The sequence below is a fragment of the Paraliomyxa miuraensis genome (genome assembly GCF_026337845.1).
Taxonomy (GTDB): domain Bacteria; phylum Myxococcota_A; class Polyangia; order Nannocystales; family Nannocystaceae; genus Paraliomyxa; species Paraliomyxa miuraensis.
In genome coordinates, this window is record NZ_JAOVZF010000157.1 from 402608 (window position 1) to 459997 (window position 57390).

General features: G+C 70.1%; 51 protein-coding genes (2 of these 51 only partly in view). 22 read left to right on the forward strand and 29 right to left on the reverse strand.

Going from position 1 to position 57390, the window contains the following annotated elements:
* Window positions 1-370: the 5' end (the start) of an IMP dehydrogenase gene (gene guaB, locus OEB96_RS29020; protein ID WP_266220020.1), read on the reverse strand. It extends 1109 nt beyond the left edge of the window; the window shows 370 of its 1479 coding nt (coding positions 1-370); the start codon lies at window positions 368-370; the stop codon falls past the left edge of the window.
* 266 nt (window positions 371-636) lie between these two features.
* Window positions 637-837, reverse strand: a complete 201-nt coding sequence (locus OEB96_RS29025) for a hypothetical protein (RefSeq protein WP_266220021.1) — start codon at window positions 835-837, stop codon at window positions 637-639.
* 439 nt (window positions 838-1276) lie between these two features.
* On the opposite strand from OEB96_RS29025, the gene OEB96_RS29030 reads away from it, so the two are divergent.
* The 5 genes from OEB96_RS29030 to OEB96_RS29050 are packed head-to-tail and all read left to right on the forward strand — an operon-like array spanning window position 1277 to window position 4114.
* A complete protein-coding gene (locus OEB96_RS29030) occupies window positions 1277-1795 on the forward strand; it encodes a DUF2589 domain-containing protein (RefSeq protein WP_266220022.1) in 519 nt (172 codons plus the stop codon).
* Window positions 1796-1813: 18 nt separating this feature from the next.
* Entirely contained in the window at window positions 1814-2188 is a 375-nt protein-coding gene (locus OEB96_RS29035; protein ID WP_266220023.1) for a hypothetical protein, read from the forward strand.
* Between the two features lie 10 nt (window positions 2189-2198).
* Window positions 2199-2978 (forward strand): hypothetical protein, encoded by a 780-nt coding sequence (locus OEB96_RS29040; RefSeq protein WP_266220024.1) that lies wholly within the window; start codon window positions 2199-2201, stop codon window positions 2976-2978.
* Between the two features lie 13 nt (window positions 2979-2991).
* The gene (locus OEB96_RS29045; RefSeq protein ID WP_266220025.1) at window positions 2992-3609 is read left to right on the forward strand and encodes a DUF2589 domain-containing protein; all 618 of its coding nucleotides are present in this window, start codon (window positions 2992-2994) and stop codon (window positions 3607-3609) included.
* Window positions 3596-4114, forward strand: a complete 519-nt coding sequence (locus tag OEB96_RS29050; RefSeq protein WP_266220026.1) for a hypothetical protein — start codon at window positions 3596-3598, stop codon at window positions 4112-4114. The genes OEB96_RS29045 and OEB96_RS29050 overlap by 14 nt, the downstream gene beginning before the upstream one ends.
* Before the next feature lies 1 nt (window position 4115).
* On the opposite strand, the gene OEB96_RS29055 is transcribed toward OEB96_RS29050, so the two are convergent.
* The 4 genes from OEB96_RS29055 to OEB96_RS29070 all read right to left on the reverse strand — a co-directional run bounded on the left by OEB96_RS29055 (window position 4116) and on the right by OEB96_RS29070 (window position 8023).
* Window positions 4116-4979, reverse strand: a complete 864-nt coding sequence (locus OEB96_RS29055) for an MYXO-CTERM sorting domain-containing protein (protein ID WP_266220027.1) — start codon at window positions 4977-4979, stop codon at window positions 4116-4118.
* Window positions 4980-5135: 156 nt separating this feature from the next.
* On the reverse strand, window positions 5136-6203 hold the full coding sequence (locus OEB96_RS29060) for a tetratricopeptide repeat protein (RefSeq protein ID WP_266220028.1): 1068 nt from the start codon (window positions 6201-6203) through the stop codon (window positions 5136-5138).
* Between the two features lie 56 nt (window positions 6204-6259).
* Entirely contained in the window at window positions 6260-7150 is an 891-nt protein-coding gene (locus OEB96_RS29065; RefSeq protein ID WP_266220029.1) for a hypothetical protein, read from the reverse strand.
* A gap of 45 nt (window positions 7151-7195) precedes the next feature.
* Window positions 7196-8023, reverse strand: coding sequence for a hypothetical protein (locus OEB96_RS29070; protein WP_266220030.1), 828 nt, complete (start codon window positions 8021-8023; stop codon window positions 7196-7198).
* 207 nt (window positions 8024-8230) lie between these two features.
* Between OEB96_RS29070 and OEB96_RS29075 the strand changes: the two genes are divergently transcribed.
* Complete coding sequence (locus OEB96_RS29075; protein ID WP_266220031.1) at window positions 8231-8404, forward strand: DUF4351 domain-containing protein; 174 nt, start codon at window positions 8231-8233, stop codon at window positions 8402-8404.
* 37 nt (window positions 8405-8441) lie between these two features.
* On the opposite strand, the gene OEB96_RS29080 is transcribed toward OEB96_RS29075, so the two are convergent.
* The 8 genes from OEB96_RS29080 to OEB96_RS29115 all read right to left on the reverse strand — a co-directional run bounded on the left by OEB96_RS29080 (window position 8442) and on the right by OEB96_RS29115 (window position 18400).
* Entirely contained in the window at window positions 8442-11096 is a 2655-nt protein-coding gene (locus tag OEB96_RS29080) for a [protein-PII] uridylyltransferase family protein (protein WP_266220032.1), read from the reverse strand.
* A 54-nt stretch (window positions 11097-11150) separates the two neighbouring features.
* Complete coding sequence (locus tag OEB96_RS29085; RefSeq protein WP_266220033.1) at window positions 11151-12344, reverse strand: hypothetical protein; 1194 nt, start codon at window positions 12342-12344, stop codon at window positions 11151-11153.
* 58 nt (window positions 12345-12402) lie between these two features.
* Window positions 12403-13410: a hypothetical protein gene (locus OEB96_RS29090; protein ID WP_266220034.1), complete on the reverse strand. Its 1008-nt coding sequence runs from the start codon at window positions 13408-13410 to the stop codon at window positions 12403-12405.
* Window positions 13411-13447: 37 nt separating this feature from the next.
* Window positions 13448-15283, reverse strand: a complete 1836-nt coding sequence (locus OEB96_RS29095) for a UbiD family decarboxylase (RefSeq protein WP_266220035.1) — start codon at window positions 15281-15283, stop codon at window positions 13448-13450.
* 64 nt (window positions 15284-15347) lie between these two features.
* Window positions 15348-15734, reverse strand: a complete 387-nt coding sequence (locus OEB96_RS29100) for a type II toxin-antitoxin system VapC family toxin (RefSeq protein ID WP_266220036.1) — start codon at window positions 15732-15734, stop codon at window positions 15348-15350.
* A complete protein-coding gene (locus tag OEB96_RS29105; RefSeq protein ID WP_266220037.1) occupies window positions 15734-15979 on the reverse strand; it encodes a hypothetical protein in 246 nt (81 codons plus the stop codon). Before OEB96_RS29105 ends, OEB96_RS29100 begins: the two co-directional genes overlap by 1 nt.
* Before the next feature lie 159 nt (window positions 15980-16138).
* Entirely contained in the window at window positions 16139-16921 is a 783-nt protein-coding gene (locus tag OEB96_RS29110; protein ID WP_266220038.1) for a hypothetical protein, read from the reverse strand.
* Window positions 16922-16930: 9 nt separating this feature from the next.
* Window positions 16931-18400: a S1C family serine protease gene (locus OEB96_RS29115; protein WP_266220039.1), complete on the reverse strand. Its 1470-nt coding sequence runs from the start codon at window positions 18398-18400 to the stop codon at window positions 16931-16933.
* Window positions 18401-18580: 180 nt separating this feature from the next.
* Between OEB96_RS29115 and OEB96_RS29120 the strand changes: the two genes are divergently transcribed.
* From OEB96_RS29120 to OEB96_RS29175, 12 genes are all read left to right on the forward strand, one after another.
* Window positions 18581-19258: a GbsR/MarR family transcriptional regulator gene (locus OEB96_RS29120; protein ID WP_266220040.1), complete on the forward strand. Its 678-nt coding sequence runs from the start codon at window positions 18581-18583 to the stop codon at window positions 19256-19258.
* A gap of 49 nt (window positions 19259-19307) precedes the next feature.
* Window positions 19308-20303 (forward strand): polyprenyl synthetase family protein, encoded by a 996-nt coding sequence (locus OEB96_RS29125; RefSeq protein WP_266220041.1) that lies wholly within the window; start codon window positions 19308-19310, stop codon window positions 20301-20303.
* Between the two features lie 13 nt (window positions 20304-20316).
* On the forward strand, window positions 20317-21102 hold the full coding sequence (locus OEB96_RS29130) for a ubiquinone/menaquinone biosynthesis methyltransferase (protein WP_266220042.1): 786 nt from the start codon (window positions 20317-20319) through the stop codon (window positions 21100-21102).
* A complete protein-coding gene (locus tag OEB96_RS29135) occupies window positions 21099-21740 on the forward strand; it encodes a UbiX family flavin prenyltransferase (protein ID WP_266220043.1) in 642 nt (213 codons plus the stop codon). The genes OEB96_RS29130 and OEB96_RS29135 overlap by 4 nt, the downstream gene beginning before the upstream one ends.
* Window positions 21737-22390 (forward strand): hypothetical protein, encoded by a 654-nt coding sequence (locus OEB96_RS29140; protein WP_266220044.1) that lies wholly within the window; start codon window positions 21737-21739, stop codon window positions 22388-22390. Before OEB96_RS29135 ends, OEB96_RS29140 begins: the two co-directional genes overlap by 4 nt.
* Before the next feature lie 50 nt (window positions 22391-22440).
* On the forward strand, window positions 22441-23622 hold the full coding sequence (gene mqnE, locus OEB96_RS29145) for an aminofutalosine synthase MqnE (protein ID WP_266220045.1): 1182 nt from the start codon (window positions 22441-22443) through the stop codon (window positions 23620-23622).
* A gap of 22 nt (window positions 23623-23644) precedes the next feature.
* The gene (mqnC, locus tag OEB96_RS29150) at window positions 23645-25633 is read left to right on the forward strand and encodes a cyclic dehypoxanthinyl futalosine synthase (protein WP_266220046.1); all 1989 of its coding nucleotides are present in this window, start codon (window positions 23645-23647) and stop codon (window positions 25631-25633) included.
* A complete protein-coding gene (locus OEB96_RS29155; protein ID WP_266220047.1) occupies window positions 25630-26592 on the forward strand; it encodes a UbiA-like polyprenyltransferase in 963 nt (320 codons plus the stop codon). Before mqnC ends, OEB96_RS29155 begins: the two co-directional genes overlap by 4 nt.
* Before the next feature lie 90 nt (window positions 26593-26682).
* Window positions 26683-27507 (forward strand): hypothetical protein, encoded by an 825-nt coding sequence (locus tag OEB96_RS29160; RefSeq protein WP_266220048.1) that lies wholly within the window; start codon window positions 26683-26685, stop codon window positions 27505-27507.
* A 126-nt stretch (window positions 27508-27633) separates the two neighbouring features.
* Window positions 27634-29025: a cystathionine beta-synthase gene (locus tag OEB96_RS29165; protein WP_266220049.1), complete on the forward strand. Its 1392-nt coding sequence runs from the start codon at window positions 27634-27636 to the stop codon at window positions 29023-29025.
* A 45-nt stretch (window positions 29026-29070) separates the two neighbouring features.
* Complete coding sequence (locus OEB96_RS29170) at window positions 29071-30249, forward strand: cystathionine gamma-synthase (RefSeq protein ID WP_266220050.1); 1179 nt, start codon at window positions 29071-29073, stop codon at window positions 30247-30249.
* A gap of 164 nt (window positions 30250-30413) precedes the next feature.
* Window positions 30414-32594, forward strand: coding sequence for a response regulator (locus tag OEB96_RS29175; RefSeq protein ID WP_266220051.1), 2181 nt, complete (start codon window positions 30414-30416; stop codon window positions 32592-32594).
* Here OEB96_RS29175 and OEB96_RS29180 read toward each other — a convergent pair.
* The 5 genes from OEB96_RS29180 to OEB96_RS29200 all read right to left on the reverse strand — a co-directional run bounded on the left by OEB96_RS29180 (window position 32577) and on the right by OEB96_RS29200 (window position 37193).
* Entirely contained in the window at window positions 32577-33443 is an 867-nt protein-coding gene (locus tag OEB96_RS29180; RefSeq protein ID WP_266220052.1) for a hypothetical protein, read from the reverse strand. The two genes, OEB96_RS29175 and OEB96_RS29180, sit on opposite strands and share 18 nt — an antisense overlap.
* 78 nt (window positions 33444-33521) lie before the next feature.
* Complete coding sequence (locus tag OEB96_RS29185) at window positions 33522-35246, reverse strand: c-type cytochrome (RefSeq protein WP_266220053.1); 1725 nt, start codon at window positions 35244-35246, stop codon at window positions 33522-33524.
* Window positions 35243-36082 (reverse strand): hypothetical protein, encoded by an 840-nt coding sequence (locus OEB96_RS29190; protein WP_266220054.1) that lies wholly within the window; start codon window positions 36080-36082, stop codon window positions 35243-35245. The genes OEB96_RS29185 and OEB96_RS29190 overlap by 4 nt, the downstream gene beginning before the upstream one ends.
* A gap of 146 nt (window positions 36083-36228) precedes the next feature.
* Window positions 36229-36612, reverse strand: coding sequence for an AgmX/PglI C-terminal domain-containing protein (locus OEB96_RS29195; protein ID WP_266220055.1), 384 nt, complete (start codon window positions 36610-36612; stop codon window positions 36229-36231).
* A 32-nt stretch (window positions 36613-36644) separates the two neighbouring features.
* Window positions 36645-37193 carry an OmpA family protein gene (locus OEB96_RS29200; RefSeq protein WP_266220056.1) on the reverse strand — a complete coding sequence of 183 codons (549 nt, stop codon included), beginning with the start codon at window positions 37191-37193 and terminating at the stop codon, window positions 36645-36647.
* Window positions 37194-37684: 491 nt separating this feature from the next.
* On the opposite strand from OEB96_RS29200, the gene OEB96_RS29205 reads away from it, so the two are divergent.
* Window positions 37685-38515 (forward strand): hypothetical protein, encoded by an 831-nt coding sequence (locus OEB96_RS29205; RefSeq protein WP_266220057.1) that lies wholly within the window; start codon window positions 37685-37687, stop codon window positions 38513-38515.
* A gap of 73 nt (window positions 38516-38588) precedes the next feature.
* On the opposite strand, the gene OEB96_RS29210 is transcribed toward OEB96_RS29205, so the two are convergent.
* From OEB96_RS29210 to OEB96_RS29235, 6 genes are all read right to left on the reverse strand, one after another.
* Complete coding sequence (locus tag OEB96_RS29210; RefSeq protein WP_266220058.1) at window positions 38589-40052, reverse strand: MATE family efflux transporter; 1464 nt, start codon at window positions 40050-40052, stop codon at window positions 38589-38591.
* Window positions 40053-40411: 359 nt separating this feature from the next.
* Window positions 40412-42244, reverse strand: coding sequence for a HEAT repeat domain-containing protein (locus OEB96_RS29215; protein WP_266220059.1), 1833 nt, complete (start codon window positions 42242-42244; stop codon window positions 40412-40414).
* Entirely contained in the window at window positions 42241-43701 is a 1461-nt protein-coding gene (locus OEB96_RS29220; protein WP_266220060.1) for a vWA domain-containing protein, read from the reverse strand. The genes OEB96_RS29215 and OEB96_RS29220 overlap by 4 nt, the downstream gene beginning before the upstream one ends.
* Before the next feature lie 48 nt (window positions 43702-43749).
* Complete coding sequence (locus tag OEB96_RS29225) at window positions 43750-44913, reverse strand: AAA family ATPase (RefSeq protein WP_266220061.1); 1164 nt, start codon at window positions 44911-44913, stop codon at window positions 43750-43752.
* 53 nt (window positions 44914-44966) lie between these two features.
* Window positions 44967-46154 (reverse strand): hypothetical protein, encoded by a 1188-nt coding sequence (locus tag OEB96_RS29230; protein WP_266220062.1) that lies wholly within the window; start codon window positions 46152-46154, stop codon window positions 44967-44969.
* 30 nt (window positions 46155-46184) lie between these two features.
* Window positions 46185-47759 (reverse strand): hypothetical protein, encoded by a 1575-nt coding sequence (locus OEB96_RS29235; protein ID WP_266220063.1) that lies wholly within the window; start codon window positions 47757-47759, stop codon window positions 46185-46187.
* A 149-nt stretch (window positions 47760-47908) separates the two neighbouring features.
* Between OEB96_RS29235 and OEB96_RS29240 the strand changes: the two genes are divergently transcribed.
* On the forward strand, window positions 47909-49060 hold the full coding sequence (locus tag OEB96_RS29240) for a helix-turn-helix domain-containing protein (RefSeq protein WP_266220064.1): 1152 nt from the start codon (window positions 47909-47911) through the stop codon (window positions 49058-49060).
* Window positions 49061-49251: 191 nt separating this feature from the next.
* Complete coding sequence (locus OEB96_RS29245; protein WP_266220065.1) at window positions 49252-49566, forward strand: hypothetical protein; 315 nt, start codon at window positions 49252-49254, stop codon at window positions 49564-49566.
* Between the two features lie 16 nt (window positions 49567-49582).
* Here the strand turns inward: OEB96_RS29245 and xdhB are convergent, their stop codons facing one another.
* Window positions 49583-51913: a xanthine dehydrogenase molybdopterin binding subunit gene (gene xdhB / locus OEB96_RS29250; RefSeq protein ID WP_266220066.1), complete on the reverse strand. Its 2331-nt coding sequence runs from the start codon at window positions 51911-51913 to the stop codon at window positions 49583-49585.
* Between the two features lie 12 nt (window positions 51914-51925).
* Window positions 51926-53455, reverse strand: coding sequence for a xanthine dehydrogenase small subunit (gene xdhA / locus OEB96_RS29255; protein WP_266220067.1), 1530 nt, complete (start codon window positions 53453-53455; stop codon window positions 51926-51928).
* A gap of 99 nt (window positions 53456-53554) precedes the next feature.
* Here xdhA and OEB96_RS29260 point away from each other — a divergent pair, with 99 nt between their 5' ends.
* Window positions 53555-55609, forward strand: a complete 2055-nt coding sequence (locus OEB96_RS29260; RefSeq protein ID WP_266220068.1) for a glutamate synthase — start codon at window positions 53555-53557, stop codon at window positions 55607-55609.
* A gap of 6 nt (window positions 55610-55615) precedes the next feature.
* Here the strand turns inward: OEB96_RS29260 and OEB96_RS29265 are convergent, their stop codons facing one another.
* Both OEB96_RS29265 and OEB96_RS29270 read right to left on the reverse strand, forming a co-directional pair.
* On the reverse strand, window positions 55616-56278 hold the full coding sequence (locus OEB96_RS29265) for a VOC family protein (RefSeq protein ID WP_266220069.1): 663 nt from the start codon (window positions 56276-56278) through the stop codon (window positions 55616-55618).
* A gap of 196 nt (window positions 56279-56474) precedes the next feature.
* A protein-coding gene (locus OEB96_RS29270) for an amidohydrolase family protein (protein ID WP_266220070.1) crosses the window boundary here: on the reverse strand, window positions 56475-57390 show its 3' portion. 347 nt of this gene lie beyond the right edge of the window; 916 of the gene's 1263 nt are visible here — the last part of the coding sequence; its start codon lies off the right edge, out of view; it ends in the stop codon at window positions 56475-56477.

A 57390-nucleotide genomic window follows, 5' to 3' on the forward strand; every position in this document is an offset into this window, starting at 1 on the left:
GGCTGCTCATCAGGGCCAGCGCATCGCGCAGCGAGGCGGTGGGCGCGATGGTCAGCGGATCGATGACCATGCCGCTCTCGGACTTCTTGACCTTGCGAACCTCGCGGGCTTGCTGCTCCGGATCGAGGTTCTTGTGGATGATGCCCATGCCACCCAGCCGTGCCATGCAGATCGCGGTCTCGGCCTCGGTCACGGTGTCCATGGCCGCGGAGACGATCGGCGTGCGCAGCTCGATGGTCCGCGTGAGGCGGGAGACCACCGAGACCTCGGACGGCAGCACCTCGCTGTAGCCTGGCTCGAGCAGCACGTCGTCGAAGGTCAGGGCTTGTCGGATGTCGAGGCGGGGGGATTCGGTTGGGCGGTCCGGCATCGCGAATTCCGGCAAGTATAGGGGCAAGGACGCGCGCACCAAGCCCCGTGAGCGTGCGTTTTTGCCGTTCCACGGCGGCCCAGCGGCGCTGCCAGCCGCGCCAAGAACGCGACGGGGTCCCAGGAGGGCGATCTCCTTTCCACCCCGCGCGGTCGCGGTGGCCGCCCCGTCGCGAGCGCATGGGGCCGCGCCGAGCCCGCTGCCCCACGTCGTCGGACTCCCGACCGACCGCGAGCACGCGTTGCAAGCACGTCGCGGCTCGAGCTTCACGGACCGAAGACGAACGCAAGCACGGCGCGCGCAATTGGGCCGCTCGAGTGAGACGCGCCGACCAGGCGCGTGGCGCTCGCGCGAGAATGTGCCGATTCGAGATCGAGCAACGCATCGGATTCACACACATCGAATTCACGCGCAGCGATTCCACACATCGAATTCACATGCATCGAACCATCGCCATTCGATTTCATTCACATCATCATCGACGTACATCGAATTGATATACATCTCGTCTCGATGCATCGAATACGTCCATGTCACATTCACGCCACCCGACGATGATCGAAGCATGGACGGATTCGATACTGTCATCTTGCGTCAGGATCACCGTAGACATCACCCCGGGAATCCACTAGCTTCCTCTCGTTCGATACGACTCGCGACGAGCCCACGGACATCCATGTGAGCGCACGACGCATGGGATGAGACGGGCTCGATCTCGATCTCGCTCGCTGGCGCGCCGGCATCTCGGAGCGCCATGTGGTGCGGCATGAGCTCTCGGGCGGTGGCAAGCCCAAGGGGCGCCCGGCGGTGCCTCGTCGAGCGCAGCAAGAACAACGCCACGAACCAAAGAAGGAAGAAGCAATGTCCAATTCAGTTGCGGCACTGCAGAGTCTCCCATTTCGGGAAATGATCGGCGGACCGCTCCAGGCGGCCGTCGAAGCCCAGCGAATGGCTGCGGAGTCCACCATCGAGTTCATCGAGAAGGTGGGCTTCGTTCACGCAGACGACGGCACGCCCACCAGCGACCTTCGCAACGTGACCTTCACGTACGCCAAGGACAACGAAGGAGTCTCGGAGAACTTCTCGCTCACCGTGCCGCTGCTGGCGATCATGCCGATCCCGTTCATCCGCATCGACGAGGTCAACATCGAGTTCAGCGCCAAGCTCAACGACGTGGTCCGCTCGGAACAGTCGGCACAGAGCAACTTCGGCGGGTCGGTGAGCGCCAGCGCGCGATGGGGCTGGGGCAAGGCGAGCATCCGCGCGTCGTACTCCACCGCCCGCAAGTCGAGTTCGTCGTCGTCGTTCGAGTCCGAGTACCAGATGAACGTCAAGGTCCGGGCCGGCGCGGCGCCCATGCCCGAGGGCATGGCCAAGATCCTCGACATCCTCGAGTCGGTCATCACCGAGCAGCCCGCAGCCTAGTCCTGGAGCCACACCACCATGAGCCACCCCGTCATCCTCGAACGCGTGGGTTCCCACGTGATCGACCAGCTCGAGCAGGTGGTCACCCTCGCACAGAGCCCGGACAGTGGCATCGACGTGGGGGTGTGGTTGCAGTCCGTGGAGGTCGCGATCCCATTTGCGACCTCGGACGGATCGGACGTCTCGCCCGCGACGATCGTCGTGGGCGAGACGCCTCTTCCCCCCGCGGCGGCCCGCGAGCTGCTGCAGCCGCTCCAGCAGCTGGTGTTCGTGCGCGTGACCGATCTGCAGGCTGCTGCCCCCGGCGCGCGCGGCGTGCTCGTGATGCGCGTGACCCTGCCCCACCTCGAAATCACCAATTCCCCTTCCGACGATCCCAACCCCAACCCCTAAGGAACTTCCCATGGTTCGTGTAGCCGACATCATCGGTGCGCTCCTGCGCGGCCTGACCACCGCGCGCATCCAGTCCGACGTCTTCTCCAGCCAAGCCAGCCAGCAGTACCTCGACGATCAAAACCTGCGCAGCTACCCGGTCCCTCGTGCCGAGATCCGGCAGGCCGACGTGACCATGCGCGTGGCGGTCCAGGACACCGTGCAGCGCAACATCGACGACGACAGCATCGTGGAGCTGAGCCTGATCGAGGCGCTCGCCAGCTACCTCCACACGCTGCTGGCGATCTCGGTCCCGGCGGCATCCGACGCCACGCTCGTCCAGCCGCTGTCACAGCACCTCGCCGATCAAGGGGATGCGTTCACCGAGCAGGTCACCGAGACCCTGGCCAGCTACATCTCCGCCAATCTGGACCCGGTCAAGACCGAGCTGCTCGAGAGTCCCAAGAGCTTCGGCTCCAAGACCTGGAGGAATCAGACCATCGCCGCCATGGAGGCCGCCGCGGTCGCGCTCGCAGCCGACGTCGATCTCGGCGGTTCTCAGTTCCCCAAGGGAGTCCAAGCGGCGGCAACGGCGTTCGCCGACGCAATGCACCTGCAGGTCCAGCTCGAGCTCGACCTGGCGCTCGCTGCCTTCTTCGACCTCGATCTCGCGGTCAAGAAGGACCAGATCATCACCCTGCCCGAGCACGTGATGTCGGAGATCAAGCTCCAGGTCACCATGGACAACTACGAGTGGACCTCGGTGAAGAACGCCCAGGGCGTGGTGACCCATCGCCTGACCCAGAAATAGGAGCAGCACGACCATGGCCAACGGAGTCCAAGACCTCAAGTCGATCCCGCTCCAGGACATCCTCGGAGCCCCCATCAGCGCGCTGGTCCAGGCCGAGGCCCAGGCCTCCCGAACCGCGCTGCAGTTCATCGAAGAGGTGGGGTTCATCCGCCCCGCCGATGCTCCGCCCGACGTCAGCGCGCTCGACGTGGGCGAGCTGCGGATGGTCGAGTTCGGCTACACCAAGCTCGATGCCGACGGCAATCCCGCCCACTTCATCGCTCGCATCCCGCTGCTGGCGCTGTTCAACATTCCGGGCATGCGGGTCAAGCTGGCCACGCTGAGCTTCACCGCCAAGATCACCGACGTGTTCACCGAGACCACCTCGCAGACCACCGAGGGCGAGGTGGGCGGCGAGACGCCCGAGGGCGAGGGTTCGTTCCTCACGCGGCCGCAGCTCGGCTTTCGAGGCAGCCTGGTCTCGTCCTCGGGATCGCAGAACACCACCACCAGCAGCTACGATCTCAACATCAAGGTCGAGCTCGAGCAGACGCCGATCTCGCCGGGCATGGCCAAGCTGCAGAGCATGCTCGACCTGGCCATCAGCGACTCGCAGGTGCTCACCGAGGGAGGCGAAGGTGGCGGCGCGTAGCGAACGACCCACCGAGCGCCGCTCGGACCGCAAGCCACGGCGCTCGGCGTACTCGGTGGAGAAGAGCCTCGAGGGCTCGCTCGACTCCGCCGCCCAGGGCCTGAGCAAGCTGCTCGAGTCGCTGCAGCGATCGGGCATGGTCGAGGGACTCTCGGGCTATCGCACGATGCAGGCGATCCTGATCCAGCAAAAGCTGTGGGCGGTGAGCAACGGACGCACGCGAGTGCTGCCCAAGTTCCGCGAGATCGCCCGCACGGCCGAGAAGCTCCACCAGGTGTTCTCGGGCTACGCCTCGGTGATGGACCGGCTGTCCAAGCTCGAGGCGATCGAGGCGCCACGACGAGGCACCCGCAAGGCGGCCGTGACCGACACGACCGCGCCCCCCTCGCCCGCTCCCCACCATGCGACGGCCGACGCGACGGCCGATGCGACGGCCGACTCGAACCCCGTCGACGACGTCGCCGAGAGTCCGACGCTGGGCACCGATCGCTCGAGCCAGCCGTGACCTACCGGGTGGGCGCTGGGCCACGCCGACGTCGGCGGAGGCCCAGCAGCCCCAGGATGGCCAGCACGCCCCCGGCGAGCCCCTCGGGCAGGCCCTCGCCGGGCTCGCTTCGGCACGCGCAGCCTCGGCGAGGATCATACGCATGCACCTGCCCGTGGGTCGGGTCGAGTGCGACGTCCATCCCGCGCCCCGAGAGCGCCTCGGCACAGTCGGTCACGTCGTCGCCGGCCGCGACCAGCTGGCCATCGCAGAACAGCGCCCCTTGCTGCGTGCAGGCGGCCTCGCAGACCGTGTGCTGCTCGGTCTCGCAGTCGAGCCACGTCTCGCTCTGGCAGCTCTGCTGGCACTCCATGTTGGCCGCGGCGATGCACGAGCCACCGCAGCACTCGATGCAGTGGGTGATGCAGTCGGCATCCTCGGGCAGCATCGAGCACTGGTGATCGCACTCGCCGTCGCAGGTCGCCTCGCAGGAGGCACGGCACTGGATCGTGTCCTCCGCCTGGTCGCAGAGGGCGGTGCACGCATCGGTGCACTCGGGAAAGCAGTTGTCGTGGCACACGATCTGGACCCCCGCCGCGCACCGCTCGTCGCACTCGTCGATGCAGGCCTGGGTGCACACGGGATCGGGCGGCCCCGTGCAGACGTCGCGACATTGCTGGTACTGGTGGGTGGAGCAGCTGCGCACATAGGCCTCGGGGCGGCAGTGCTCGCTGCACCCGTCGCCCGCTTGCACCGTGCAATCCGCGTCGGGCTCGATGCGGGCGTTGCTGCACTCGAGCGTTCCCCCGTCGGCCGAGGTCGGAACCAGCAGCGCGACCCATCCGAGCGCGAACCCGAGCCCAAGACGCGTGCTCCACCCGACCATCGCCCGATCATGTCAGATCGTCATGCGGCTGGGAACGACGAACCCGCCCTCGCCGAGCGCGAGTGGATCGAAGGGGCCATCGGTCCGAGCGATGGGCGGCAACCCCGCTCGGCGCCACGTGGGAAGCCGCCAGGCGGTGCAGACGGCGGCCCTACCCTACTTTTTGTTGCAGGGCTTCATCGTGTTGGCGATCGCCCGCTTGGCGTGCTCGGTGGGGCCGACCTCGTCGAGCGCCTTCTTGGTGGCCTTGGCCTCCTTGCAGCGCTTGGCCAGCACCAGGGTGCCGATCTTCTGCACCAGCGCCGTCTGCATGTCGGGCTCCAGGGCCAGCGCCTGGTCGAGCTTGGCCAGCGCGCCATCGAGATCGCCGAGCTTGCCCAGTGCCGTACCCCAGGCCAGGAACACCGCGGGATCCTCGGGCCGTCGGCTCGCGATGGCCTCGAGCTCGGCGATCGCCTGCTGCTCCTTGCCGATCCGCATGTACGCCCGCGCCAGGCCCAGGCGGGCGTCGTCGTCGTCGGGGCGCAGGGCCAGCGCGGCCTCGAACGCCGCGGCGGCCTCCTCGGAGCGGCGCGCTCGCTCGAGCATCCAGCCGTGGGTCGACTGCACCTGCGCGTCGTCCTTGGCGGTGGCGGCCGCCGTGCCCACGATCTCGATCGCCTCGGACAGCTGCCCCTGCAGCGCGAGCATGCGGCCGAGCTCGACCGCCACGTCGGGATCCTGCGGATCGAGGCGATTGGCGTTGCGCAGCGCCCCCATGGCCTCGTCCTTGCGGTCGAGCGCGAGCAGGGCGAGCGCGAGGTTGTAGTGGGCGTCCTTGAAGTCGGGATCGATCTCCAGGATCTCCGCGTAGGCCGCCACCGCCTCCTCGTGGTTGCCGGCCTCGAGCTCGAACGCCGCCAGGCCGTGACGGGCCGCGACGAACTCGGGCCGCAGCGAGACCGCTTGCTCCCACGACGCGGTTGCGCCCGCGGTGTCGCCCTGCGCTTGCTGAGCCACGCCCTTGGAGAACCACAGCTCGGGATCGTCGGGCTTGGACTTCAGGGCGTCCTCGATCACGGCCTGCGCCTTGGCCGGCTCGTTCTGCCGCAGCAGCTGCTGCGCATGCTCGATCGGATCGGCCGGACCAACGGGCTCGTCGGGCTGCTCGGTGGGTCCCGAGGGCTTGGGGCAACCCAGGGCGAGGGTGACGAGCAACAACGAGAGCAGGCGGACGGGGATCACGAGCGGCATCGTAGCAGCACGGCGCGGGGCCGGGCCGATGACCATCGTCTTCCCGCTCAGTCCGGGATCGGCGGCACTGCCACCCACGAGTACCACCGGCCCTGGGTGTCGGTGCACGTCACGTCGTGGCGCAGCTCGGCGCGCTCGACCAGGAGGACGTAGGGCGACAGCTGGTCGGCTCCATGCTCGTAGACGTCGACCGTCTCGCCCGCGAGTTCGAAGCGCAGGGCCTGGCGCTGGATCCGAAAGCACGGCGGCACGAAGCCGCCCTCGTAGGGTGGCTCCACCTCGCACACGTCGGGCAGAAGGCCGATCGACAGCGGCGCGAAGAAGTCGGACGGCACTTGCTCGAAATCGGGGGGCCAGGGGGTCGAGGCTCCCGCGAGCACCAGCGACCCGTCGGCACGGCGCAGGGTGACGAGCTGGTCCTCGGCCCCCCACGTCTGCGCGCTGTGGATCACGGTGACCACGAATTCGCCCCGGGAATCGAACCAGATCCCCACCGACGAGCCGATCGCGAGCACGTGGTCGCCGTCCTCGCAGGCCAGCGCGAGGGTCAGCAGAGCCTCACCCTCCAGCCAGTCGTCGATGATGCAGGTGTAGGCATAGGGGTTGGCCAGGGGCTCGGGCGGCAGGGCCCCGGCGTCGAAGAGGACCGACGACACGACGCCCATCATCGGTTGCGGATCGCAGACCGAAGGAGGCTCGCCGGTCGAGGTGTCATCGGCGGAGGCGGTGTCATCGGTGGTGCCGGTCGTGGTGGAGGAGACGGCCGTGGTCGAGGTGGGCCCGTTGGTGGTCTCCATGGTCGACATGCCCGACGTGCCCGACGTGGTCGAGCCTTCGCCCGAGCCGCTCCCGGGGCCCGCATCCTCGCCCGCGACCGGACCACAAGCGCACGCGAGGACGAAGACGAGCGAGCGGGCTTGGATGCGCGCGCAGATCATTGGACGGGATGGTACCCGCAACACGCAGCTCGAGCGATCGGGGGCTCACGCGCCGGAGCACACGCCAACGTGCTCGTAGCCGACCGGTGCCCCGACCGGGAACCATGGCTCGCAGCTCTGCCCGGCGGTGCAGGCGAGCTCGGGATCGGGCGCGAGCAGATCGCAGAAGGCCGAGCAGCAGCTCGCACCCGCGCAGCCCGGGACCATCGCCGCGTCGACGCAGGAGGATCCGGCCACGCACTCGCCCGGCTGCTCGCATGGCTCGCCGAGCTCGGACGCGCTCCCGGGCCACGGCAGGCACTCGAACTGCCCGCGGCCCGCATCGCAGCGGCCCATCGCGCAATCGGGCACCACGGGATCGCAGCTCTCCACGCACACGGGGACCGCACCGCCAAACAACCACGCGCACGCGGCCTCGCCCTCGCAGCTGGGCTCGACGTCGCCCTGCGCCGAGCACAGCGCCCAGCACATGCCCTCGGTCGGTGCGACCTCGCCAGGTACACAGAACAGGCCCACGTCGCAGGTGTCGTAGCCCGACCACTCGGGGCCGGTGACCTCGCACGGCGCCCCCAGGCCTGCGGGCTGGCGGACCACGGGCACGCACCAGGCCGTGTCCCAGGTAGGCTGTCCAGTCTCGGACCACGGCGCACAGCGATCGCCCTCCGGGCAGTCCTGCAACGTGGGATCGCAGTAGGGCGGCGTGCCGATGCATCGCACCGCACTGTCGCCGGGCGGCGCCGCCCCGCAGTCCCAGCCGAAGGGGCCGTCATCGAGGACGTCATCGGAACCATCGGCGGTGGTGATGGTGGCGTCACCGGTCGATGGCGGCTGGCCACTGGTTCCGGTGCTGGTGGCGCTCGTGGTGGCGCTCATCGCGGTCGAGTCCCCCGAGTCCGACCCCATCGAGGTCTCGCTCTGGCTCGGGCCGAGGGTCGGGCCGCAGCCCCATGCCATGCATGTCCCGATGGCGGCCCACGCCAGGGCCCGGCGAGCCCGTCGATCACGTCCACGACACCAATGACGCATGGATCGATGGTCTCACAGGGGGCGGAGCAGCGTCATCCAGCGGACGAAGGCGCCATGGCGCCGCTTCGCTTGCAGATCGACGAGGCCCTCAGGCTGCTCGACAAGCGCTTCGGTCCACTCTCCAAGGCAACGCGAACGCAGGTCGAGGCCGCCACCGCCGATCAGCTCGACACGTGGGCCGAGCGGGTGCTCGGCGAGGCATCCCTCGACGATGTGCTGGCCCCGTAGGCCCAACGGCTGACGGCGACACAGCGACCCGTCGCCCTCAACTCAGGTACCGCTCGAGCCGCTCCCGCAGCCGTCGCTGCGCGGCCTCGTCGAGCGGCGCCACGTAGAACACGTCGCTTGCCCGATCCGCCTCGGTGTCGCACCGTGCCAGCAGGATCTCGTGCCCTTCCTCGTGGAACGCCCGCGTGATCCTCCGCAGGACCCCGGGTGCCTCCTGCGTCTGCACGTCGACCACCGTACGCTCGCCCGCCGGATCGCGATCGAACCCGATCTGCGTGGGCACCCGAATGCCGCTGTCCCATGGTCGCCGCGGCCGAAGCCTGGGGGGCTCACCGTGCGGGGCCCACTCCTGCTCGAGCGCATGCTCCATCGATGCCAACGTCTCCGGATCGATGCCCACCGCCGCCGCATCGCGCGGCCCCACCCGGAACACATCGATCGCCACGCGCGGCTCGGTGGGCTGGGTGAACACGTCGGCCGCGAGGACCTCCACGTCGTGATCGTCGAACACCGACGCAGCGTGGGCCAGAAGACCCGGCCGATCGAGCGCCACCATGGTCAGCCGTAGGCTCCCCGCCGCCGCCTGCAGCTCGAGGATCGCCCGCCGTTGCTCGGCCCGCAGCCGCTCGGCCAGCGCATAGTGCTCCTGCCGCAGCTGTCGCTCGTAGAGGCTGTAGTACCGGTCGGGCATCCCCTCGGGCTCGTCGGGCCGGGCCACCCGGGCCGCGGCCAGCCGGTGCCCACGCCGCAGATAGCCCAGGGTCAGCAGATACAGCTCGTCGAGCAGCGTGCGCTTCCACGAGTTCAGGTTGCCCGGCCGCACGCACGCCATGTCGACCAGCGACAGGAGGTACAGCTCGGTGAGCGCCCGTCGATCCCCGATCCGCTCGGCGAGCTCGGTGATGAGCAGCGGATCGCTGAGGTCCCGCTTCTGGCTGAGCAGCGGCATGGTGAGGTGCTCGGCCACCAGCATCGCGCAACGATCGACCTCGGGCGGAGCCAGCCCCGCGCGCTCGGCCACGCGCCGGGCGATCACCGAGCCGGTCTCGCACTGATCCCCGTCCTCGGCCTTGCCCGCGTCGTGCACCAGGGTGGCCAGATAGAGCACCGTGGGATCGTCCAGCGACAGGTGCAACGCAGTGGCCAGCGGGTAGTCCTTGTTGTGCTCGCCGCGGGCGATCCGCTTGAGCATGGCCACCGCCTCCAGGGTGTGCTGATCCACCGTGTACACGTGGTAGGTGTCGTGCTGCATGCGTCCGCGGATCGGCCCCCACTCGGGGATCACCCGCTCGAGCAGCCGCAGCTCGTTGCCCAGCCCCAGCGTCGACGGTGCACCCACGTCGTCCGGATCGACGAGCAGCGCGAGCAACCGCCGCTGCGCCTCGGGCTCGTCGTGGAGCCTTCGCGCCCGCAGGGTGCCGGCGGCCTCGGCGATCGCATCGAAGGTCTCCCCCGACAGCTCCACGTCGTGGGCACGCCGAAGCGCGAGGGCTTCGAACGCGAGCACGGGCGACTCCTCGAAGATGTCGGGCTCGGTGGTCACGAGCTTGCCGCCGCGAAGGGCAAAGCGCTCGTCGAGCCGCCGAAGCACGGGCAGCGGGTCGGGCGGCGCGGGCTGGCAGCGCGCGCGTACCCGACCGCCGTAGCGCAGCATGTCGTGGGCCGCCCGAAAGTAGCCCTGCATGGCCTCCTCGATCGCGGTCACGAGCCGCGCGTCATCGACGGACCCAGCCCCAGCCGGGTCCGATCCCGAGTGCGATGCCAGTTCCGATCCCAGATTCGATCCCAGATTCGATCCCAGATTCGATCCCAGATTCGATCCCAGATCCGATCCCAGATCCGATCCCGGATCGGGCAACAGGCCCAGAAGCGGCGGGATCAGCTCCTGATACTGGAACACCAGCCGGTCCTGCCCGCGCTTGGCCGCCAGCTGCAAGGCCGCCCGCAGCCGCAAGAGCGTGCCCCGGGCCGAGGCGAGCAGCGCCACCGCCCGTGGGCCCACGTGCCCGGCTGCTTGCAGGACGCCCAGATCATCGGTGCCGTGGGTCGCGGCCAGACACCAGCGCGTGGCCGCCCAGTCGCGCAACCCACCGGGGCCGTGCTTGAGGTCGGGCTGCACCAGGTACACCGTGCCGCCGTAGCGCCCGTGCCGCTCGCGGCACTCGTCCTCGATCCGCCGCAGGAACGCCGCCCGAGCCTCGCCGAAGTAGCGACGGGCGGCCGCCGCTCGCAGTGCTCCCGCTGGCGCCGGATCGCCCGCCACCACGCGCGCATCGAGCAGCTCGGTGCACAGCGTCAAGTCGTCGACCGCTCCGGCCAGCCACGCCTCGGGCGTGTGCACCAGCAGGTTCGGCCGCAGCCCGGCATCCCACAGCGGATGCGCGACCCGCCGCGCCAGCTCGTCGATCACCTCGGCCGGATCGTCCTCGTGCTCGGTCAGCAGCACCAGATCGAGATCGCTGTGCGGCCCCAGCTCGCGCCGCGCCAGCGCCCCCACGCACAGCAGCGCCAGCCGGCCGGCCCTGGGCGCCGCGTCGGCGAGCGCCGGCATGGCCAGCTGCGCCACCGTGCGCTCCACCTGCGCCGAGAGCTCGGCCAGCAGCACCGCCCCATCGGGCTCCTGCGGCAACCGGGCGCGGAGCCGCTCGCGGGCCTCGTGCAGCGCTTGGCGGGCCTGAGTGGCATCGATCATCGCCGGCAGGATGGCCACGGCGGGGCACCGCTGGCAAGTCCTCGGGGCCGCCGCTCAGAGCCCGTCGCCGGTGACGACGCGCGAGGCGGGCTCGTCCCCCTTCCACTGCAGCATCTCGAGGTACCACCCTTCGTGATAGGCGTCCTCGTAGAACACCTCGTCGAAGCCATCGCCGTCGACGTCGAGCAGGCCCAGCAGCGCCACGGTGCCCGTGCCCAGCACGCTGGCGAGCGCAAACGCCTCGATGCCGCCGTCGGCCCTCGCAAACAGCATGCCCGAGAGCACGCCGAACTCGTCCTCGTCCGAGGGCGTGGTCTGGACGAAGATCACGTGCGTACGACCCCCGGGAAAGCGCCCCGGGAACACCCTGATGTCGGCCTCGCCGATGCGAACGGATCGGACCAGCTCGCGAAACTCCGCGGTCTCCTCCGCGAGCTCGCGGTCGATCGCGGACCCGATGGCCGCGACCACGCGCTCGAGCGCAGCGCCCCCCAGCTCGGCCGGCTTCATCGCCTTGGGCACCACCAGCGCGATCGAAGGATCGAGGTGGCCACGCAGGGCCACGCGCGGGCCCTTGGCCTTGCGAGGCGCCTTGCCCAGGCGCACGTACAGGTGCAGGTCGCCCGAGCCCCCCATCACCACCGCCTCGAAGCCCTTGGCGAGCACGTGCTCCGATCCGGTGGTCGAGACGAGCGTCCACGGGTCTCCCACGGCAAAGCCCACGGGCAGCGCGGGATCCTTGGCCTTCAGCACGACCGGGGCGCCATACGAGTCGCCCTCACCACCGCCGCCCTCGTACCCCTCGTACCCCTCGTCTTCCTCGCCGCCCCCGCCCTCTTCGCCGCCCCCGCCTTCGACGGCCCCGAGGCGCGTCTCGAGTCGGCCGACGTCCACTCCGGCGAAGTCGACGATGTCCACCGCCCACTGCCCACGCTCGACCAGCGCCGCGAACACCACTGCGGGTCGCGTGCGATCGTCGACCGCGGGGAGCTCCACACGCGGCGAAGGCAGAGCGGACGCGGCCTCGGGTGGACTCGGCGGAGCCTCGACGGGGGCGGGCTCGGGCCCCGCCACTGGCTCGGGCACGGGAACGGGCTCGGCCGCCGGTGCGGGCTCGGCCGCCGGTGCGGACTCGACCACCGAGGCCGGGGCCGGCGGCGCATCGCCCTGACGAGTCTCGGCGCTCGTGCAGGAAGGACCGCACAGCACGGCGGTCAGGAGCCCCATCGTCACCGGTGAGCGGTTCATGAGGATCCTACGTACACCCGCCGCCCTCGTGTTCCAAGCCTCCAGGAGACGACCGACCTCAACCCGCCGGAGGTGGCGGCAACACTTCGGCCGCCAAGCGGAACACCATGAAGTCGTGCATGGGGTTGCCGCCCCCACCCGGGTAGATGAAGGGCGATTGCGCCGGCCACATGATGTCGTCGGGATCCCAGTTGAACCACATCCAGCGCGCCTCTGGATCGACCAGCGTCTGGCAGACCAGCGGAAACTCGTTGCCCGGCTGCGGACCGCCGGCATAGGGGGTCTCGTTGGTCTCGCCCACCGCGAGCGCCCCGATCGAGGTACCCACCGCATCCACCCAGCCTCCGCTGGTGGTGGTGGGATCGGTCATCCCCGCGTTGCACAGCGCGATCTGCTCGTTGACCACCATCAGCGAGGGCGTGGGATCGCCCGAGTTGTAGTCGACCCCGGTTGCGCAGACCTCCCAGCCCTCGTCGCCGGTGTAGAGCACGTCGCCGTCCATGCCTCCCGTGTCGCTCAATCGGCGAAACTGGCCGATCACCCCCTGCGTGGTCGCCTGATCCGCATACGACACGATGTAGAGGTACTCGGCCACGTCCTCCGCCGGCACGAGGTACTGCTCGGGCCCGGTGGCGCAGCTGAAGATCTCCGCGGCCAGGGTCGCCGCCACGCCGCCGAAGTAGTTGAGCATCTCGTCCTCGGTGCCATAGCCGAACGCATAGGCGTTGTCGGCCGTCAGCACCGCGTCGATGTCGGTGGGGACGATGGAGTTGCCCGGGCTGTCGGGGATGCGGCCGAGATCGAAGATCGGCCCCGGCCCGTCCGATCCGACCGTGGTCGAGTCGACCGCGGAGGTGCTCGTGGGGCCCGGCCCGGTGCTCGCGACGTCACCGGTCGAGGTGCTCGGGTCGACGGTGGTCGGACTCGTGGACGCACTCGAGCCGGTCGAGGCGCTCGTGGTGCTCGAGGTGGTGGCATCACCACCCGGATCCTCGGAACCACAGGCGGCCGGGACCAACGAGGATACGAGCATCAATCCCCAGGCAGATCGTCTTCGCGTGCGCATGCCCCCCATCATCGCGCACCCCCCTGGAGGGATCGAGCTAGAACAGCCCGTGCAGCGGTCCTCCCGGTCCCGCGAGCGCCTCCACCCGCCGCGTGACCTCCGGGTCCTCCTCGAGTGCGGGCGCATGGTGGGCCTTGCTGCGCGCATCCACGATCACCGCGCCGTGGCACCCCCAGTGCTTGTGTTCCACGAACGCCCCCACCCCGTGCACATCGTGCGCGGGATTGCTGCGCGTGAACGTGACCCACAAGAAGTTGGCCAGCGATCGCGCGACCATGTCGGCATCGTCGCAGAGCACCACCAAGGGCCAGCGGGTGTCGAGCCCATGCAGCGCGCTTCCCTCGAGCGCCGCACCCAGCCCGGCCGCCACGGCCTCTCCGCTCCCATCCCATTCGGGCCCCTGCACCGCCAACACCCCCGGCATCACCAGCCTCACCGGACCAAAGCCCTCGGGCAGCGGCAGGTCGGCCGGAGTCTCCGTCCCCAGCTCGCGCACGATCTCTCCCGCCGCTGCGATCACCAGCTTCGACCCCGCGTTGAGCCCGGTACCCGAGTAGTCGAGCGTGTCGATGGTCGTGCGCGTGTGGAAGTGCAGGTCGCGACGGGGATCGAAGCGCCGCAGCACGTGCCGCAGGAATGCGGCCTCGTCGTGAAGCGCGAGCGCGGGCTCGTCCTCGTGCGCGGCGATCACCAGGTACTTGGCCAGCGACGCCTGGTTGAACCCGAGGATCGCGTTGGCCAGCGTCAACAGCTCCTGCGGCTGCCGCGGCCGATACGGCACGTAGCGCTCGCTGCCCAGGGCCAGCATCAGCGGATGGACCCCCGCGGCATCGACCGCGTGCATGGCAACCAGGCCCGGAATCTCCACCGGGACCATCGGCGCGGTCAGCTCGTGGATCAGCGCCCCAAAGGTGGTGTCCTCCTGCGGCGGGCGTCCCACCACCGTGAACGGCCAGATCGCCCCTTCGCGGTGGTAGACCGCCTCGACCTCCATCACCGGAAAGTCGTGAACCAGGCTGTAGTAGCCCAGATGGTCGCCGAATGGCCCCTCCGGCTTGGTCCTCGTGGGATCGATCCTCCCCACCAAACAAAAGTCGGCATCGGTGGAGACCACGTGTCCGTCGACCTCGGCCCAGCGAAAGCGACGCCCGGCGAGCATGCCCGCCATGACCAGCTCGCTCATGCCCTCGGGCATGGGCATCACCGCCGCAAACGCATGCGCCGGCGGACCTCCCACGAACACGCTGACCCGCAGCGGCTCGCTCCGATCACGCGCCGCAGCGTGGTGGACCCCGATCCCACGATGGATCTGATAGTGCAGCCCGACCTCCACGTCGCGCTCGTAGTCGTTGCCCGCCAGCTGCACGCGGTACATGCCGAGGTTGGAGTCCATGATCCCGCGACCGCCGGGACGTCGCGTGAGCACCTGCGGCAGGGTGATGAACGGCCCGCCATCACGCGGCCACGAGACGATCCCGGGCAGCTGGGACACGGTGGTGCGATGGGCCAGCACCGGACCGCCGCTCACCCGCATGGGCAGCGAGCGCAGTCCGGTCAGCGGCGCGCTCAGATAGCGCCACGGTCGGCGCAGCGCCGCCACCGGATCGGCCCGCAGCTCGATCGCCTGCCGCACCCGCGCCAGCGTGTCGCGGAAGATGAAGCGCCCCCGCTCCATCGTGCCGTAAAGGTTGCTCACCGCGGGGAACGGGCTGCCGTGCACGCGCTCGAACAACACGGCCGGGCCACCCGCCGCATAGAGCCGCCGCTGGATCGCCGCCAGCTCGAGGTGGGGATCGACGGGCTGTGCGACGCGGACGAGGTGACGGTGTCGCTCGAGATCATCGATGCACTGGCGAAGGCTGCGGTAGGCCATGGGGTGGACGCCGACAACGCATAGCACGAGCCTCGGCGAGCGCTATACCCCGGTCGGTCCGTCCCTACCACACCACGGCGACGTCGTACTCGACGAAGGCGGCATCGGCGGTGACGATGGTCAAGCCACGTCGACGCGCCGTGGCGACGAGCATGCGATCGAACGGGTCCTTGTGCCCCCGACCCGCTTGGAGGGCACAGAGTTCGGTCACGTCAGCCGCCTCGATGGACAGGATTGCGTCGCGGTCCACCGCGGCGTCGAACCAAGCCTTCGGGGGGCATGGGAGCTCGAGACGTCCTCGATGGACCTTGAGCACGACCTCCCAGTAGGACACCACGCTGACGAAGACCTCGTGGGTCTCGTCGTCGAGTAGTTGCCGTGCCCTGGCGGACAGCCGCTCGACGTCATCCACGAGCCACAGCAGGGCACAGGTGTCCAGCAACAAACGCATCAGTAGTCTTCGAACTCGGGAAGCGGCTCATCGAAATCGTCGTGGACTCGGATCCCGCGCGGACCGCCTCCCGGACGGCGGCGCCAACGTGAAACCGCAGGCCCGGTGTAGGGTCGCGGCTCCGTGCGCTCTTGGGCCCGGCCGAGCCGTTGGCGTTGGTAATCCCGTTCGGCCACGGCAATCGCCAGGGTGGCTTCGGCCTCGGCGAGTTCTCTCCTCAAGGAAGCGATCCGCTCCTCGAGCATCGCGATGCGGTCTTGGTACCCGCCAGGATCCTCTCGAGCTTCCGAGAGCCCGAGCCGCACAGCCTCACCGCGAGGATCATCCGACGTCGGGGGTCGTCCGTACTTGCCACCACTCATGGCGTGGTCACCGTACACCATCCAGGGTGACCACGCATTGGGTCACGGTGGTGCCCGCAGGTTCACCTTGGCCCCGCCCGAGAATGGCTGCACCGACCCCAGCGTCCAGCCGGGATCGAGCTGGATGGTGATCTGCACCGTGTCCTGCCCCTGACGCACCCCGGTGACCTCGGCGCCTTCGACCCGTGGGCGCGCTGCGAGCACCGCCCCGCCCGCCTTGGCCGACTCGATCACCAGCCGCACCAGACCGCTCGCAGGCTGGTTGGCCACGCCCACCACCAGCGACGACGGTGCGGCGATGGTGAGCACCGCCCCCTTGGCGGTGGACCGCAACGCGAGCTTCCCGAGCGATGCGGCCCCCCGCGACGGCGAGGGTTGCGTCGGCGTGGGTCGTGCCCTGCTCCCGTCCTTGGCGTCATCGTTGCCACCGCCCTCGACGCGCGGCAGCGGCTCGGGCACGCGGCCCGGGTCCGAGGGGGGCAAGAGCGGCGGCGGCTGTTCCATCGCCCCCGCATCGCCTCCGCTCGCCGGCCCCGCGGGCGGCTCGGCCATCGCCAGCAGGATCCTCTGCGCCCGGGCGTGGGCGGGATCCGAGGACTGCAGCACCTGCTCCTGCAGATCGTCGGGCAACGCGCCGTCGCGAATGCCCCGACGCGCTCGATCGAGCAGCGGGTCGCCCGATGGCGTGGCCTCGGCGTCCCGCTCGATCACCACCGGCACGACCGCGGCGGTGTTCGGGACGGCCTCCACGTCGTCGCCGCAGCCGCCTCCGAGCCACAGTACCGCCAACGAGAGCCCCTCGATTGCTCGCCCACGCACGATCACGGATGGCGCCTACTGTACCAGGACGAAGCGGAAGATCAGACTCGAACCATCGCTCGGGCGCAGCTCCACCGGCACCATCAAGGGGCCGTGGCCCTGGCGCAGCAGCTCGCGAAGCTGGACCAGCTCGCCTCCGAGGTCGTCCGCCGATGTGACCGAGCGTCCCATCACCCGGGCGACCTGCATCCCCACCACGGCGCGGCCCAGCTCCATGAACGGCGATCCCGGAGGCAGGGAGGCGACCTCGAGCGAGCCCGGGCGCAGCCCCAACCCCAGCAGTTCCTCGGCGTCGATGTCCACCTGCCGATCGGAGGGGGCAGCGCCCACCTCCACCTCGACCTGCTGCACGGCCTGCCCGCGCACCAGGGTGAGGGCCAGCCGCTCGCCGGGGAACAGCGAGCGCACGGCGGACACCAGGTGCAGGCCCAGCACGTCGCCGGCATCGGACTCCACGGCCAGTCCATCCAGCCGCTTGCCGCGGATCTCCACCACGCGATCGCCAGTCCGCAGCCCCGCCCGTGCGGCCGGGCCGTCGTCGAACACCCGCAAGACCTCGAGCCACGCGGTGTAGCCCCCTGCCGCATCCTCCGGGCGTGCGGCCGAGCGTCCGCGGATCTCGATGCCGATCGCCCCCGAGCGCCGCGGCGCCTCGGGATCGCTGACCGCCCGCAAAAAGCCCCGCACGTGATCCACCGGCACCGCGAACGCGATGCCCAGCGCGTCCTTGCGACGCATGGTCACGATGCCCATCAGCGATCCCTCGAGATCGAACAGGGGTCCACCCGAGTTGCCCACGTTGATCGAAGCATCGAGCTGGATCAGCGGGAGGTTGCGCCCCTGGATCACCTCGGTGCGATCGAGCCCCGCCACGATCCCGCGTGAGACGCTGTGGTTCAGGCCGAACGGATTGCCGATGGCAAACACCTCCTGCCCCACCTCGAGCGAGGACGAGTCGCCCAGGGTCACCGCAGCAAAGCGCTCGCCCTCGGTGGGCGATTGCAGGCGCAGGATCGCCAGGTCCTCCTCGCGATCGGCCACCAGCACCGTGGCCGGCAGCTCGCGACCATTCTCGAAGCGTGCGATCACGGCCGGAGTGGGGGCGAGTCCCCGTGGATCCGGCCGAGCCACCAACGCATCGGCGATGACGTGGTAGTTGGTCACGACGATCCCCCGAGGATCGACGATGACCCCCGCACCCAAGGTGCCCGCGGTCCCCAGGTTGACCACCGCATCCCGGGTGGCCGCCACCGCTTCGACCAGCGTGGAAGCCGCGCTCTCGGGGGCCGTCGAGCTGGGGGCCGGCTCGACCAGCGGACGGGACGGCTCGGCCACATCGGCCAGCACCACGGGATCGTGGGGATGACGCACCCCCGCCTGCCATCCCATCATCACGGCCGCGGCCCCCAGGCTCACGCCCACCAGGCCCGTGCCGGCGGCGAGCCACAGCGGACTGGGGGGACGGGGCTCGGGACCAGGCGCCATCGATCGCCGATCCTACCAGGCCCTCCGGGGTCGGGCCCGTTCGCGAGCGATGAACCCGGCGAACCCCGGCGGCGCGCCCGTGAACTCGAGAATTCGGTTTGACAGTGCCCCCTGTGCGGAGTAGGAACCCAGCACGGGGCTTGCGGTTCATTTCAATTTGAACCGAACGTTCATTCCCAGATGAACCCGACCGACAAGGATCCGCCCAGTCCCCTCGAGCGCTATCAGCGCGAGGTCGAGGCCTCCGAGGCCGCGTCCGGCGCACCGGACTCGCTCGAAGCACCGAGCCCCGGCGAGGTCGACGTCGAGCGACGCCTGCGGATCGCCCAGGACGAGATCGCGGAGGTGTTCGGCAACATCGCCGCCTTCTGGGGCTTCACCCGCACCCAGGGCCGCATCTTCGGGCTGCTGTTCCTCAGCCCCGAGCCGCTCGACCACGGGACCATCCGCGACCGGCTGGGGATCAGCGCGGGCTCGACCAGCATGACCCTCGCGTCGCTCCTCGACTGGGGCGTGGTCCACCGCCAGGGCCGGCTCTACGTGGCCGAGACGGACATGTGGAAGCTCATCACCAACGTGTTCCGCCGTCGCGAGCGCGCCCAGGTCAACGACGCCATTCGCCGCGTCGGACAGGCCATCGAGCTGCTGGCCGGAGCTCCGCTCGGCTCACCACGCATTCGCTTCGCGCTCGGCCGCGTCGAGCTGCTGCTGGGCTTCTTCAAGCTCGGCCGCAGCTTCCTCGACGCGTTCGTGGCCCGTCGTCCCGTTCACGGCCTCATCACCCGCATCGCCCGGGGCACCACGCGGTTCCCGGCGATGCTGCGCAACTGGGATCAGAATGTCCGAATCGGCTCCTGAGCTGTCCCTTTCCTCGCCGCCCCCGAGTGCCGACCTGGTCGCCCCGCGCATGGGCGCCGCGGCGCTCATCGAGCAGGCGCTGCGGCTGGTGGCCGACGATCTGGCCACGACCGAGCGCCACTTCGCGGAGCTGCTCGCGTCCGAGATCACGGTGATCCCCGAGGTGGCCGGTCACGTGGCGTTTGCCGGCGGCAAGCGCTTTCGTCCCCTGCTCACCCTGCTCGCGGCCGAAGCCGCGGGCTTCGAGGAGCCCGAGCGGCTCACCGTGGCCGCGGTGGGCGAGCTCCTGCACACCGCCACCCTGCTGCACGACGACGTGATCGACGAGGGCGAATTCCGCCGAGGCCGCCCGGCCGCCCGCATGGGCTTTGGCAACGGCATGGCCGTGCTGTCGGGCGACTACTGCCTGGCCCGCGCGCTGCAGGCGGTGGCCTACACCGGCCGCGACGTGGCGGTGCGCAGCCTCGCCGACTGCGTCACCCGCATGGCCGAGGGCGAGGTGGCCCAGCTGCACGGGGCGGGGTGCTTCCAGCTCGATCGCGAGCACTATCGGCGCGTCATCGATCGCAAGACCGCCGCGCTCATCGCATGGTGTGCCTCGGTGGCCGGCCTGGTGGCGCCGCGCCTGGTCGAGCCGCTGCGCCGCTTCGGTCACCAGCTCGGCCACGCGTTCCAGATCGTCGACGACGTGCTCGACGTCCGTCCTGCCGCCGGCCACGGGCGTACCCCCGGCCACGCCGGCAAGGACCCCGGCCAGGATCTTCGCGAGGGCAAGATGACCCTGCCCCTCATCCTCGCGTGCGAGCACGATCCGGAGCTGCGCGACGAGCTGCGCGCGCTGCTCGAGGCGGGCCCGCCCGTCGACGAGGCCACCGTGGGGCGGCTGCTGCCGCGGATCCAGGACGGCGGCGCCCCCGAGCGCGCGCTGGCGGTCGCGCGCGAGCACGTCGACCATGCCGTGCGAGCGCTGCACGTGCTGCCCCCCTCCCCCGCCCACGACGCCCTGGTCGGCGCCGCGTACTACGTGGTGCATCGCTCGCTCTAGGAGGACCGCGACCATGACCATGACCGACTCCAACCCCGCTCGCCCGACCGTCCAGGCCATCGACGAGCACGGTCATCGGGTCCAGCGCATGTTCGGCCGCATCGCGCACGGCTACGACCGCGCCAATCGTTGGATGAGCCTGGGCATCGATGCCCGCTGGCGCCGCGCGGCGGTGGCCGAGCTGCGGGGCGAGACTCCGTCGCACGGCCCCGGCCCCGCGCGCCTGCTCGACCTGTGCGCAGGCACCATGGACAGCAGCATCGAGATCCACCGCCAATTCCCCGAGGCCGACGTCGTCGCCGGCGACTTCAGCGAGCAGATGCTCGCCGGCGGCACCCACAAGCTGCTGGGCCCCGCCGCCGATCGGATCACCCCGCGGGTGATGGACGCCCATCACCTGCCCGAGCCCTCGACCAGCCTCGATGGAATCTTCTGCGCCTTCGGCATGCGCAACGTCTCCGATCTGCAGCGCGCCACCGCCGAGCAAGCCCGCTGCCTGCGACCGGGAGGGCGCCTGGTGGTGCTCGAGTTCTTCCGCCCCACCCGCGTGGTCCCCCGAGTGATGCACGCGCTCTACAACCGCACCGTGCTGCCCGTGGTCGGCTGGCTGGCCACGCGCGACTGGGACGCCTACACCTACTTGCCGCGCAGCATCGGCCAATTCGCCACGGTGGAGTCCTACGCCGAGCTGCTGCGCACGCATGGCTTCGTCGACGTCCGGACCGAGGCCCTGACGCTCGGCATGGCCTGGCGCGTGAGCGCCACCCGTGACGACCCCGCAGGAGAGCCCGCACCATGAGCGCGACCGAGCGCCCCGGCGAAGCCCAGCGGCTGGTCGTGTGCATCACGGGAGCGAGCGGCTCGATCTACGCGCGCCGCCTGCTGCAGCTGCTGGCCGCCGCCAGAGCCGGGACCGGGCCGGGAGCACCCGCGCGCCCCGGGCTTCGCGTCGACGTGGTCGCCTCGCACAACGCCCCGCAGGTGTGGGCGCAGGAGCTGGGCGAGCCGATGCCGGCCGACTTTGGCGGCCCCTCGCCCGACCTCGGCGTGCGTCGCTGGGATCGCATGGACTTTCGGGCCCCGTTCGCCTCGGGCAGCAACGCCCCCGACGCGGTGATCGCCATGCCGTGCTCGATGAGCACGCTGGCGCGGGTGGCCAACGGCGGCGGCACCGATCTCATCGCCCGCGCCTGCGAGGTCGCACTCAAGGAACGCCGACCGCTGATCCTGGTGGTGCGCGAGACACCGCTGTCGCTGGTCCACCTGCGCAACATGGTCGCGGCCACCGAGGCCGGCGCCATCGTGCTGCCCGCCGTGCCCTCGTTCTACGGGCACGTGACCACCCTCGAGCAGGCGGTCGACACCGTGGTGGTCCGCGCGCTGGACCGCGCCGGCCTGCGCCTGCCCCTCATCGAGCGCTGGGGAGACGACCCATGACTCACGACGCAGCCGAGACCGACCGCTTCGATCCCACCGGTCTCGATCCCGAGGACCTGTTCGACCAGCCCGCCGTGCTCGGCCAGCTCGCCGCGGCGGCACGACGCCGAGCGTTCGGCGACCACGTGTGGATCCGGCCGGTCTTGGCCCAACCCGCGCCCATGCCTCCGACCGGAGCCGTCCGGCTGCGCACCGACGGCGCCGAGACCGAGACCCTCGTGGCGCTCGCGTCGTGGCCCGAGCCCTCCGCGCTCGTACCCGGTGATCGGCTCGTGCTCCAGATCGCCGCCACCCCCGAGGACCGAGCGCGCTGGGTGGCCTGGCTGCGCCGGCTGCGTGCGCTCGCGACCGTGCCCTCCGGGCTCTCGATCGCCCCCTGCTCGCCCACCCCTGGCGGAACCCACCGCCTGTGGTGCATCGCCACGGCGCGCCTCCTGCTCCCCGACGCGATCCACGTGGAGGCCCGCCACGATCTGCTCGGCATCCGGCTGGCCCAGCTCGCGGTGGGCTTTGGTGCCGACACCCTCGGCGGCCCCATCGCGCCCGATCGCCTCCTCCCCCTGGCCGGCGTGACTCGGCCCGACGAGACCACCGCCGCCGGCCTTGCCACGCTGGTCCGCCACCTCGGCCTTCGACCGCAGGCCGCGTGAGCCCATCGACGACCCGAGCCCCAGCCACGAGCCCAGCCACGAGCCCAGCCATGAGCCCAGCCACCGACTCCGCCCGCTTCCGCACCGTTGCCGACAAGGTCCGCGCCGGCGAGCCGCTTGCGTTCGACGACGGGGTGTTCCTCTACCGCTACCCCGATCTGCTGGCGGTGGGCGCCCTCGCCAACGAGGTCCGCGAGCGCCTCCACGGCGACCGCACCTACTTCAACATCAACTTCCACATCAACCCCACCAACGTGTGCGAGGCGGACTGTCAGTTCTGCTCGTTCGCCCGCCTGCAGCCGGGGATGCCCCAGGCCTACACCATGAGCCTCGACGAGATCCGCGGCAAGCTGGTGGAGCGCAAGGACCAGCCCGTCACCGAGATCCACATCGTCAGCGGCCTGCACGGCGGGGTGCCGTGGAGCTGGTACACGGACACGCTGCGCGTGCTCAAGGAGCTGCGCCCCGACATCCACCTCAAGGCGTTCACCGCGGTCGAGATCCACTTCTTCGCCGAGAAGTACGGCAAGTCCTACGCGCAGGCGCTGCGCGAGCTGGTCGACGCGGGCCTCGGCAGCCTCCCCGGCGGCGGGGCCGAGATCTTCGCCGATCGCGTGCGTCGCAAGATCTGCCGCGACAAGGCCACCGCCGAGCAGTGGCTCGAGGTCCACCGCACCGCCCATCGCATGGGCCTGCGCAGCAACTGCACCATGCTCTACGGCACCGTCGAGACGCTCGAGGAGCGCGTCGATCACATGCTGCGCCTGCGCGCCCTACAAGACGAGACGGGGGGCTTTCAGACGTTCATCCCGCTGGCGTTCCACCCCGACGGCAATCGCCTGGACAAGCTGCCCCGCCCCACCGGGGTCGACAGCCTGCGGACCTACGCGGTGGGCCGCCTGATGCTGCACAACATCCCGCACATCAAGGCCTACTGGATCATGATCGGCCTCGACACGGCCCAGATCGCCCAGAGCTTCGGCGTGGACGACCTCGACGGCACCGTGCAGGAGGAGAAGATCTACCACATGGCCGGCGCCGACACGCCGCAGGTCATGACCCGCACCGGGCTCATCCGACTGATCCGCGAGGCCGGTCGCCGTGCGGTCGAGCGCGACACCCTCTACGAGGTGCGCTGGGAGGACGACGGACGGCCGCTGCCCGGGATCCGCGTCGAGGCCAGCGTGCCCTACTCCCGCCATCGAAAGCGCGTCGAGCTGAGCGTGCTCTAGCTCGCGAGAAGGACTCCTCACCATGGCAACGCCGCTGCGCCTGTGCGCCGTCACCTTCCTCAACGCCTGGCCGCTCTACCAGCCATTGCTCGAGCGCCCGCCGCTCGACGAGGACGGCGAGCCGCTGTTCTCGGTCGAGGAGGCCCTGCCCTCCGAGTGCGCCCGCCGCCTGGCCGCGGGCGAGTGCGACGTGGCGCTCGTACCGGTCGCCTCGTACCTCGAGCATCCCGAGTGGGAAGTGGTGCCCGAGGTGGGGATCGCGGCCCGCGGCGCGGTGCAGACGGTGGTCGTGGTGTCCGAGGTCCCGCTTCCCGAGGTCACGCGGATCCACCTCGACGCCGCCTCGCGCAGCTCGGTGCTGCTGCTGCGCACGCTGCTGACCACCGAGGGCCTCGAGCCCGAGCTCGTGCCCGCCCCCCACGGCCAGGGTGCGAGCCGGGTGCGCGGCACCGAGGCCGCGCTCGTGATCGGCGATGCCGCATTCGAGCTGCCCGGACGCTTCGCCCACCACATCGACCTCGGCGCGCGCTGGCTCGCGCTGACCGGCCTGCCCATGGTGTTCGCGTTCTGGGCCGCGCGCCCCGGCCGGCTCACCGAGGCCCACGTCCGGGCCTTGCATGCTGCGCGCGACCGCGGGATCGGACAGGCCGAGCCCCTGGCCCGGCGTTACTGCGAGCAGCGCCTGGCCGCCGGCCTGCCCGCGCAGGACGAGGCGTTCTACGCCAACTACCTGCGCCGCACGATCCGCTACCGGCTCGACTCGTGGGAGCGCGAGGGCCTGGTGGAGTACATCGCCCGCAGCCACGAGCTCCACCTGCACGACGCGGGTGACGTGCACGTGCGCTTCGCCGCCCGCGAGCACGAAGGCGTCGCCGCGGCCCGCCGCGCGCGTGCCCCCTTGCGCGTCGACGCGCTGCTGCAGCGCGCGGCCGCGGGCGAGCGCCTGCACCTCCACGAGGGCATCTTCCTCTACGAGCAAGCCGACACCCTCGCCCTGGGCCATGCCGCCGACCAGCGTCGCGCCGCGCTGCACCCCGAGGGGGTCGTCACCTACATCATCGATCGCAACGTCAACTACACCAACGTCTGCACCGCGCGCTGCAAGTTCTGCAACTTCTACGTGCCGCCCACCCGCAAGCTGCAGGAGGGCTACGTGCACTCCAAGGAGGTCCTGGCCCAGAAGTTCCGCGAGACCGAGGCCCTGGGTGGGGTCCAGATCCTCCTGCAGGGCGGCCTCAACCCCGACCTTCGGCTCGAGTGGTACGAGGACCTGTTTCGCTGGACCAAGCAGAATTTCAGCCTGCGCCTGCACGCGCTGTCGCCCACCGAGATCATCCACATCGCCCACCTCGAGGATCTGTCCGTCGCGCAGGTGCTGCAGCGGCTGCGCGCGGCCGGCATGGACTCGCTGCCCGGCGGCGGCGCCGAGATCCTGCACGACGAGGTCCGCAACCGGATCTCGCCGTTCAAGAACACCACCGACGAGTGGCTCGAGGTCATGCGGCAGGCCCACGTGCTGGGCATGAAGACCACCTGCACCATGGTGTTCGGGTTCCAGGAGACCGCCGAGCACACGCTGGTGCACCTGCACCGCCTGCGCGCCCTGCAAGACGAGGCGCTCGCCCGCAGGCGAGCGCACGGCGAGCACCACGGCCAGTTCACCGCCTTCATCGTGTGGCCGTTCCAGGCCGAGGGCACCCGGCTCAAGCTGCGCGACGACACCAGTCCATGGCGCTACCTGCGAGTCCAGGCGCTCGCCCGGCTCTACCTCGACAACATCCCCAACCTGCAGGTCTCGTGGCCCACGCTCGGCCCCGAGATCGGCGAGGTCGCCCTGCGCATGGGCGCCAACGACTTCGGCTCGGTGATGATCGAGGAGAACGTGGTCTCGCAGGCGGGCGCCCACTTCATGCTCACCGCCGAGCAGATCGAGCACCACATCCGCGCCGCCGGCTTCTCACCCCGCCGCCGCAACATGCAGTACGACTGGCTGCCGGAGGCGGCCCAGTGAGCGCCGAAGCCAACGCCCTCGCCCCCCCGCCCCCCGGCTCCTCCCCCCCCGCCCCTTCTCCTGGGGTCTGGCACGACGCTCGCGCCTTCTCCCGGCTGGTCAAGCTCGGCCACACCGTGTTCGGCCTGCCGTTTGCCCTGGCCGCGGCCATGCTGGCCGATCGCTACGCGGTGGCCCATGGCGGCGAGGGCCTGACATGGGGGCGGCTTTGCCTGTTGGTGCTCGCGTTCGCCGGAGCCCGCGCGGCGGCCATGGGGTGGAACCGCATCGCCGATCGCCGCTTCGATGCCGCGAACCCCCGCACCGCCGATCGCGAGATTCCGGCCGGGGTCATCTCGGTACGGGCCGCCGCGCTGTTCACCGTGCTCTGCGCCGCGGTGTTCGTGGGCGCGGCGGTGGCCCTGGGCCCCGTGCCCGCCGTGCTGTCCGTCCCGTGCCTGGTGATCGTGCTGGCCTACAGCCTGTTCAAGCGGTTCTCGTGGGCAAGCCACCTGTTCCTCGGCCTCGCGCTCGCGCTCGCGCCCGGCGGAGCGTTCGTGGCGATCACCGGCGGACTCTCGGGATGGTGGATCCCGGTGCCGCTGATGCTGGCGGTGGCCACCTGGGTCGCCGGCTTCGACGTGCTCTACAGCCTCGCCGACGAGTCGTTCGATCGCGCGCACGGGCTGCACTCGATCCCGGTGCGCTTCGGGGTCCGCGGCGCGCTCGTGATCTCGGCCTTGCTCCACGTGGGCACCATGGCGGCGCTCGGCGCTCTGCACGTGGTGGCGGGACCCGTCACGGGCCTTTCCTGGGTGCACCTGTGCGGCCTGCTGCTCATCGCCACGATCCTCGTCCACGAGCACTGGATCGTGCGCCCGGGCGACCTGCGCCGCCTCGACAAGGCGTTCTTCGACCTCAACGGCTACGTGGCCCTGGCCTACCTCGCCGCGGTCGCAGTCGACGTGCTGGTGCTCTGACCGCCCGAGCCCCGGACCCGACCGCCACGCACGGGAAGGATTGGGGTGGTTTGGCTTCGCGCCCGAACCTTTCCATGCCATGCTCTGGGCGTGCGGCGCCGTGTGGTCCTCTCCACCCGTTTCGGGCTCGCGCTCGGGCTCACCGCCACGGCCGCACCGAGCGTGTCACCGAGCACCGCGCTCGCATCCGAGCCGACCACGATCGCCGCCGAGGATCCCCCGCTCGTACCGGCGGCCATGGTCGAAGCGGGGGTCGAAGCGGCCGATGCCTTCGCCCCCTCCGAGCTCGGCCCCGGCGTCGAGGACCCCCGCAAGCGCAAGGCGCCCCGGACCCACCGCTTTCGGCTGGGCCTGCAGATGGACTACGTGCGGCTCTCCGCCGCCCAGGACGAGTCCGGCTACGTGCAGCGCTTCCACTACCTGCCGATCCAGCTCGACTTCGCCTATCAGGTCCAGCTGCTCAAGTACTTCATGCTGCGCCCCAGCCTGGCCCTGGGCGCCAACCCGGCCAACACGCTCGAGTCGATGCCCGCGGTGGTACACCCGCAGATCTTCGGCGGCTACCAGGGCAACGCCATCGGCGCCGCGCTGGGCTACGGCTACCTGCACCCGTTCCCGGCCGTCAAGGACCTCATCAGCAACACCCGCGGGGGCCTGGGACAGCCCATCATCACCGCCAACCACGCGGTGCGGGTCGAGCTGTCCTACACCACGCGGGTCGATCGCGGCGCGCTGTCGTTCGCGGTGCGGCTCGGCGGGCTCAAGAGCCACATCCAGCACTACGAGCTCGATCAACGCAGCTGGCGGTTCTTCTCCGGGATCAACTTCGGCTGGTACTTCGGCGACGGCCACAAGTCTCGCGAGCGCGAGCAAGAGCGAGCGGAACGGCGTCGCGAGCGAAAGCGCCGTGCGTGAGTCTCCTTTCGGTCCCGCGGGCGCAACCAGGCCTGGCGGCCCCCCCGAGGGGCCCGTAGACGCGCGAGCGCTGTGGTAATCCTTCGCCCGGCCGCGCCGCGACCGTGCGGCCCTCCGGGAGGATCCATGAGCAAGCCGCTGATGCAGGGCGCCGTCGCCGACCTCACCCAGGCGATCGGCCACACCCCCATCGTTCGCCTCAATCGGGTCACCGAGGGCATCGAGTCCGAGATCTACGTCAAGCTCGAGTACGTCAACCCCGCGGGCTCCATGAAGGACCGCGTGGGCCTGAACATCATCCGCGACGCCGAGGAGCGCGGCATGCTCGGCCCCGGCGGCACCATCATCGAGGCCACCTCGGGCAACACCGGCGCCGGCCTGGCCATGGTGGCGGCGATCCGCGGCTACAAGTGCATCTTCGTGATGCCCGACAAGATGTCGAGCGAGAAGGTCGACGCGCTGCGGGCCTACGGGGCCAAGGTGGTGATCTGCCCCACCGCGGTCGAGCCCTCCGATCCGCGCAGCTACTACTCGGTGGCGCGCAAGATCGTCGAGGAGACCCCGGGGGCCTTCTACGCCAACCAGTACCACAACCCCGCCAACCCCGAGGCGCACTACGTGAGCACCGCCCCCGAGATCTGGGAGCAGACGGGGGGCCAGTTCGACGCCTTCGTCAGCGGCATGGGCACCGGCGGCACGCTGTCCGGGTGCGGGCGCTACTTCAAGGAGCACAACCCCGAGATCAAGATCGTGGGCGTCGACCCGATCGGCTCGCTCTACTATGAATACGTCAAGACGGGCCGCCTGACCAAGGCGTTCTCCTACTACGTGGAGGGCATCGGCGAGGACTTCCTGCCCTCGACCATGAACCTCGACATCCTCGACGACGTGGTCCAGGTCGACGATCGCGAGTGCTTCCTGATGACCCGCGAGCTGGTGCGGCGCGAGGGCATCTTCTGCGGCGGGTCGTGCGGCGCCGCGGTGGTGGGGGCCATCAAGTACGCCAAGCAGCTGCGCGAGCCCAAGCGCCTGCTCGTGCTGCTCCCCGACAGCGCCCAGAAGTACCTGTCGAAGATCTTCAACGACGAGTGGATGCGCAGCAACGGCTTCCTCAGCGACGACGACACCGAGGGCACGGTCGCCCACGTGCTCAAGTCCAAGCAGGGGCGGCTGCTCACCATCGAGGCCGGCAGCACCGTGCGCGAGGCGGTCCGCATCCTCAAGGAGCACGGCATCAGCCAGCTCCCCGTGCTCGACGACCGCGGCCGGCACTGCGGCGTGGTCTCCGAGCTCGACCTGCTCAATCACCTCGTCGAGAACGACGGCGATCCCGAGACCAGGCTCGAGCAGCTGATCTCGTCGGACTACGCCACCGTCACCCCGCACACCCGCCTGGCGCTGCTCAAGCACATCTTCAACGACGCCAAGGTGGTGCTCGTGGTCGACAACGACAAGGCGGTCGGCATCCTCACCAAGATCGATCTCATCGACTACCTCTCGCAGAGCAAGCGGAGCTAGCCTCGCTCCCCCTCCCATTCCCGCCCCGTCACGCCCCTACACGCCATGGCCGAGTACGCGAACGATCCATCGCAAGGCGAGCTTCGGCTCGAGACCCTGCTCATCCACGGGGGGCAATCGCCCGATCCGGTGACGGGGGCGGTGATGCCCCCGATCTCGCAGTCGTCGACCTACGCCCAGCGGGCCCCGGGCGAGCACACCGGCTTCGAGTACAGCCGCACCCACAACCCCACCCGCTACGCGCTCGAGCGGGCCCTGGCCGCGGCCGAGGGCGGGCGCTTCGGCTACTGCTTCGCCTCGGGGTGCGCGGCCACCACCACCGTGATCCAGCTGCTCGATGCCGGCGATCACGTGGTCGCGGCCGACGATCTCTACGGCGGCACCATCCGCCTGTTCGACCGCGTGATGGCCCGGCGGGGCCAGACGTTCACCTATGTCGATCCCACCGATCCCCAGCGGGTGGCCGACGCGATCGAGCCGAGCACCAAGCTGGTGTGGATCGAGACCCCCACCAACCCCATGCTCAAGATCGCCGACATCGCAGCCGTGGCTGCGATCTGCAAGCAGCGCGGCGTGCTGTTGGCGGTGGACAACACCTTTCCCTCGCCGGTGCTCCAGCGCCCGCTCGAGCTCGGTGCCGACCTCGTGGTGCACAGCACCACCAAGTACGTGGGCGGGCACAGCGACTCCGTCGGCGGAGCGATCGTGGTCAGCGATCCCGCGCTGGCCGAGCGCCTGGCGTTCCTGCAGAACTCGTGCGGCGCCGTCCCTGGCCCGCAGGATTGCTACCTCACGCTGCGCGGGCTCAAGACGCTGCACCTTCGCATGGAGCGGCACCAGGCCAATGCCCAGCGGATCGCGAGCTGGCTGGAGGGGCACGCGAAGGTCGAGCGCGTCCTCTACCCGGGACTCCCCAGCCACCCTCAGCACGCACTGGCGCAGCGGCAGATGAAGGGCCCCGGCGGCATGATCTCGATGGTCCTGCGCGGTGGTCTACCTGCTTCGCGCCGGTTCCTCTCGGCCCTGCACGTGTTCACCCTGGCCGAGAGCCTCGGCGGCGTGGAGAGCCTCATCGAGCATCCGGCCATCATGACGCATGCCTCGGTGCCCGCTCAGCAGCGCGCGGCGCTCGGAATCGACGACGGCTTCATCCGCCTGAGCGTGGGGGTCGAGCACGTCGACGATCTGATGGCCGACCTCGAGCACGGCCTCTCGGTCGCCTGACGGTGCACGACGACCAATCGTCGTCGTCGTCGATCATCATCGGGGTTTCCCGCACCGACCGCGCTCCGCCCGACGCAAGCCGCTTCCGGTACTCTCGGGGCGTCCGGACGACCTCGGCGAGCGTACGCCGGGCCGGGGCCGGGCGCACGCCGCCAAGGATCTGGATGCGGGACTTCAATGTATTCCTGTCGCAGCTGCTCGATCGAGTGATGCCGTTCTCCGCCGGCGCGCTCGTCGTGCTGCTCATCGCGACCGCGGAGGATCGATCGCTCGCGGGTCTGGTGGGCGGCGCCTACTTCGTGCTCAACGCCGCCACCGCAATCGTCATCCACCGCAAGCTGGCCCGGGGCCCGCTCCTGGACGTCCTGAGGGGCCCCACGCGGCCGCTCATCAGCCTGCTGCTGCTCCCGCCCCTGGTGTGGCTCGCGGGTCCACGATTCCCCGGCTGGATCATCGCCCTGCCCACGCTGCTGGCATTCCCATTCATCTCGCGTTTTCGCGGCGCCGTGCTGGCCTCGGTGACGCTGATCGTCGGGAGCCTCTGGGCCACCGCCGAGCATGCGGGGCTGAGTCCCGCGCTGGCGTACGCGGCGGTCGGCATGGTGTCGGTCAGCGTGTTCGCCCTCCCGGTGGCGGCCGTGCTGCGCAGGAAGAACGACAGCCTCGAGGCCGCCACCACGCAGCTGCGCGAGGCCAACGAGGCGCTCGCGGCCGCCCAGGCCGCGGCCGAAGAGGCCCGGGAGGCGGCGGAGCACAGCGCCCGAACCAAGTCCGAGTTCCTGGCCAACATGAGCCACGAGATCCGCACCCCCATGAACGCGGTGATCGGCATGACGGGGCTCTTGCTCGAGACCCGGCTCGACGAGGAGCAGCTCGCCTTTGCGCGCACCGTGCGAGACAGCGGCGACACCCTGCTGGCCATCATCAACGACATCCTCGACTTCTCGAAGATCGAGGCCGAGCAGATGATGCTCGAGCACGAGCCGTTCCTGCTGCACGCGTGCATCGAGTCCGCGCTCGATCTCGTGGCGGCCACTGCGGCTGCCAAGCGGCTCGAGCTGAGCTACCTGATCGAACCGGAGGTTCCCCCGGCGATCGTGGGCGACCTGACGCGCGTGCGACAGGTGCTGACCAACCTGCTCTCCAACGCGGTCAAGTTCACCCAGCGGGGCCAGGTGTCGGTGACCGTCTCGCTGGCTTCACCGTCCGTCGACGACCCCGCGCTGCCACCCGGGCAACGCCTGGTGCGGATCGAGGTCCGTGACACCGGGATCGGAATCCCCAGCGAGCGCATCGACTCGTTGTTCGCCCCCTTCAGCCAGGTGGATGCATCGACGACCCGCAAGTACGGGGGCACGGGACTGGGCCTGGCGATCAGCCGCCGTCTGGTGGAGGCGATGGGAGGCCGGCTATGGGTCGAGAGCGAGCTTCACCGAGGGTCGCGGTTCCAGCTCACGCTCCCCGCTCGCCCTGCCGAGATCTCGGTGCCCACGTTCTTGCGGACGGACCAGCCTCATCTCCGGGGCAAGCGCCTGCTGGTGGTCGACGACAACGCGATCAACCGCAAGATCCTGCGACAACAAGCGCAATCGTGGGGGATGAGCGTGCACGAGGCCGCGTCGGGCTCCGAGGCGCTCGAGCTGCTCTCCCACCACGATCCTGCGTTCGACCTGGCGATCCTCGACATGCACATGCCGCACATGGACGGCATGGAGCTCGCACGGCGGATCCGACAGCATCGTGAGACGCTGCCCCTGGTCATGCTGACCTCGGTGGCGTGGCGTCCGCCGCAGACGGAGCTACGGCTGCTGTCCTCGTTCCTCGTCAAGCCGCTCAAGGCCGCCGCCCTGTATGCGCAGCTGTCCGAGCTCCTGGCCGGAGGACCACCGGAGGAGCTCACCGAAGCGGTCGTGGAATCGGCCTACGACCCGGAGCTGGCTGCACGACAACCCTTGCGGCTGCTCGTGGCCGAGGACAACCCGATCAACCAGCGGCTCGTGGTGGCCATGCTCAAGCGGCTGGGCTACCGCCCCGACGTGGCCGGCAATGGCATGGAGGTGCTCGCTTCCCTGCGCCGGCAGTCCTACGACGTGGTCCTCATGGACATGCAGATGCCCGAGATGGACGGGCTCGAGGCCACGGCTCGCCTTCGGGAGGACTTCCCGGAGGAGCAGCAGCCGTTCGTGGTCGCGGTGACGGCCGCGGCGACCAAGATGGATCGCGAGCGGTGCCTCGACGCAGGCATGGACGACCACCTCGGCAAGCCCTTCCGGCTCGACGAGCTGCTCGACGTCTTGGCACGGGGCGCGGCCGCGCGCCGTGCTCGGTCAGAAGCGAAGCGATAGCCCGCCCAGCCATACCCGGCCCTGGTCCCGGCCCTGGCCCTGGCGACCGACGAACGCGACCGGAGCGATGCTGCGCTCCTGCATCGCCTCGCGGTAGGCGTTGCGACGCCGGGTCCCGCGCGCGAGCAACGTGATCCCCCCCGCGAGCGCCCCTCCGCCAACGAACAGCATCGGGAGGTGCAGCTCCACGCAATCGGAGCAGATCCCCAGGAACACCACGCCCGACACGAACACGGGCGACCCCAGCGTGGTGAGGATGGCCCCGCCGATCAGGGCCCCCGAGCCCGTCTCGGTGGGCAGTGGAGGAGGCATGTGCACCCGCAGCGAGACCACCCCGCTCTTGGGCAGCACCAGCACGGCGCCGGTGTCGGCCTGGATCAGGGTGAAGGTGTCGCGCTGCACGGCTCCCACGCGCCCCACCATCGTCTGGTGGTCCTGCAGCTCGAGCTCCACCACGAAGCCATCCACGCCCTCCCAGGCCGCGTCGAGCACGGCCTGAGCGGTTGCGGGATCGGTGATGGGCTCGGTGGCCCCCGCGTCGACGGAGCCCTCGAGCCCGAGAGCAGGCGGGACGGGCGATGGAGGCACGACCTCGATGGCATCGGGCGCGGGTCCAACGACCTCCTCGGACGACGTCGCCACCGCGGGGGCGACCTCCGGCACGGCGGGCTCGTCGGCATCCGTCGTCGCGGTGCTGCGGTCCCGCGAGGCCGCCGGGGACTTGGCCGGCGAGGCGCCAGCGGCCGACGCCGAGATCAAGAGCGACGCGCCGCCCGCGACGATCCACGCCGCACGGCGCCGCCGGGAGGCGAGCCGCAGCGGGCGCGCGGTCTCATCGGTCGGGGGCATGGCCCATCGTATCCCTGCTCCCCAGGGGGTCGGCAAGGGTTCGGGTGGGCCCGTGGCCGCACCGTCGCGGCCGCCGCGTCACAGCGTGCGCATGTAGGCCGAGAGTGCCGCCACCTCGTCCTCCTCGATGTCGAACGCGGTGGTCGACACGATCATGTCGCGCACCGCGTCCTCGATCGTACGCGAGCGCCCGTCGTGCATGAACGGGGGCCGCAGCGACACGCGACGCAGGCTCGGGACCTGGAGGTCCTGGCCGCGAACCGGGGTGGTCATCGTGCCACCGAGATCGGGGCCGGCGTGGCAGCGTACGCAGTCCAGGGACACGAACAGGTCCTCGCCCGCCGCGACCAGGGTGGCATCGTCTCCCCCGGCGTCGGCCGGGGGCCGTCGCTGGTCGAACACCCAGCGACGGAACGAGTCGCTGCGCTCCGCGGATTGCCGCATGCCTCCCATGCGATGAGCCAGCACCTCGACCATCAGCACGTCGAGGTCGCCCATGTCGCCATCCCAGTGGAACGGCGCCGTGTCGCCGATGCCGATGTCGAGCACCTGGGTGCGGCGCGGACCCAGACCGATGAAGTCCCACACGTGCCCGTCGTCGGCCCCCTCGGGGTGGCACGAGGCACAGCTCAGGCCCGACTCGGTGGCACGATGGAAGATCTCGTGCCCGGTGTCGAAGCGGGACTCGCCGGGCAGCTCGATGACGTCGACCGGACCACCGAACGGATCGGTCTTGACCAGGATGCGAGCCGGCTCGCGGCTCTGCATCACCAAGGTATCGCTGCCCTGGAAGGCCACCGCGGTGACCTGCCCCTGGTCCTCTGCCTCGTCGGAGACGAGGAAGCAGCCGTCCTCGGGGCTGGGCAGCACCGCCACCGTCGACGTCGCGCGTCCGGGCAGCGCGAGCGCAACCCATCCCTTGGGTGACACGGCCATGTCCACGGCCAGCGCGGCGTTGGGGACTGGGGTGGTCCGAATCGCGCCATCGGGATCGACGGTGGTCACGGCCGCGCTCACGATGCCGGGGCGGCAGAAGCCGCCGCCCCCTCCGTAGGGCAGCGGCTCGTCCTCTCGCAGATCCTCGGGATCGGGCTCGATGGGTACGGGGCTCACGCTCGCCAGCTGATGCAGCATGGTGATGCGGCCGCTCTCGGGGTCGACCACCGTCCGCCACGCCACGTGGGCCTGGAAGTCGTCGAGGGCCCGGGGGGATGTTGGGCTGCCGTACTCGCGCAAGAGCTTCGCCGTGCGGAACTGGGAGACGTGGGGCTGTCCATCCACCAGCACCACGTCGCGAAGGTCGGGCTCGAGCACGGCCCGCAGCCGTTCCTGACCCGTCGCCTCGTCGAGGTGCACGAGCGCTCCGTCGGCGCAGGCCACCAAGAGCTCCCCACGCTCCGCGTCGTGGGCCAGGCCGCGCGGGTCGGGACACACCCAGCGCCGGGCGAGCACGGTCCCCTCGGTCCGATCGAGGGTGGCCACGCCCCCGAATCCGCGCAGGACCACGTGGACTCTGCCCTCGCTGCCTTCGACCACGCGTCCCGGCTCGTCGCCGGGCTCGAGGATCACCGTGCCCCGCACGGCGCGCTCGGGGACGTCGACGAGGTAGACCCGATCGCGATCCGGGTCCGCCGCCACCGCAAGGCCATCCGCGGTGACCAGCAACGTCCCGCCCGAGATCGGCTTGGGCCGCACCGAGGCCTCCACCGCCGCTCGATCGTCGACCGGATCGAGGTCGATGACGTCCTCACAGCTCGCCAGCGCCAACAATCCCGCTCCCAGCACCATCCCGAGCTGCTTCATCGCTCACCACCCCGTCTGCGATCGACCTGACGGCGGGGTCTCGCCCGCCTCTGCACGATGTCCCAGTGTAGCCCAATGACGAGCCCGAGCCGCACCGCGCTGCGGCTCCACACCGGTGCACCCCGGCGCAGGTAGCTACGCTCCCGAACGCTGTATCCCGGCACGAAGGCCAGGCTGAGGCCAGTGGCCGCCGAAATCGTCCAGTCGAATCGAAGCGGCAATCGAAGGTCTGGATCGACCCGATGCGTCACCCCGAGCACGGTCCGCGCACGGTGCACCAGCAGTCCCGCCGTCAATCCCACACTGCCATACACGGATCGATGACCCAGCCGAGCGCGATACACCGCGCCCACCCCGAAGGGAAAGTCGAACGCTTGGACCTGCCTGCGGTCGGACGCCAGGATCATGCCGGCGTGCACCGTGCCCGAGAGGCCGTGCTCGTGGCCCAGGGTGGCTCCGGTGGTCACCATGGTGTCGACCGGTCGAACCCTCCACACGGGACCGAGCATCACGTCCTGGCGAACCATGCGGGTGCTCTTGGGATCGGGGGGAGGCTCGATCCGCTCGGGGACCTGGGGCAGAGGCCGGGTCCCGGTGATGGGAATGCTCGACGATGCCGGGCTGGCGTCGCTCGAGACGGGACGATCGAGCGGCTCGGCCGCATCGACGGGGATCGTGGATGCCGGCGCGGATGGAGCCGAGGCTCCCCCTTGCAGCGGCGCGACCCCACCGATGGGAAGCTCCGTCGCCGCGCTGGCGTCGTCATCGACCGGCGAAGCCGGTGCGGACGAGATCACGACCCAGCCCAGGAGCAGCGCGACCGAGGACATCACCACGGTGACGACGAGGATTGCACATCGATCCCCGCGAGCCCACCGTCCTGTCCGATCGACGAAGGCCCGGGCGCCATGCTGGCGATTCCGGGCCTTCGTGCCGGCCTTCGTGAAGGCCGGGGAGCGGGAGACGACCGAGGGATGGACGACTAGACCGCCGGCTTGCCCTGCCCCTGGAAGCTCCAGGTGAAGGACTCGACGATCCCGTCGCGCTGATCGGGCTTGGCGAACTGCAGGCCCTCGAGCGCCGCCATCACGCAGTTTTGCAGCTCCTCGGGGGCCGTGGTCTTGTCGGCCAGCACCGTCATGTTGGCGAACTTGCCGGTCTTCTTCTCGATGGTGTAGCTGACGGCAACCTCACCCTTGAGGTTGGGGTTGGCCGCCAGGGCCTGATCGTAGCAAGCCTTGATGTCGGGCGTGCGCGTCTCGAGCAGCGACCGGTTTTCCTGCTTGTAGGTCTCGGTGTCGCGCGCGATGAAGCTGCAGCCGGTGCCAAGGGCCACGAGGACGAACAGAGCGATGGTCTTGCGCATGGTGGTTTCTCCTTTCGAGATCGAGCGTCGGCTCAGCCGCCGGCCTTGACCTTGTTCTGCTCGAGGACCTTCTCGTTGCCTTGATCGTCGACCTCGACCTTGGTCTCGGTGACGACCTGCTCGGTGATGGTGAACTCGACGCGACGGTTCCGCTGGTCCTCGCCGGGGGTGACCAGCGGGCGGGTCTCGCCGAAGCCCTTGGCGGTGAGCATCTTCTTGTCGATCCCGCCCTTGTCGGCGAGGTACTTCATGACCGCCTTGGCTCGGCGATCGCTCAAGTTGAGGTTGTGGGCGTCGCTGCCCTCGGCGCTGGCGTGCCCCTCGACCAAGAGCTTCTTGATCTGCGGGTTCTCCTTGATGACCTTGGCCACCTCGTTGAGCAGGTCGTGGGACTCTTCCTTGATCTTGGCCGAGTCGAACTCGAACTGAACCTTCTCGTTGATGACGATCTTGTTGTCACGAACCTCGACCCGCTTTTGCGGCTCGGGCTCGGGGGCAGGCGCGGCCTCGGGCTCCGGTGCGGTCCCGAGGATGGCCATGCCGGAGTCGTCACTCCAGATGCGGGGGGCACAGCCGGCCATCACGAATGAGGCTGACAATAGACCCACCGCGAACAGTCCGACGGATCGGCGTGCGGGAAGACGATGAGCGTGCATTTCGATCTCCGTCCTTGAAAATTCGGGGTAGTGGTCGAAGCGATGCATGCGCATCGCCCCGACCGGTGCTTGGGTGCGCGCACTCTAGACCGACATGGGAAAACGTCAACCCTCGGCCTAGGCACACCGCCCCCTGTCTACCCGAGCCCAAGCTCACGACCCATAATGCCCCACCGACAGCGTGTTGCGTTCATTGCTCGCCCTCGCTCGAAGTCGGCGCTAGCCTAGGGCCGATGGCTTCTCGCCCTTGCTCCCGGGTCAGCTCACGAGCGTCGCTCTTGGCATTGTTGGTGGCCGTACCTGCGTTCAGTTCAACCGCGAGTGCAGCACCAGCATCGGCCACGGAGCCGGATGCACTCGCGAGCGTCCCGGAGCCGAACGCTGCTCCCGAGCCGATCTCGCCCGAACCGGTCCCCGTGGAGGCGCCGACCGAGGTCCCTGCTCCCGAGCAGACCGTACCCGAGCCCACCGAAGGAACTGCAACGAGCGATCCGGAGCCCACCAATTCGGAGCCTGCCTCCGCGGGTGAGGACCCTGCCAGTGGCATCGATCCAACGCTGCTCGATGCGCCCGAGCCCGAGCCCGTGGCGCCCGTCGTCACTCGCCCGGCCGCCAGCCCTGGCGATGGCCTCTCGCCCGAGGAGCGAGCCGAAGCCATGGAGGAAGCCTACGCGGCGCGCTACCGCCCCGCGAACAATCCGATGCAGATCAATGTGGCGGGGCGGCTCATGTTCGCCAACATCGGCGGTCGAGATCGCCTCAATGGCCGCATGGGTGGTGCGTCGGTCGACGTGGGGCCGGCGTGGAACCGCATTGGCGTTGCCGGCACGCTGACCGGCTTCGCAGGTCGAGTGCTCCTGCCACCGGAGACCGGGGCGGAGCTCAATGCCCTCCTCGGCGGGGGCCTGACGCTCGGCCTGGGACGGCTGGCCTTGATGTCCCATGGATTCGCGGATCTACGGATCGGCTACGACGTGTTCTACGGAGCGGTCGATCAGCGCAGCGACGCGCCCACCGTCCTCGCACCGCAGGCCGAGGATCCGCGCTTCGTGGCCGAGCTGACCCAGAACCTCGTCCCGCACGGACCGCGGGTGCGGCTGGATCTGGGGCTCGCGGGTGCGGGCAACCGCCGCTACTTCCATGGCTTTGGGATCTCGATCGGCTACCAGGCGCTCGTGGGCAGCTTCAAGGGCGACATGCCCATGGCCAACATGCTGACGATGGGGCTCTCGTACTGGATGGGCTAGTCATCATCCTTGGCGGCCCCTTCGGGAGCGTCGCCTCACGGCGCCGCAGGGCCTTGCCGGCCGGCTCGCCGGCCTAGACTCGCACCTCCTTCCACCGCCCCCGCCGAAACGCCAGGTATGCGATCACGGCGGCGAGCGAGTATGCCACCGCGATCGCCACGAACACGCCGTCGGGGCCCCAGCCGAGCGCGTGGGACAAGAACCAGCCGAGCGGGATCTCGACCGCCCAGAACGCGACGAGATTGACCAGCGAGGGCGTTCGCGTGTCACCGGCGCCGTTGAAGGCGTTCACCAGCACCATCTCCCAGGCGTAGAACACGTAGCCGAAGCTGATGATCATCAGGCCGCGAGACGCATGGTGGAGCACGGCCGGATCCTGCGTGAGCAGGCCCGCCACCGCCTCGGGCCAGGCGATGAGCACGAGCGACACCAGGCCCAGGAACGCCATGTTGTAGAGCCCGCTGTAGAGCACGGCTCGCTCCGCCCGAGCCGGATCGTCGGCCCCCAGGCTCTGCCCCACCAGCGTGGAGGTGGCGTTCGCAAAGCCCCACGACGGGAGCAGCACGAAGATCACGATGCGGATGGCGACCGTGTATCCGGCCACCACCTCCGAGCCAAAGCCCGCCAGGATCCGCACCAGCACGATCCAGCTGGCCGTGCCGATGAGGTACTGCCCCACCCCGCCCACCGACAGGCGCAGGATGTTGCCGATGATCCGCGGCGCGGGCCGCAGCGCGTCGAGGTCGAGCCGCAGTCGTGGTCCGGCCATGAGCGCGCGGATCTGGTAGAGCACGCCCACGCCCCGGCCGATGGCCGTGGCCACCGCGGCTCCCGTGACGCCGAGCTCGGGGAACGGGCCCCAGCCGAAGATGAGGCAGGGATCGAGCACGATGTTGATCCCATTGGCGATCCACAGCGCTCGCATCGCTCGGGCTGCATCGCCTGCCCCGCGAAAGACCGCGTTGAGGATGAACAGCAGCATGATCACGGCGTTGGTGCCGAGCATCACCGCCGCATAGCCGCCGCCTCCCGCCACCACCGCGGGCTCGGCCCCCATCGCCTGCAAGAGGCTCCCGGCCACCCACGGCGCGGGCAGGCCGATCGCCAAGCCCAGGCCCAGACCGATGAGCAGCGCCTGCCCTGCGACGTGCGACGCGGCCTTGCGATCGCCCTCCCCCACCCGTCGCGCCACCATGGCCGTGACCGGCATGGCGATGCCGATGCCGAGCGCATAGACCAGCGTGACCAGCGATTCCGTGAGGCCGACCGTGGCGATCGCGTCCGGTCCCAGCTTGGACACGAAGAACACGTCGACGATGGCGAAGACGGCCTCCATGGCCATCTCGAGCACCATGGGGATGGCCAGCAGGGGGATCGCCTTGCGCAGCTCGAGCCGGGCGAAGTCCTGCTCGCTGCCGCGAAGGGCCTCGAGCCACAGGGCCCAGCCCGAGACGTTGGCCTGGGGTGCACCGTGATGGCCCTCGCCGGCCGTGGCGACCTGCTGCAAGCGTGACGAAGATTGTGCCGAGTCGCTCATCGTGAATCCGTTTCGCGGGCGATCGCTCGAGCACGAGCACCGCCGGAGGAGATCGTTGCGCCTGCGTGGAGTGCCGGACGGAGCGTCGACGGCCTTCCAGATCCGAATGCGAGGTCACCCCGTGGCCGGGGCGGCTCGCATCACAGCAGCGATCGGGGAGTCACGGTGAACATGGGACCGAGAGCCAAGCTAGCCGGGGCCCAGAACTACGTCAAGCAAACCCGCGGGACCTCACATGCCTCGCCACCGGCTCTCGGCCGGTGGCACCGAGGGTCATGCGGAATTCGTCGCCAGTGCTGGACGCTCTCGTTCGCCCTTGCTCGCTCCGCGATCGGTCGGGTCGAGCGGTGCGGCCCGAGCTACCGCATGCGACGCTCGAGCCGCCGCATGGTGTCTTCGAGCACGGCACGATGAGCCGGCGGAACCAGCTCGATCTGGTGGCGCAGGTAGGGCAGCAGCTCGGGATTGGTCAGCTCGAGCAGGGCGTTGATGGCCAGCTCCACGTGCTGCTTGTTGCCCTCGCGTAGCCGATCGCACAGGCACTCGAGCGCCTCTACGGTGTTGATCTTGCCGATGGCCCGCAGCGCGGCCGCGTGAGCCCGCTCGGGATCGGGAAGATCGCGGGCCTCGAAGATCCGCCGCAAGGGCTCGAACGCGTGCGGGAAGATCAGGCGCGAGGTGGCGTTGGCGGCCGCCTCGCGCACCGCGGCCACGTCGTCGCGCAGGGCCTGACCCACCAGCGTGAAGCTTCGCTTGAACCGCAGGCTGCCCATGGCGGCGGCCACCGCCTCGCGCACCTTGGGCACCGGGCGCATGAACAGGTGCTCGAGCGCAGCGATCACGGGATAGGCCCGGATGGACTCGAGGCGTCGCACCACGTCGACGGGATCGACCTCGACGCCACGCCGCTCGAGATCGAGGACCAGCAGCAGCGCATGGCGTCGCACGAAGTCGGGGAAGCGGCGGTCGGCCATGATCCCGGCCGCGATGAGCCCGGGATCGCCATCGAGCTCCCACTCGGCGAGATCGACGTACCAGACCTCCTCGTACTCGGGCAGCTGCTTGAGGTACTCGGGAACGGGCACGGGCCGCGGCGCATCCTGCTGATCTTCACCGAGGCGATCGACGAGCCGACGGTAGCGCTCGCGGGCCTTGAGCGGCAGCTCGAGCGCGGCGAGGCGTCGGTAGACCTCGACCACCTGGCGCAGCGCACGAACGGAGGCGAACGACTCGGCGGCAGCCAGCAGCGCGTTCTCGACGATCTGCAGCGGGTGCCCGGCCGCCTGGGCCTCGCCCGCCGCCCGCAGCCAGGCCTCGGCGCTGCGCAGGCGTAGGTCGTCGGCGTAGGGCAGCGCCGCCCGGGTGCAGTAGTCGGCCGCCTCGCGCAGGATCCCGGCCGCGGCGTGCCACTCGCCCGAGCGCCGGGCCAGGGTCACGAACGCTTCGTAGAGGCGCAGGGCGTCGAGCTTGAGCCCGTCGTCGCGAAGGATCCGCACGCTGTTGAGGTAGCCCTCGGCCACGTTCTCGAACGCGCCGGCCTCGCTGCCCAGGCGTGCCAGCAGCTGATAGCAATCGAACGCCCGCTCGCGCAGTCCCTCGGTCTCGAACGCATCGGCCACCTCCTCGACGGCAGTGGTGGCCTCGGCCAGGGCCAGGCGCGCGCGATCGTGGCCCAGGCGATGCAGGCACAGGCCGTAGTTGATCTTGGCCAGGGCCAGCTCGTAGGGGCGGCCCTGCAGGCCGTCCACGTTCATGATCTCCTGCCACAGCACGGCGGCGTCGGCATCCTTGCCGGCGCGCTCGAGCTCGATGGCATGGTGCGCGGGCATGCCCGCGGCGGACAGCCACTGCGCGGCGGCCCCGTGCTCGCCCGCACGCGACAGGTAGATGCCCATCAGGCGCATGCCCCGGCGCGCCAGCGCGTCGCCGGCCTGGGTCCGCGCCTGCTGCTGCTCGAAGGTCCCGGGACCGGGGAGCTCGGTGGCCCCCAGATAGGCCGCGCACGCGGCCGCCTCGCGCCACAGCGCCAGCGCCCGCAGGCACTCGACCATCGCACGCAGCCACTCCTCGTATTCGAAGTCGATGCGATCGACGACCTCGATGAGGTGCCGCAGGTGCACGAGCGCGTCGGCGTAGCGCCCCGCTCGCATGTTGGCCTCGGCCCGCACCCACAGCACGGCGGTGTCGATCACGAGCGCCTCCCTCCGCGACGCCCCCGCGGGGCCGGAGCGCGCCCGCCCGGGCGCCCCTGCAGATCGCCCTGCACCTCGTCGAGGATCTGCCGCGCCTTGTGGGCCCGGCGTCCGTGGCTGATGGCCTCGGCATCGATCACGTGGATCCGATGTAGGCTGTCGAGATAGGGCAGCGACAGCGGCCCTCCGGGGAGGATGTAGACCCCGTAGATGGGGGCTCGCGCGGCCAGGTGCGCCACGTCGTCGGGCGGGAGCTGGCACTCGCCGTGGGTGAGCAGGTAGACCAGCGGCTGGCCCTCGCGGCGTCGCGGCTGGCCGAGCTCGGCGTTGAGCTGGCGGATCACGCGGGCGTAGTTGCGCCCGCGCTCGGCCCGAAACTGAAGCGCATAGGGCACCTCGGCGCTGCCGGTCCCCGTGACCTTGACCCCCTCGTAGAGGCGGCTGTCGAAGAACCGCAGCATCACGTCCTCTCCGAGCAGCGCCAGGCGCTTGCACAGGGCCAGGGCCAGGCCGCGCGCAAACACCTCGCGCACCCCTCGCATGGAGGCGCTGCCGTCGACCAGCACCTGGTGGGTGCGGCGCTCGCTGTCGTGCTGCTTTTCGTGGGTGAAGTAGAACAGCTCGCCGTCGGCCAGCTTCTGCTCGAACACCTCTTCGTCGTAGGCCAGCTGGGTCAGCACTAGGTCGTCGAGGTTGCCGCGGCGCTCGATCGAGGCGTAGCCGTCGATCGAGAACGCCTGCTGCCCGGCCTCGCGCTTGACCTCGAGGATCGAGGGCAACAGCTCCATCGAGAAGTCGATGACGTCGGCCAGCGAGGGGCTGATGATCACGTTGTAGAGGTCGGCCAGATCGACGCCCGGGAGCGCATCGCCGCCGCGAAACAGGCCCAGCAGGCGCAGCGCGTCGAGGTCGATCTGCTCCACCTCGAGGATCGCGAGCAGACGGTGCTCGACGAGGCTGCGCAGCCACGCCTGGGCCACCGACTGATCGTAGCGGCTGAACGCGGAGGTGGGCTCGACTCGGGTGTAGTGCACGACGTCGGTGGGCAAGAGCGACGGCCGCAGCACCCGAACCTCCTCGGGGAGCTGCGGCACGATGCTCGAGAGGATCCGCGCCAGCACCACCCCCACCATGGGATCGCGGTGCTTCCACCCGGCCTGGCTGCGCATGAGCTCGGCCTCGTGGAGCTCGACCAATAGACGCCGCCAGCCCTCCCCCACCTCGGCGTCGCCCAGGCCCCGCAGCTGGCTCGCCGGGCGCCCCAGGCCCGCGACGAGACAGCCGAGGTCGTGCACCACCACCAGCGGCACCGCGTAGCCCAGCCGCGCCAGCGCGTTGTGCCAGGCCACCGCGCGCATCAGCGAGAGCGCGCCGGATCCATCGAGCTGCGACAGGGCCATGGTGCCCACCTGGCGCTCGAATTGTGCGGAGCCGGTTGGTTCGCCACGCTCGGCCACGGTGCTCGTCTTCCGAAGGGGCTCGTCTCGCCGCTTCCGTGGCCGCGATCACACGAAGCGGCTGGAGGCGAACATCGTCTCGAGCAGCTTGTCGACCTCGCCGACCATGCGGGCCGCGGTGGGGTTGTCGGGCATGCGCATCAGCGCCGCCTTGATGTCACCGAGGTTGCGCAGCTGGCTGAACAGCTGCATGTCCGACAGCACCTCGGAGCCGGTGAGGGTCTCGCGAATGATGCGGAGCTCGTCGAGCAGATCCTGGAGGTTGGTGGGAGTGGCCCCGATGCGGGCCTGGTCGGGGTGCTGCTCGTACCACTGGTCGAGCACCGGCCCCACGATCTCCTGGAGGATCTCCTCCTGCTCGGGGGTGTTCCACACGTGGCGCAGCACGAACAGGTCGGAGTCGTTGACCTGGGTGCGCCCGTCGAACACGGCCGAGGCCGCGAACAGCTTGAGCAGCTTGACCACGCGGCGATCGGACAGGCCGATGCCCTCGGAGCGGATCTGGAACACCAGGCCCTTGAACGTGGCCAGGAAGTCCTCGCCGAAGTCGAGCAGCCCGCCAAACCCACGCTGCAGCGCCAGCAGATCGCTGGCGCTGACCACCGGACGCGCGCGCTCGGCATCGGGGTTCATGCCCTTGGCCTCGAGCTCGATGCCCTTTTGGAGCAGGCCGCGAAAGTGGTAGCTGTCGAGGTAGTCCACTCGAACGCGAAGCAAGAACCGATCGAACAGCGCCGAGAGCGCGTCGTCGGAGGGCACCTCGTTGCTGGCCGCGTAGAGCGAGATGAGCGGGACCCGCACCGTCTCGTTGCCGTGGGTGAAGCGCCGCGAGTTGAGCAGGGTCAGGAGGCTGTTGAGGATGGCGCTGTTGGCCTTGAAGATCTCGTCGAGGAACACCACCTCGGCCTCGGGCAGCATGCCCTGGACCCGTCGGCGGTAGGACCCGCTGCGGAACGCCTGGATGTCGACGGGCCCGAAGATCTCGTTGGGCTCGGTGAACCGGGTCAGCAGGTAGTCGAAGTACTTGGCCTCGATGATCTGGGCGAACGCTCGCAAGAGCGCGCTCTTGGCCGTGCCGGGCGGGCCGACCATCACCAGGTGCTCGCCCGCGACCGCGCTGATGAAGAGCAAGCGGATGATCTCTTCCTTGCCCAGGAATTGGGCCTGGAGCTGGCGAGCACCGTCCTGGAGGCGACGGGAGAGCTCGGCCACTACGGGCGCCACTCCTGGGTTCGGTTCGGCTGCGTGGACGGGGGCGGCCATGGTCACGGTGTTTGTACGATGCGGGATACGAGGCTCGCCAGTAGATTGTCCACGGCGCTGCGGGGTACGAGCTCTTGCAGGTGATCGAGGTATTCGGTCCAGCGCCGCGCGATCGGAGCGTCCACGTGGTCGCGGCCCGGCCGCTGCGCGTCGTCTTGCACCACCCCCCCCAGCGGTGACCCGGTGCGCTCACCGAGCCACGGAAGCAGCAGCGGCAGCGCGAGGAAGGCGGTCACCCCGGGATCGCGGCTGGCCGCGGCGACCCCGAGCCGAGCATCGAGCTCGACGACCTTGAGGAAGTGCAGGTGGATCAAGGCGCCGACCACCCCGACGAGCACGTCCGGGTCGGTGGGGAGCACGGCGCCCGGCAGCGCCAGGCGCTCGCCCTCGCGGGGCACGGGCCGAGCCCGGCTCGGATTGGGCAGCGACGGCAGCAACGCGCCCGTCACCGCACCGCCCACCGCGACCCAGTCGCGTTGGCGCGCCCACTCGTGGCAGATCGCTCGGACCATCGCGCGGTCGCCAAAGGCATCGGCCGCCCACAGGGGCGACCACCCGGGAGGGGCCACCAGCGGTCGCAGCACGCAGGTCAGCGGCGAGGCCCGTAGGGCGTCCTCGAGCAAGCGCTGGGCCTCGAGGGAGGCGAGCTGCTCGCAAAGGCGCACCTGCTCGTGGCGCAGCCCGTCGGCGGGGCTGGCGACGCGCAGGATCCGGCGCGGCAGATCCTGGCCCATGGCCCGTAGCTCGCCCCCCGTGGGCAGCCCCACCACCATGTCGTGCCGACGAAGATCGATGAAGGCGCCCACCGAGACGTGGCGCATGAGCGCTTCGCCGACCGAGGCGGGAGCCGACAGGGTGAGCAAGCTTCGGGTGGTCCCCTCGACCCGGCGCCACACGGAGGCTCGCGACCACACGCGACGGCGATCGGGGTGCTCGAACACCAGCGTGTTGTAGAGCCCGGCCCAGAGCTGGAGCTCGTCGGGATCCGGATCGGGAAGCTCCGGATCGGCGACCAGCTGCTGCCCGCGACGCAGCCGAAGGAAGCGCAGCTCGGGGCGCTGGAGCTCGCGAGCGAGCTCCAGCATGGGCGGAAGATCACGGGCCCGCAGCGGGGCGCCGACCTGCAGCGGCCCGCCGCCGAGCAGCGGCATCACGAAGTCGTCGAGGAGCTCGGTCAGGCTGCGCGCCATCCATCCCTCTGCATCGATCGGGTGACGAGCCTACTGGCCCCGCCCTTCGTCCTCGGGCCCCTTGGGAGGGCCGCCGAACCCCCACAGCGCAAACCGACCCAGCTTGCGGTTCTCGACCTGGCCCGGCGTGAGCGCGGGCAGCTCGGGGGCGACGGTGGTGGCATCGGAGAGCCGCAAGCGCCCGATGAGCGCCGCGTCGAGGGGCAGCAGCTGGGCCTCGGTCACCCGAATGGGATCGGTGTCGGGTCGCAGGAACAGCGCATGGTCGTCGGGGCCGAGCCCGAGCAGCTGCCGGGTGAGGGCGGGACGAACCCGCGGCCAGAGTTCATAGCCGTCGGCGACCAGTACGCCGGGCGCCACCTCGCCCAGGCGGCGACCCAGCGGCACGATGGCTCCCGCTCCCATGCCCGCGACCGCGGCCGCCCGACCGCGGTTGCCGATGGAGGATCCGGTGATCACCACCAGCCCCTCGTCCAGCGGCACCACGCGCGAGGCCGCCAGGGCGCTGGGCGGAATGAGATAGACCAGGTGTCGAAGCAGGGCGACCTGTTCCCAGGCGATGAGGGCCCCGCGTGGCTCACGGGGGTTGCTGGCGGGTCGCACCTGGAGCTCGACCTGCAAGGGCTCGAGCTCGGCCTCGCGTAGCTGCCCCAGCTCGCGCAGGTGGGCGGTGCCCGTCGCCTCGACCAGATGGCGGCCATCGACGAAGCGCGGCGGTCCGGGCAGTCGCTCGACCCGTCCCACGTCGCCACGAAACAGGAACATCTCCTCCCCGGGCAGGCAGGCCGACGCCGAGGCGAGCTGGATCGGATGGCGATAGCCGAGCTGCACCGCGGCTCGGGACGAGGCCGGCGCGAGCAGCTCCACACCGGGCGTCCCGTGGAGCACGTCGAGCACCCGCCCGCGGGGGTGACGGATCCGCAGCAGCAGGCTCGCGCCGGCGTCGCCCTCGAGGGTGACGTAGTAGCCGGCAAAGTTGGCCTCGAGCCGCCACAGGTGTCGCAGCACGCGAGAGGCCAGGCCCGGGGCCACCAGCGCGAGCGCGAGATCCTTGATGCCGCAGCGCTCGGCTTCACCCGAGATCCCGGACAACGGCAGCGGTACGCGGCGGAGCTGCAGGCGCTGGATGAGCTCCACCGGATCCATGCGATCGACGGCGGCGTAGGTCGCGACGTAGTCGATGTCGACCACCAGGACTTCCTCGCCGCTCGCCGCCATGGGAGACACCAGGTCGTAGCCGAACGGGGCCTCGCGGCCGCGCCAGCGCACGAACACCGAGCCGCTGCCGGTGAACAGCTGCCCGCGGGTGGCGCCCGCGATCCGGGCCAGGCGATCGACCGCATAGCCGTCGCCCGCGGCCGCACGCAGCAGGATCGCGTGCCCACCCTCCTGCCGCCGCGAGTGCTCGAGGGTCATGGTGGGCAGCAGGTCGTCGAGGTTGGACTCGTCGCTGAACGCCCCCAGGAACGCCACCAACCAGTCGATGGTGGGAAAGGTGACGAGTACCTCGCGACCGACCGCGATCCCACGGGCGTCCGGCGCCAGCCCCTGCATGCGGAATCGCGTCTGGCCGGCGGAGACCGGCTCGAGCAGGGAGGTCGCCATGCGGGGCGGAGGATAGCAAAGGGGGAATCGGGGGCGGTAGTACCCGCCCGCGGCGGGCCAGGCGGCCCGGGCCCACACGGTCGAGCGCGACGAACCGGCAGCGCCGGAGGCATTCGGGCCGTCGTGCAACGATGCTACGCTGTCCCTACGTGGCCGCGTACGGACATGCCATCGCCGAACGTCGCAAGCGGTTCGGCTTCTCGATCGACGAGGTTGCACATCTATCGGGGCTGACTCCGACTGCGGTCGACGCGATCGAATCCGACTCCGGGCGCCTGACGATGCTCGAACTCGAGGCGCTGGGAAGGGCGCTGATCTTCGATCCCGCGACGCTGCTACGAGGCGAGAGCTTGCCCGATGCGCGGCGCTTGCCCGGATGGTTTCGTTCACACACCCCCGACTCGTCGGAGGCCATTCCGGCCAGTGACGTTCGGTTGATGGCGCTGGCCGCAGAGCTCGGTGAGGTCGGCGCCTTCCTCCAGGGGTTGGTTGGGCAACCTGCGCTCTCGCTCGCAGTCTTGCGCTCCCCCGTGCCGCTCGAAGACCACGAACACGCGTGGCGCGAGGGCTACGAGCTCGGCGCACGCGCACGCGCTCGGCTCGAGGAGCTCGACTCCATCGCGCGGGCTTGCGAGCCACTGCGCTCGATCCAGCAGATCCTCGAGCGGATCGGCATCCACGTGGCTCGCGTCTCGATGGAGTCCTGGTCCAGGCAAGCAGTCAGCGTCTGGCGCCCCGGAGCCATGCCCGTGGTGCTGCTCAACGAGTGCAGCGGACGCGTCCGATGGCAGCTCCCACGCCGACAGGTCATGGCCCACGAGCTGCCCCACCTGCTCCACGATGGCGGTGAGACCGACCTCTCACCGACCGAGCGACGGCCTCAGCCCCATGCGGAGGCCCTGGAGCAGCGCGCCAACGCGTTTGCGCCCGCTTTCATTGCCCCTCCGGAGTACGTCCGCGAGCGCGTCGCCAAGCACTCGACTCCCGAGCAAGCCGTCCTCCAGATCGCGCGGGAGTGGGGCTTCACCCTCGAAGGGGCAGTGTGGCATGCCAAGAACGTCGGGATCATCGATGCAGAGACCACCGAGCAGTTGCTCGCCAATGTCGCATGGCGGTCTCGAAGCACGAGGATTCCCGGCAACTGGGAGCCCGAGCTACCGCGCGACGATCCTCGTGATCATGGCCTCGATGTCGAAGTGAGCCCCATCGTCAGTGGTCTGCTCCAGGACTTGGTGCTGCAGGCCCACCGCAGCGGTGCGATTTCCTCGGGTCGAGCGCGCGAAATCCTTGCGTTGTCATGAGAATGTTGCTCGACAATGGCCCACTCGGTCAGCTCGCAGCCGTGGCTCGAGCGACGTGGAATTGGCCGGGGTCTACGCTCCACGTCTCTGCGCAGGTCGCCCAAGAAGGATCCACGGGTCATCAAACGCGAGCGCTCCTCGCACGTGGCGATCCATCGGGGAGCCCGTGGATCGAGAAGCACGAGCTGATCGTGGGCTCACCGGCCGAGCAGGTGTACAGCCGGAGGCTACGTCCTCGCTCGAGCCACGCCACCAAGAATGCCGGGGAAGACGAGTCGATCGCCCTGCTCGCTCACGAGATCACGGATGGAGTCTTCGTCACGGTGGACGGCAAGGCGGCTCTGTCCGCGCTCGTCGAGCTGGGCCCTGGCCGTGTGATATCGCCGTTCGATTGCTGGCGGTGGTTACGAGACCGGGGGTTCATCGATGCCAACGACTGCCGAGCGCTGGACGATCGCACGAGCAAGCACCTGTGCCTTGTCGGCCCACCTCAACGGCTCGACTGACTGACGCCCTACCACCTCACGTGGTCGACGGGCCGCGCTGCCGCTGCACCGCGCGCAGGATCGCCTCCGGCGTGGCCGGCAGCGCCAGCTCGACCTCGCCGGGCCCGAAGCTTCCGATCGCATGTCGCAGGGCGGTGACCACCCCGAGCGCGAGCATGAACGGCGGCTCCCCCACCGCCTTGCTGCCGTGGACCACCCCGGGCTGCTCGGCCTGCGGCAGCAGCTCCACGCGAAGGTCCACGGGCACGTCACCCACGGCCGGGATCTTGTAGGTCGAGGGTCCCAGCGTGACCGGGTGGCCGTCGGCGGTGACGAGCACTTCCTCGCAGGTGAGCCACCCGACCCCCTGCACGAATCCTCCCTCGACCTGGCCGCGATCGATGGTCGGCACGAGCGAGCTGCCCACGTCGTGGAGGATGTCGACTCGCAGCATGCGGTGCTCGCCGGTCAGGCCGTTGACCTCCACCTCGCACACGACCCCGCCGTAGGCGTAGTAGTAGAACGGCGTGCCCTGGCCCGTGGCGTGGTCGTAGCCCACGCCCGGGGTGTGGTAGTAGCCCGTGGCCGACAAGGACACCCGATCGAGCCAGGCTTGCTGGGCCACGTCGGGAAACGCCAGCGAGCGCGCGCTGCCGGGATGCACCACCGCGCCGCCCTCGAAGCGCAGGGCAGCGGCCTGGTCCTCGGACAGCTCGAGCATCCGCGCCGCGACCGCCCGCAGGCGCTCGCGCAGGATCCCGCAGGCATGGCGCACCGCCTGCCCGTTGAGATCCGATCCGCTGCTGGCCGCGGTGGCCGAGGTGTTGGGCACCTTGTCGGTGGCCGTCGTCATCACCCGCACGGCCGAGACCGGCACGCCCAGCTCGTGCGCGCACACGGTCAGCATCTTGGTGTGCAGGCCCTGCCCCATCTCGGTGCCACCGTGATTGAGCTGGACGGTGCCATCGGTGTAGACGAGCACGAACGCTCCGGCCTGATTGAGCACGCTCTTGGTGAACGAGATCCCGAACTTGACCGGCTGGAACCCGATCCCACGCCTCTGCCAGGGCGAGGCGGCATTGTGGGCCGCGATGGCCTCGCGACGCGACGCGTAGCCGCTGCTCTCCATCAAGCGGGCATGGATCCGGGGCAGGCGGTTGTGCGCCCACGGGATCTCCTGGCCATAGGGCGCGCGGTCACGCGGCGGCTCCCCGTAGTAGTTGCGCTCGCGCAGCACGGCCGGATCGATCCCCATGCGCTCGGCGGCCCGATTGAGGATCTCCTCGATCACCACCATGCCCTGCGGTCCGCCGAATCCCCGAAAGGCAGTGTTGGACGGGAGGTTGGTGACGCACGCCCGCCCGCAAAGGCGCAGCGCGGGCACGTAGTAGGCGTTGTCGAGGTGGAACAGCGCCCGGTCGAGCACGGGCAGCGACAGGTCGGCCGAGAACCCCGCATCGCTCCACAGCTCGACCGAGAGCGCGACGAGGCGACCATCGGCGTCGAGACCCGCGTCGTAGCGGCCGAGGAACGGATGCCGCTTGCCGGTGATCCTCATGTCGCGCTCTCGATTGAGCCACACCTTGGCCGGACGCCCGGTGACGTGGGCCGCCAGCGCGGCCATGCACGCAAACGGGGTGGCCTGCGACTCCTTGCCCCCAAAGCCTCCGCCCATGCGGGGGACCTCGCACACGATCTCGTTTCGCCCCACCCCGAGCACCGCGGCCACCTCGGCCTGGACCTCGGTGGGGTGCTGCGACGAGCTGAGCACCGTCATCGTGCGCCCCTCACCAGGGATCGCCAGCGCGGCCTGGGTCTCGAGATAGAAGTGATCCTGCGCGCCGGTGCGGACCTCGCCGTCGATGCGCAGCGCGGCCCCGGCCAGCGCGGCCTCCACGTCCCCGCGCGCGATCACGTGGGGCTCGGCCACGTACGAGCCCGCCTCGATCGCCTGCTCGATGGTGAGGATGGCCGGCCGCACCTCGTACTCCACGCGGACCTCGGCCCCGGCCATGCGCGCGGCGGCCAGGTCGTCGGCCACCACCAGCGCCACCGGCTGCCCGACGTAGAGCACCTCGTCGCGCGCCAGCAGCTCCTCGTCGTGCACGATGGGCCCGATGTGCAGCGAGCCCGGCACGTCGCGGGCGAGCAGCACCGCCCGCACCCCAGGCATCGCCCGCGCCGCCGCGAGCTCGCACCCGACGATGCGCGCGCGCGCGTGGGGCGACGTGACCACCCAGACGTGCCCGGTGCCCGGTGGCAGCGGCCAGTCGTCCACGTAGCGGGCCTGGCCCGACACGTGACGATACCCACTCTCGTGGATCGCCGGCTGGTGCAGGGGGCTGGGTGGAGGCGCTTGGTTCTTCATGGCCGGGACTCCTCAGGGGTGGTGAACCGACGAGCTTCCCGCGGTGCCGACCATGCTCGTGGGCCGGTCGGGCAGCCCGGGCATGGCGCACTGGCTCGTGTCGTCGAACATGGCCCGCACCAGGTTTCCGGCCACGGTGGCGCGATACCAGGCCGAGCCCCGGTGATCGGACATCGGGGTGAAGTCGTCGCCGATCCGCTCGGCCGCCGCATCGCAGCTGGCCTGCGACCACGGCTGGCCCACGAGCGCGGCCTCGACGGCCCGGGCCCGTGCCGGCGTGGCCGCCATCCCGCCAAAGGCCAGGCGGGCGGCGGTGACGACCCCGCCGTCCACGTCGACCCGCAGCGCCGCCGCGACCGCGCTGATGTCCATCTCGCGACGCTTGGAGACCTTGTAGGCCACCACGCGAGCATTGGCCGGAGGATCGGGCAGCTCGACCCGCACGAACAGCTCGCCGGGTCGTAGCGCAGTGCTTCGATAGCTCACGAAGAACTCACCCGCCGGGACCCTTCGCTCGCCGGACCGGCCGGCCACCACCATCGTGGCATCGAGCGCGAGGAGCACGGGGGCGAGGTCGCCGATCGGGGAGGCGTTGCACAGGTTGCCCCCCACCGTGGCGCTGTTCTTGATCTGCCGCGAGCCGAAGAACCGCAGCATGCGAGCCATGGGGGGCAGCGCCTGCGCGGTTGCATCCTCGAGGTCGGCCAGGCGCACGGTGGCCCCGATCGACCAGCGCCCATCGGCGTGCTCGAGCCTACGCAGCTCGGCAATGGCCTGCAGCGAGGCCAGCGCGGGGAAGCGCTCGCCCTTCTTGGTCACGTCGAGCCCCAGATCGGTGGCGCCCACCACCAGCCGCAGCTCGGGATGCGCGTCCATCAGATCCCACAGCTCGGACAACGTTCCAGGGATCCAAAACGACTGCGACGGGGTGCCGCCTCGACCCTCGAATGCATAGCGCAGGGTCGCGCTCGTCGACGGGCCGACCTCGGCGAGCGCCGCCCCGAAGCGGTCGTCGGGCCGAAGGCCGGCGATCTGCTGGGTGGCCTCACGGATCGGTCGATATCCGGTGCAGCGGCAGAGGTTGCCGCACATCTGATCGTCGAGCTTCCATGGCGCGTCGAGATCGCCGCGATAGCAGGCCTCGAACATCGACATGATCACCCCGGGCGTACAGTAGCCGCACTGCGAGCCGAGCGCGGCCACGAGGGCTTGCTGCACGGGATGGTGGCCGGGCCCGTCGCCGCCGTGCTGCCCCCCGTGCTGCCCCCCGTGCTGCGAGAGCGCCTCCACCGTGAGCACGTGCTTGCCGTGCAGCAGCGGCAGCAACAGCAAGCAGCTGTTGACCGCCCGAAAGCGAGGACCACCGGGGGCGTCGGGATCGATCACCACCACCGTACAGGCCCCGCAGTCGCCCTCGGCGCAGCCCTCCTTGGTCCCCGACAGGCCCGCTGGCCCCCGTAGGTACTCGAGCAGCGTGGTGGTGGGGCTGACATCGAGAACCTCCCGCGCCTCCCCGTTGACGTGCAGCAGCACCGCGTCCATGTCCGGACCAGCGTACCGCATCGAGCAGGCCGGGGTGTACTCTCGATCCCCCCGCCTCAGCCGGCGCCTGCCACATCCCCGCCCCCCGCGAAACCCACGATGGCCGAGCTACGACCCTACCCGTTTGGTGCGCTCCTGCTCCGCATGTTCCGCGAGCTCGACGACCACGATGCGATCTTCCACCTGCCGCGCCGCAAGTTCGTGCTGGGGGACGAGCACCACGACACGTCCGTGGTCTTCGGGGGCCACGTGGCGGGCAGCCCGCTCGGACCCGCCGCCGGCCCCCAGAGCCAGCTCGCGCAGAACATCGTGCTCTCGTGGCTGGCCGGCTGCCGGATCTTCGAGCTCAAGACGGTCCAGATCCTCGACGAGCTCCAGATCCCCCGCCCCTGCATCGACATGCAGACGGTGGGCTACAACGTGGAGTGGTCGCAGGAGCTGCGGCTGCCGCAATCGCTCGAGGAGTACGTCAAGGGCGCCATGGCCATCCGGATCCTCGAGGCGTCGGGGCGGCTGCCGGTGACCCCGAGCTTCGCGCCCGTAGTCTACGACATGAGCGTGGGCTACGACCTGCAGGGGATCCGCAGCGAGCCGGTGCAGGCGTTCATCCGCGGCATGAAGGACGCATCGACCCTGGTCGAGCGGCTGCGGGCCGAGATCCCCGACGAGCTGGCCCAGTACCGGGACCTCGACTTCCAGACCAAGCTCAGCGACACGCTCACGCTGAGCACCTTCCACGGCTGCCCGCCCGACGAGATCGAGGGGATCATCGACTACCTGCTCGAAGAGCATCGGCTGCACTGCATCGTCAAGCTGAACCCCACCCTCCTGGGCCCGCAGCGGCTGCGAGAGCTGCTGCACGACCGCCTCGGCTACACCGAGCAGCACGTGCCCGACTCGGCGTTCGAAAAGGACACCCACTGGGACCAGGCGGTGGGCTTCGTGGAGCGCCTGGGAGCCAAGGCCCAGTCGCTCGGGCTTGCGTTCGGGGTCAAGTTCACCAACACGCTCATCGTGCACAACCACCGCTCGTTCTTCCCGGCCACCGAGAAGGAGATGTACATGAGCGGGGCGCCCCTGCACGTGCTGGCCATGAACCTGGTGGGCCGCTTCCGCGAGCGCTTCGGCGACCGCTTCCCGATCTCGTTCTCGGCCGGCATCGATCAGCGCAACTTCGCCGACGCGGTGGGCCTGGGGCTGACGCCGATCACGGTGTGCAGCGATCTGCTGCAGCCGGGCGGCTACGGCCGCACCCAGGCCTACTACAAGGAGCTGTCGCGGCGCATGGACGCGGTGGGGGCCGCGACCGTCGACGACTTCGTGCTGCGTGCCCACGGCCACGGCCCCGCGGCGCTCGACTCGCTGGGCCTCCCCGACCACGAGCGGGAGGCATGCCTGCGAGCGCTCGAGCCCGACGGCACCCTCGACGAGGCCGTGGCCGACCACGCCCTGGCCGCCCGCTGGCTGTCGGCGGTCAAGGTGCTCAACACGACCAGCTACGTGGAGCAGGTGACCGCCGATCCTCGCTATGCCCGGGCCAGCAACCAAAAGCCGCCCAAGAAGGTCGGCTCGAGCCTCGTGCTGCTCGATTGCCTCACCTGCGACAAGTGCCTGCCCGTGTGCCCCAACGACGCCAACTTCACGTTCGTGCTGCCCCAGGGCGAAGTGCCCGTGGTCAAGCTGCTGCCCCAGGGCGACGGCTTCGTGGCCCGGGTCGCCGACGCGATCACGGTGACCAAGAAGCACCAGATCGCCAACTTCGCCGACTTCTGCAACGAGTGCGGCAACTGTGACGTGTTCTGCCCCGAGGACGGCGGGCCCTACGTGGTCAAGCCGCGCTTCTTCGGCAGCCGGGCCGACTGGGAGGGTTTTGCCGAGCACGACGGCTTCTACGTGGAGCAGCGAGGGCAGGCCCGCACCGTGCTCGGGCGCTTCTCGGGGAGGAATTTCGAGGCCGACATCCCCGCGCCGGGGTCCCCGGTCCACTATCGCGGCGAGGGCTTCGATCTACGGCTCGACCCCGCCGATCCCGCGGGCACCGCCAAGGGGCACGCGGAGGGCGAGGTCGACCTGACCTTCTTGCACCTGATGGATCTGGTGAGCGCGGCCGTGCTCGCTCGTAGCGACAACTACGTGAGCGCGGCCGCACGCTAGCGCCAGCTACTTCTTCTTGCTGGGCTTCTTGCCGGAGGTCTTCTTGGCGGCCTTCTTGCCGGAGGTCTTCTTGGCGGCCTTCTTGCTGGGTGCCTTCTTGGCCGCCGCCTTCTTGCTGGGCGCCTTCTTGGCCGGTGCCTTCTTGGCCGCCGCCTTCTTGGCCGGTGCCTTCTTGGCCGGTGCCTTCTTGGCCGCCGCCTTCTTGGCCGGTGCCTTCTTGGCCGGCGCCTTCTTGGCCGCCGCCTTCTTGGCCGCCTTCGCTTCGGTCGGAGCCGCTGGGGCCGGGGCCGCCTCGGGTGCAGCCTCGGTCATCGCTTGCTCCCACACGGCAAACGTTGCGCCCTGGGGATCGGTGAAGATCGCGAGCCAACCCATGCCCGCGACCTCCAGCTTGGGCTGGATCACCTTGCCTCCGAGTTCCTCGACCTTGGCGATCGTGGCTTCGACCGACTCGACCCCGACGTAGCCGAGCCATGCGGAAGGCGCCTCGGGCATGGGATTCTTCTGGATCCCACCGATCCCATCGCCCCCGGCGGTCATGACCATGGTGTAGACGTGGCCATCGGCCATCGTCATGTTCTGCGACTTCCAGCCGAAGACGCTCTCGTAGAATTGGGTCGCCGCCTCGGGATCCGAGGTGCTCAGCTCCATGTGGACGAACTTGCTCATCGTGGACCTTTCCGCGGCACGAGCGGCCGCGTGCGCGCGACGTGAGCGTAGCGCCCACACGCGAAAGCGCGCACGCCAATCCTCGATCGAGGCATGGACCGTTGGGGGCCACGGGAAGGAGCAGGCCCACCGGACGGGGATGCGCCCACACCCCATTTGACGCCGTTCTCGTCGGTTGCCGGCCCCGGCGGCCGATCTAGACCGATGGCGCCAACGCAGCCATCCGGTCCCACAGCCGCTCGGCCTGGGCTCTCGCATCACGGAGGATCTCCTCGAGATCGGCCCCGGTCAGCTCCCCATTCCGTACCACCACGCGGCCTCCCACCAGCACGTGGCGGACCCGACCGTCGGTCTCCACCACCCGCAGGTCGGCCACCACGGGCCCGCCCCCGATCGATGGCATCGAGAAGGTGCCCCCGAAGCGCTCCGATGCCAGCACGTGTCCGGCTGCGATCCTACCCGCCACGGCGGCCAGATCGTCGCCCTGGGCCCGGGCATGCTCCCAAAGCGCCGCGTCCTCGTCCTCCATGCGCGCGGGATAGCCGTCGGTCCCCAGCGCCACGCGATCGCCATGGGCGAGCGCACGCGGATACCCCACGCCGTTGCCGTGGTTGCTGCGGGGATTTTGCACGATCCAGCAGCCGGCATCGTGCACGCGACGGACCTGGTGCTCGTCGAGGTCGAGGCCATGCGCGAGGATCGAGCCCGGCGGCAGGGCCTGCAGCGCCAGCAGGCGCTCGAGTGGACCGTCGTAGCCGCGCGCCCTGGCATCGAGCGCATCGGCGAGGTCCTTGCCATCCTCGGCCACGTGCACGTGCATGATGGTCGACAGCTCCCGACAAAGCGACGCCGCCTCGCCGATGATGTCGTCGGAGACGGTGAACGAGGCGTGCAGGGCCACCGCTCCGCACAGCCGCGGGCCGTGGCTGCGCACGAGGAATCGACGACACTCGGCCAGGCCCCGGCGACCTTCCTCGCGCCCGCCGTTGCGCTCGGTGGCCCCGTAGCAGAGCAGCGCCCGGATCCCCAGCTCGTCGCAGGCCGCCGCCAGTACGTCGAGCGAGCCCTCGATGAACGCGGGCGACTCGTGGTGATCGATGAGGGTCGTGGTC

Excerpts from the sequence above, each read along its gene's own strand:
- OEB96_RS29175 (WP_266220051.1), top strand. The coding sequence starts at position 30,414 with ATGCGGGACTTCAATGTATTCCTGTCGCAGCTGCTCGATCGAGTGATG.
- OEB96_RS29260 (WP_266220068.1), top strand. The coding sequence starts at position 53,555 with ATGGCCGAGCTACGACCCTACCCGTTTGGTGCGCTCCTGCTCCGCATG.
- OEB96_RS29075 (WP_266220031.1), top strand. The coding sequence starts at position 8,231 with ATGGCGCCGCTTCGCTTGCAGATCGACGAGGCCCTCAGGCTGCTCGAC.
- OEB96_RS29045 (WP_266220025.1), top strand. The coding sequence starts at position 2,992 with ATGGCCAACGGAGTCCAAGACCTCAAGTCGATCCCGCTCCAGGACATC.
- OEB96_RS29055 (WP_266220027.1), bottom strand. The coding sequence starts at position 4,979 with ATGGTCGGGTGGAGCACGCGTCTTGGGCTCGGGTTCGCGCTCGGATGG.
- OEB96_RS29135 (WP_266220043.1), top strand. The coding sequence starts at position 21,099 with ATGAGCGCGACCGAGCGCCCCGGCGAAGCCCAGCGGCTGGTCGTGTGC.
- OEB96_RS29065 (WP_266220029.1), bottom strand. The coding sequence starts at position 7,150 with ATGATCTGCGCGCGCATCCAAGCCCGCTCGCTCGTCTTCGTCCTCGCG.
- OEB96_RS29100 (WP_266220036.1), bottom strand. The coding sequence starts at position 15,734 with ATGCGTTTGTTGCTGGACACCTGTGCCCTGCTGTGGCTCGTGGATGAC.
- OEB96_RS29105 (WP_266220037.1), bottom strand. The coding sequence starts at position 15,979 with ATGCTCGAGGAGCGGATCGCTTCCTTGAGGAGAGAACTCGCCGAGGCC.
- OEB96_RS29035 (WP_266220023.1), top strand. The coding sequence starts at position 1,814 with ATGAGCCACCCCGTCATCCTCGAACGCGTGGGTTCCCACGTGATCGAC.
- OEB96_RS29115 (WP_266220039.1), bottom strand. The coding sequence starts at position 18,400 with ATGGCGCCTGGTCCCGAGCCCCGTCCCCCCAGTCCGCTGTGGCTCGCC.
- OEB96_RS29265 (WP_266220069.1), bottom strand. The coding sequence starts at position 56,278 with ATGAGCAAGTTCGTCCACATGGAGCTGAGCACCTCGGATCCCGAGGCG.
- OEB96_RS29080 (WP_266220032.1), bottom strand. The coding sequence starts at position 11,096 with ATGATCGATGCCACTCAGGCCCGCCAAGCGCTGCACGAGGCCCGCGAG.
- OEB96_RS29090 (WP_266220034.1), bottom strand. The coding sequence starts at position 13,410 with ATGCGCACGCGAAGACGATCTGCCTGGGGATTGATGCTCGTATCCTCG.
- xdhB (WP_266220066.1), bottom strand. The coding sequence starts at position 51,913 with ATGAAGAACCAAGCGCCTCCACCCAGCCCCCTGCACCAGCCGGCGATC.
- OEB96_RS29025 (WP_266220021.1), bottom strand. The coding sequence starts at position 837 with ATGAAATCGAATGGCGATGGTTCGATGCATGTGAATTCGATGTGTGGA.
- OEB96_RS29230 (WP_266220062.1), bottom strand. The coding sequence starts at position 46,154 with ATGGCGCGCAGCCTGACCGAGCTCCTCGACGACTTCGTGATGCCGCTG.
- OEB96_RS29200 (WP_266220056.1), bottom strand. The coding sequence starts at position 37,193 with ATGGCCGGCTGTGCCCCCCGCATCTGGAGTGACGACTCCGGCATGGCC.
- OEB96_RS29185 (WP_266220053.1), bottom strand. The coding sequence starts at position 35,246 with ATGAAGCAGCTCGGGATGGTGCTGGGAGCGGGATTGTTGGCGCTGGCG.
- OEB96_RS29030 (WP_266220022.1), top strand. The coding sequence starts at position 1,277 with ATGATCGGCGGACCGCTCCAGGCGGCCGTCGAAGCCCAGCGAATGGCT.
- OEB96_RS29210 (WP_266220058.1), bottom strand. The coding sequence starts at position 40,052 with ATGAGCGACTCGGCACAATCTTCGTCACGCTTGCAGCAGGTCGCCACG.
- OEB96_RS29125 (WP_266220041.1), top strand. The coding sequence starts at position 19,308 with ATGGGCGCCGCGGCGCTCATCGAGCAGGCGCTGCGGCTGGTGGCCGAC.
- OEB96_RS29120 (WP_266220040.1), top strand. The coding sequence starts at position 18,581 with ATGAACCCGACCGACAAGGATCCGCCCAGTCCCCTCGAGCGCTATCAG.
- OEB96_RS29040 (WP_266220024.1), top strand. The coding sequence starts at position 2,199 with ATGGTTCGTGTAGCCGACATCATCGGTGCGCTCCTGCGCGGCCTGACC.
- OEB96_RS29085 (WP_266220033.1), bottom strand. The coding sequence starts at position 12,344 with ATGAACCGCTCACCGGTGACGATGGGGCTCCTGACCGCCGTGCTGTGC.
- OEB96_RS29180 (WP_266220052.1), bottom strand. The coding sequence starts at position 33,443 with ATGCCCCCGACCGATGAGACCGCGCGCCCGCTGCGGCTCGCCTCCCGG.
- mqnE (WP_266220045.1), top strand. The coding sequence starts at position 22,441 with ATGAGCCCAGCCACCGACTCCGCCCGCTTCCGCACCGTTGCCGACAAG.
- OEB96_RS29130 (WP_266220042.1), top strand. The coding sequence starts at position 20,317 with ATGACCATGACCGACTCCAACCCCGCTCGCCCGACCGTCCAGGCCATC.
- OEB96_RS29095 (WP_266220035.1), bottom strand. The coding sequence starts at position 15,283 with ATGGCCTACCGCAGCCTTCGCCAGTGCATCGATGATCTCGAGCGACAC.
- OEB96_RS29170 (WP_266220050.1), top strand. The coding sequence starts at position 29,071 with ATGGCCGAGTACGCGAACGATCCATCGCAAGGCGAGCTTCGGCTCGAG.
- OEB96_RS29165 (WP_266220049.1), top strand. The coding sequence starts at position 27,634 with ATGAGCAAGCCGCTGATGCAGGGCGCCGTCGCCGACCTCACCCAGGCG.
- OEB96_RS29070 (WP_266220030.1), bottom strand. The coding sequence starts at position 8,023 with ATGAGCGCCACCACGAGCGCCACCAGCACCGGAACCAGTGGCCAGCCG.
- mqnC (WP_266220046.1), top strand. The coding sequence starts at position 23,645 with ATGGCAACGCCGCTGCGCCTGTGCGCCGTCACCTTCCTCAACGCCTGG.
- OEB96_RS29195 (WP_266220055.1), bottom strand. The coding sequence starts at position 36,612 with ATGCGCAAGACCATCGCTCTGTTCGTCCTCGTGGCCCTTGGCACCGGC.
- OEB96_RS29140 (WP_266220044.1), top strand. The coding sequence starts at position 21,737 with ATGACTCACGACGCAGCCGAGACCGACCGCTTCGATCCCACCGGTCTC.
- OEB96_RS29235 (WP_266220063.1), bottom strand. The coding sequence starts at position 47,759 with ATGGCGACCTCCCTGCTCGAGCCGGTCTCCGCCGGCCAGACGCGATTC.
- xdhA (WP_266220067.1), bottom strand. The coding sequence starts at position 53,455 with ATGGACGCGGTGCTGCTGCACGTCAACGGGGAGGCGCGGGAGGTTCTC.